This is a genomic window from Phenylobacterium sp. (assembly GCF_046290725.1).
GTDB lineage: Bacteria > Pseudomonadota > Alphaproteobacteria > Caulobacterales > Caulobacteraceae > Phenylobacterium.
In genome coordinates this window covers 1,889,068-1,943,061 of record NZ_JBKBUH010000001.1, presented here as the reverse complement: position 1 = coordinate 1,943,061, position 53,994 = coordinate 1,889,068, and the positions used below count along the sequence as shown (strand labels likewise).

The 53,994-nt window shown below is 70.0% G+C and carries 58 protein-coding genes (2 of these 58 cut by a window edge); 27 read left to right on the top strand and 31 right to left on the bottom strand.

The features are described from left to right. Positions 1–733 carry the 3' portion of a short-chain fatty acyl-CoA regulator family protein gene (locus tag ACK41C_RS10095; protein ID WP_409653340.1) on the top strand. It extends 686 nt beyond the left edge of the window, so the window shows 733 of its 1,419 coding nt (coding positions 687–1,419); its start codon lies beyond the left edge, outside the window; it ends in the stop codon at positions 731–733. Positions 734–737: 4 nt separating this feature from the next. Here the strand turns inward: ACK41C_RS10095 and ACK41C_RS10090 are convergent, their stop codons facing one another. Both ACK41C_RS10090 and ACK41C_RS10085 read right to left on the bottom strand, forming a co-directional pair. Further along, positions 738–3,257, bottom strand: coding sequence for an ABC transporter permease (locus ACK41C_RS10090; RefSeq protein WP_409653339.1), 2,520 nt, complete (start codon positions 3,255–3,257; stop codon positions 738–740). Continuing rightward, positions 3,254–3,937 carry an ABC transporter ATP-binding protein gene (locus tag ACK41C_RS10085; protein ID WP_409653337.1) on the bottom strand — a complete coding sequence of 228 codons (684 nt, stop codon included), beginning with the start codon at positions 3,935–3,937 and terminating at the stop codon, positions 3,254–3,256. The genes ACK41C_RS10090 and ACK41C_RS10085 overlap by 4 nt, the downstream gene beginning before the upstream one ends. 72 nt (positions 3,938–4,009) lie before the next feature. Here ACK41C_RS10085 and ACK41C_RS10080 point away from each other — a divergent pair, with 72 nt between their 5' ends. Next, positions 4,010–4,645, top strand: a complete 636-nt coding sequence (locus ACK41C_RS10080) for an arylesterase (protein WP_409653336.1) — start codon at positions 4,010–4,012, stop codon at positions 4,643–4,645. On the opposite strand, the gene ACK41C_RS10075 is transcribed toward ACK41C_RS10080, so the two are convergent. The 4 genes from ACK41C_RS10075 to ACK41C_RS10060 form a co-directional block, all read right to left on the bottom strand. After that, positions 4,642–5,391: a GIN domain-containing protein gene (locus tag ACK41C_RS10075; RefSeq protein WP_409653334.1), complete on the bottom strand. Its 750-nt coding sequence runs from the start codon at positions 5,389–5,391 to the stop codon at positions 4,642–4,644. The two genes, ACK41C_RS10080 and ACK41C_RS10075, sit on opposite strands and share 4 nt — an antisense overlap. An 18-nt stretch (positions 5,392–5,409) precedes the next feature. After that, a complete protein-coding gene (locus ACK41C_RS10070) occupies positions 5,410–5,976 on the bottom strand; it encodes a DUF1700 domain-containing protein (RefSeq protein WP_409653333.1) in 567 nt (188 codons plus the stop codon). Continuing rightward, positions 5,973–6,299, bottom strand: coding sequence for a PadR family transcriptional regulator (locus ACK41C_RS10065; protein ID WP_409653332.1), 327 nt, complete (start codon positions 6,297–6,299; stop codon positions 5,973–5,975). The genes ACK41C_RS10070 and ACK41C_RS10065 overlap by 4 nt, the downstream gene beginning before the upstream one ends. Positions 6,300–6,404: 105 nt before the next feature. Then, positions 6,405–8,489, bottom strand: a complete 2,085-nt coding sequence (locus tag ACK41C_RS10060) for a winged helix-turn-helix domain-containing protein (RefSeq protein WP_409653330.1) — start codon at positions 8,487–8,489, stop codon at positions 6,405–6,407. Between the two features lie 104 nt (positions 8,490–8,593). On the opposite strand from ACK41C_RS10060, the gene ACK41C_RS10055 reads away from it, so the two are divergent. Together ACK41C_RS10055 and ACK41C_RS10050 are read left to right on the top strand one after the other, a co-directional pair. Continuing rightward, positions 8,594–10,492 (top strand): TonB-dependent receptor, encoded by a 1,899-nt coding sequence (locus ACK41C_RS10055; protein ID WP_409653328.1) that lies wholly within the window; start codon positions 8,594–8,596, stop codon positions 10,490–10,492. A 48-nt stretch (positions 10,493–10,540) separates the two neighbouring features. Next, positions 10,541–11,173, top strand: a complete 633-nt coding sequence (locus ACK41C_RS10050) for a LysE family translocator (RefSeq protein ID WP_409653327.1) — start codon at positions 10,541–10,543, stop codon at positions 11,171–11,173. 4 nt (positions 11,174–11,177) lie between these two features. On the opposite strand, the gene ACK41C_RS10045 is transcribed toward ACK41C_RS10050, so the two are convergent. Then, entirely contained in the window at positions 11,178–12,827 is a 1,650-nt protein-coding gene (locus tag ACK41C_RS10045) for an amidohydrolase (RefSeq protein ID WP_409653325.1), read from the bottom strand. Between the two features lie 166 nt (positions 12,828–12,993). Here ACK41C_RS10045 and ACK41C_RS10040 point away from each other — a divergent pair, with 166 nt between their 5' ends. Continuing rightward, positions 12,994–13,527 carry a DUF4142 domain-containing protein gene (locus ACK41C_RS10040; RefSeq protein WP_409653323.1) on the top strand — a complete coding sequence of 178 codons (534 nt, stop codon included), beginning with the start codon at positions 12,994–12,996 and terminating at the stop codon, positions 13,525–13,527. Between the two features lie 15 nt (positions 13,528–13,542). Here ACK41C_RS10040 and ACK41C_RS10035 read toward each other — a convergent pair whose 3' ends face one another. The 3 genes from ACK41C_RS10035 to ACK41C_RS10025 form a co-directional block, all read right to left on the bottom strand. Beyond that, the gene (locus ACK41C_RS10035) at positions 13,543–14,994 is read right to left on the bottom strand and encodes a glutamate synthase subunit beta (protein ID WP_409653321.1); all 1,452 of its coding nucleotides are present in this window, start codon (positions 14,992–14,994) and stop codon (positions 13,543–13,545) included. A 23-nt stretch (positions 14,995–15,017) separates the two neighbouring features. Further along, on the bottom strand, positions 15,018–19,661 hold the full coding sequence (gene gltB / locus ACK41C_RS10030; protein WP_409653320.1) for a glutamate synthase large subunit: 4,644 nt from the start codon (positions 19,659–19,661) through the stop codon (positions 15,018–15,020). 135 nt (positions 19,662–19,796) lie between these two features. Beyond that, on the bottom strand, positions 19,797–20,942 hold the full coding sequence (locus tag ACK41C_RS10025; RefSeq protein WP_409653319.1) for an L-lactate dehydrogenase: 1,146 nt from the start codon (positions 20,940–20,942) through the stop codon (positions 19,797–19,799). Positions 20,943–21,037: 95 nt separating this feature from the next. Between ACK41C_RS10025 and nth the strand changes: the two genes are divergently transcribed. Further along, entirely contained in the window at positions 21,038–21,814 is a 777-nt protein-coding gene (gene nth / locus ACK41C_RS10020) for an endonuclease III domain-containing protein (RefSeq protein WP_409653317.1), read from the top strand. Here nth and ACK41C_RS10015 read toward each other — a convergent pair. Further along, complete coding sequence (locus ACK41C_RS10015) at positions 21,756–22,514, bottom strand: hypothetical protein (protein WP_409653315.1); 759 nt, start codon at positions 22,512–22,514, stop codon at positions 21,756–21,758. The two genes, nth and ACK41C_RS10015, sit on opposite strands and share 59 nt — an antisense overlap. 168 nt (positions 22,515–22,682) lie before the next feature. Here ACK41C_RS10015 and ACK41C_RS10010 point away from each other — a divergent pair, with 168 nt between their 5' ends. Continuing rightward, positions 22,683–23,015, top strand: coding sequence for a hypothetical protein (locus ACK41C_RS10010; RefSeq protein ID WP_409653314.1), 333 nt, complete (start codon positions 22,683–22,685; stop codon positions 23,013–23,015). Between the two features lie 34 nt (positions 23,016–23,049). On the opposite strand, the gene fliE is transcribed toward ACK41C_RS10010, so the two are convergent. Genes fliE through flgB form a run of 3 tightly spaced genes read right to left on the bottom strand, consistent with a single transcriptional unit; the run spans position 23,050 to position 24,236 of the window. After that, the gene (gene fliE / locus ACK41C_RS10005) at positions 23,050–23,355 is read right to left on the bottom strand and encodes a flagellar hook-basal body complex protein FliE (protein WP_409653313.1); all 306 of its coding nucleotides are present in this window, start codon (positions 23,353–23,355) and stop codon (positions 23,050–23,052) included. Positions 23,356–23,368: 13 nt separating this feature from the next. Further along, the gene (gene flgC, locus ACK41C_RS10000; protein WP_409653311.1) at positions 23,369–23,788 is read right to left on the bottom strand and encodes a flagellar basal body rod protein FlgC; all 420 of its coding nucleotides are present in this window, start codon (positions 23,786–23,788) and stop codon (positions 23,369–23,371) included. A gap of 16 nt (positions 23,789–23,804) precedes the next feature. Next, positions 23,805–24,236 (bottom strand): flagellar basal body rod protein FlgB, encoded by a 432-nt coding sequence (gene flgB, locus ACK41C_RS09995; protein ID WP_409653309.1) that lies wholly within the window; start codon positions 24,234–24,236, stop codon positions 23,805–23,807. Between the two features lie 107 nt (positions 24,237–24,343). Between flgB and ACK41C_RS09990 the strand changes: the two genes are divergently transcribed. Next, positions 24,344–24,634, top strand: coding sequence for a flagellar biosynthetic protein FliO (locus tag ACK41C_RS09990; RefSeq protein ID WP_409653308.1), 291 nt, complete (start codon positions 24,344–24,346; stop codon positions 24,632–24,634). Beyond that, positions 24,627–25,415 carry a flagellar type III secretion system pore protein FliP gene (fliP, locus tag ACK41C_RS09985; protein ID WP_409653306.1) on the top strand — a complete coding sequence of 263 codons (789 nt, stop codon included), beginning with the start codon at positions 24,627–24,629 and terminating at the stop codon, positions 25,413–25,415. Before ACK41C_RS09990 ends, fliP begins: the two co-directional genes overlap by 8 nt. 15 nt (positions 25,416–25,430) lie before the next feature. Here the strand turns inward: fliP and ACK41C_RS09980 are convergent, their stop codons facing one another. From ACK41C_RS09980 to ACK41C_RS09960, 5 genes are read right to left on the bottom strand one after another with little or no spacing between them, the layout of a single operon-like run. Then, positions 25,431–28,361, bottom strand: a complete 2,931-nt coding sequence (locus tag ACK41C_RS09980; protein WP_409653304.1) for an endoglucanase — start codon at positions 28,359–28,361, stop codon at positions 25,431–25,433. A 4-nt stretch (positions 28,362–28,365) separates the two neighbouring features. Then, positions 28,366–29,151 carry a MotE family protein gene (locus ACK41C_RS09975; protein WP_409653303.1) on the bottom strand — a complete coding sequence of 262 codons (786 nt, stop codon included), beginning with the start codon at positions 29,149–29,151 and terminating at the stop codon, positions 28,366–28,368. After that, complete coding sequence (locus ACK41C_RS09970) at positions 29,148–29,654, bottom strand: DUF6468 domain-containing protein (RefSeq protein WP_409653301.1); 507 nt, start codon at positions 29,652–29,654, stop codon at positions 29,148–29,150. Before ACK41C_RS09970 ends, ACK41C_RS09975 begins: the two co-directional genes overlap by 4 nt. Further along, a complete protein-coding gene (gene fliM / locus ACK41C_RS09965) occupies positions 29,651–30,739 on the bottom strand; it encodes a flagellar motor switch protein FliM (protein WP_409653299.1) in 1,089 nt (362 codons plus the stop codon). The genes ACK41C_RS09970 and fliM overlap by 4 nt, the downstream gene beginning before the upstream one ends. 37 nt (positions 30,740–30,776) lie before the next feature. After that, positions 30,777–31,349, bottom strand: coding sequence for a flagellar basal body-associated FliL family protein (locus tag ACK41C_RS09960; protein ID WP_409653298.1), 573 nt, complete (start codon positions 31,347–31,349; stop codon positions 30,777–30,779). 216 nt (positions 31,350–31,565) lie between these two features. On the opposite strand from ACK41C_RS09960, the gene flgF reads away from it, so the two are divergent. From flgF to ACK41C_RS09930, 6 genes are read left to right on the top strand one after another with little or no spacing between them, the layout of a single operon-like run. Next, positions 31,566–32,309: a flagellar basal-body rod protein FlgF gene (gene flgF / locus ACK41C_RS09955; protein WP_409653296.1), complete on the top strand. Its 744-nt coding sequence runs from the start codon at positions 31,566–31,568 to the stop codon at positions 32,307–32,309. Between the two features lie 13 nt (positions 32,310–32,322). Then, the gene (flgG, locus tag ACK41C_RS09950; RefSeq protein WP_409653294.1) at positions 32,323–33,111 is read left to right on the top strand and encodes a flagellar basal-body rod protein FlgG; all 789 of its coding nucleotides are present in this window, start codon (positions 32,323–32,325) and stop codon (positions 33,109–33,111) included. A gap of 2 nt (positions 33,112–33,113) precedes the next feature. Beyond that, positions 33,114–33,869 carry a flagellar basal body P-ring formation chaperone FlgA gene (gene flgA, locus ACK41C_RS09945; protein ID WP_409653981.1) on the top strand — a complete coding sequence of 252 codons (756 nt, stop codon included), beginning with the start codon at positions 33,114–33,116 and terminating at the stop codon, positions 33,867–33,869. 10 nt (positions 33,870–33,879) lie between these two features. Next, entirely contained in the window at positions 33,880–34,611 is a 732-nt protein-coding gene (gene flgH, locus ACK41C_RS09940) for a flagellar basal body L-ring protein FlgH (protein ID WP_409653293.1), read from the top strand. Between the two features lie 60 nt (positions 34,612–34,671). Then, a complete protein-coding gene (locus tag ACK41C_RS09935; protein ID WP_409653292.1) occupies positions 34,672–35,145 on the top strand; it encodes a hypothetical protein in 474 nt (157 codons plus the stop codon). A 32-nt stretch (positions 35,146–35,177) separates the two neighbouring features. After that, a complete protein-coding gene (locus ACK41C_RS09930) occupies positions 35,178–35,684 on the top strand; it encodes a hypothetical protein (RefSeq protein ID WP_409653290.1) in 507 nt (168 codons plus the stop codon). 7 nt (positions 35,685–35,691) lie between these two features. On the opposite strand, the gene dxs is transcribed toward ACK41C_RS09930, so the two are convergent. From dxs to ACK41C_RS09905, 5 genes are all read right to left on the bottom strand, one after another. Further along, positions 35,692–37,608 carry a 1-deoxy-D-xylulose-5-phosphate synthase gene (dxs, locus tag ACK41C_RS09925; RefSeq protein ID WP_409653288.1) on the bottom strand — a complete coding sequence of 639 codons (1,917 nt, stop codon included), beginning with the start codon at positions 37,606–37,608 and terminating at the stop codon, positions 35,692–35,694. A 32-nt stretch (positions 37,609–37,640) separates the two neighbouring features. Further along, positions 37,641–38,519 carry a polyprenyl synthetase family protein gene (locus ACK41C_RS09920; RefSeq protein WP_409653287.1) on the bottom strand — a complete coding sequence of 293 codons (879 nt, stop codon included), beginning with the start codon at positions 38,517–38,519 and terminating at the stop codon, positions 37,641–37,643. A gap of 1 nt (position 38,520) precedes the next feature. After that, positions 38,521–38,763, bottom strand: coding sequence for an exodeoxyribonuclease VII small subunit (locus tag ACK41C_RS09915; RefSeq protein ID WP_409653284.1), 243 nt, complete (start codon positions 38,761–38,763; stop codon positions 38,521–38,523). A gap of 72 nt (positions 38,764–38,835) precedes the next feature. Next, entirely contained in the window at positions 38,836–39,441 is a 606-nt protein-coding gene (locus ACK41C_RS09910; protein WP_409653283.1) for a histidine phosphatase family protein, read from the bottom strand. Positions 39,442–39,501: 60 nt separating this feature from the next. After that, the gene (locus ACK41C_RS09905; RefSeq protein ID WP_409653282.1) at positions 39,502–40,428 is read right to left on the bottom strand and encodes a histone deacetylase family protein; all 927 of its coding nucleotides are present in this window, start codon (positions 40,426–40,428) and stop codon (positions 39,502–39,504) included. A gap of 31 nt (positions 40,429–40,459) precedes the next feature. Here ACK41C_RS09905 and ACK41C_RS09900 point away from each other — a divergent pair, with 31 nt between their 5' ends. The 3 genes from ACK41C_RS09900 (at position 40,460) to ACK41C_RS09890 (ending at position 42,103) form a co-directional block, all read left to right on the top strand. Continuing rightward, the gene (locus tag ACK41C_RS09900; RefSeq protein ID WP_409653280.1) at positions 40,460–40,993 is read left to right on the top strand and encodes an N-acetyltransferase family protein; all 534 of its coding nucleotides are present in this window, start codon (positions 40,460–40,462) and stop codon (positions 40,991–40,993) included. 88 nt (positions 40,994–41,081) lie between these two features. Then, on the top strand, positions 41,082–41,645 hold the full coding sequence (locus ACK41C_RS09895) for a recombinase family protein (RefSeq protein WP_409653278.1): 564 nt from the start codon (positions 41,082–41,084) through the stop codon (positions 41,643–41,645). Between the two features lie 74 nt (positions 41,646–41,719). After that, positions 41,720–42,103, top strand: a complete 384-nt coding sequence (locus ACK41C_RS09890) for a MerC domain-containing protein (RefSeq protein ID WP_409653276.1) — start codon at positions 41,720–41,722, stop codon at positions 42,101–42,103. A 3-nt stretch (positions 42,104–42,106) separates the two neighbouring features. Here the strand turns inward: ACK41C_RS09890 and ACK41C_RS09885 are convergent, their stop codons facing one another. From ACK41C_RS09885 to ACK41C_RS09870, 4 genes are read right to left on the bottom strand one after another with little or no spacing between them, the layout of a single operon-like run. Next, entirely contained in the window at positions 42,107–42,601 is a 495-nt protein-coding gene (locus ACK41C_RS09885; RefSeq protein ID WP_409653274.1) for a DUF3299 domain-containing protein, read from the bottom strand. Positions 42,602–42,612: 11 nt separating this feature from the next. Further along, complete coding sequence (locus ACK41C_RS09880; protein ID WP_409653272.1) at positions 42,613–43,890, bottom strand: ABC transporter permease; 1,278 nt, start codon at positions 43,888–43,890, stop codon at positions 42,613–42,615. After that, positions 43,887–44,537 (bottom strand): ABC transporter ATP-binding protein, encoded by a 651-nt coding sequence (locus tag ACK41C_RS09875; protein ID WP_409653270.1) that lies wholly within the window; start codon positions 44,535–44,537, stop codon positions 43,887–43,889. The genes ACK41C_RS09880 and ACK41C_RS09875 overlap by 4 nt, the downstream gene beginning before the upstream one ends. Continuing rightward, positions 44,497–44,829: a hypothetical protein gene (locus tag ACK41C_RS09870; RefSeq protein ID WP_409653268.1), complete on the bottom strand. Its 333-nt coding sequence runs from the start codon at positions 44,827–44,829 to the stop codon at positions 44,497–44,499. Before ACK41C_RS09870 ends, ACK41C_RS09875 begins: the two co-directional genes overlap by 41 nt. Positions 44,830–45,065: 236 nt before the next feature. Between ACK41C_RS09870 and ACK41C_RS09865 the strand changes: the two genes are divergently transcribed. The 3 genes from ACK41C_RS09865 to ACK41C_RS09855 all read left to right on the top strand — a co-directional run bounded on the left by ACK41C_RS09865 (position 45,066) and on the right by ACK41C_RS09855 (position 48,117). Further along, positions 45,066–46,241, top strand: a complete 1,176-nt coding sequence (locus tag ACK41C_RS09865) for a vWA domain-containing protein (protein ID WP_409653266.1) — start codon at positions 45,066–45,068, stop codon at positions 46,239–46,241. A 62-nt stretch (positions 46,242–46,303) separates the two neighbouring features. Next, the gene (locus tag ACK41C_RS09860; protein ID WP_409653264.1) at positions 46,304–46,960 is read left to right on the top strand and encodes a TetR/AcrR family transcriptional regulator; all 657 of its coding nucleotides are present in this window, start codon (positions 46,304–46,306) and stop codon (positions 46,958–46,960) included. A 5-nt stretch (positions 46,961–46,965) separates the two neighbouring features. Next, complete coding sequence (locus tag ACK41C_RS09855; protein WP_409653262.1) at positions 46,966–48,117, top strand: MFS transporter; 1,152 nt, start codon at positions 46,966–46,968, stop codon at positions 48,115–48,117. Here the strand turns inward: ACK41C_RS09855 and ACK41C_RS09850 are convergent. After that, positions 48,114–48,731, bottom strand: coding sequence for a UdgX family uracil-DNA binding protein (locus tag ACK41C_RS09850; protein ID WP_409653260.1), 618 nt, complete (start codon positions 48,729–48,731; stop codon positions 48,114–48,116). The genes ACK41C_RS09855 and ACK41C_RS09850 overlap by 4 nt on opposite strands. A gap of 57 nt (positions 48,732–48,788) precedes the next feature. Between ACK41C_RS09850 and ACK41C_RS09845 the strand changes: the two genes are divergently transcribed. Together ACK41C_RS09845 and ACK41C_RS09840 are read left to right on the top strand one after the other, a co-directional pair. Beyond that, on the top strand, positions 48,789–49,667 hold the full coding sequence (locus tag ACK41C_RS09845; protein WP_409653258.1) for a transglutaminase N-terminal domain-containing protein: 879 nt from the start codon (positions 48,789–48,791) through the stop codon (positions 49,665–49,667). A 32-nt stretch (positions 49,668–49,699) separates the two neighbouring features. Further along, positions 49,700–49,846: a hypothetical protein gene (locus ACK41C_RS09840; protein ID WP_409653256.1), complete on the top strand. Its 147-nt coding sequence runs from the start codon at positions 49,700–49,702 to the stop codon at positions 49,844–49,846. Between the two features lie 5 nt (positions 49,847–49,851). On the opposite strand, the gene ACK41C_RS09835 is transcribed toward ACK41C_RS09840, so the two are convergent. Then, on the bottom strand, positions 49,852–50,043 hold the full coding sequence (locus ACK41C_RS09835; RefSeq protein ID WP_409653254.1) for a hypothetical protein: 192 nt from the start codon (positions 50,041–50,043) through the stop codon (positions 49,852–49,854). A gap of 174 nt (positions 50,044–50,217) precedes the next feature. Here ACK41C_RS09835 and ACK41C_RS09830 point away from each other — a divergent pair, with 174 nt between their 5' ends. The 4 genes from ACK41C_RS09830 (at position 50,218) to ACK41C_RS09815 (ending at position 52,990) form a co-directional block, all read left to right on the top strand. Next, positions 50,218–51,546, top strand: a complete 1,329-nt coding sequence (locus tag ACK41C_RS09830; protein ID WP_409653252.1) for an MFS transporter — start codon at positions 50,218–50,220, stop codon at positions 51,544–51,546. Between the two features lie 32 nt (positions 51,547–51,578). Next, complete coding sequence (locus tag ACK41C_RS09825) at positions 51,579–51,818, top strand: hypothetical protein (protein WP_409653250.1); 240 nt, start codon at positions 51,579–51,581, stop codon at positions 51,816–51,818. A gap of 74 nt (positions 51,819–51,892) precedes the next feature. Further along, complete coding sequence (locus tag ACK41C_RS09820; RefSeq protein WP_409653248.1) at positions 51,893–52,360, top strand: carboxymuconolactone decarboxylase family protein; 468 nt, start codon at positions 51,893–51,895, stop codon at positions 52,358–52,360. A 180-nt stretch (positions 52,361–52,540) separates the two neighbouring features. Next, a complete protein-coding gene (locus ACK41C_RS09815; RefSeq protein ID WP_409653246.1) occupies positions 52,541–52,990 on the top strand; it encodes a hypothetical protein in 450 nt (149 codons plus the stop codon). 82 nt (positions 52,991–53,072) lie between these two features. Here the strand turns inward: ACK41C_RS09815 and ACK41C_RS09810 are convergent, their stop codons facing one another. Continuing rightward, positions 53,073–53,994, bottom strand: the 3' portion of a protein-coding gene (locus ACK41C_RS09810) for a Glu/Leu/Phe/Val family dehydrogenase (protein WP_409653244.1). The gene runs 155 nt beyond the window's last position; the window shows 922 of its 1,077 coding nt (coding positions 156–1,077); the start codon falls outside the window, past its right edge — the gene reads right to left on this strand; the stop codon is at positions 53,073–53,075.

The window sequence follows — 53,994 nt, the reverse complement described above, 5'->3', positions numbered from 1 at the left end:
CCAGATGGCCTATCACCTGGCGGCGCGGGAGCTCTCGCCGCTGATCGAGGCCGAACTCGCCGCGGCCGGGCTCAAGAGCGCGGCGGCGGCCGCCATCTGCCGCATCAGCCTGACCAACTATGCGGCCGGGGCGCTGGTGATGCCCTACGAACAGTTCCGCAGCGCGGCCCAGGCCCTGCGGCACGACATCGACGCGCTGGCGCTGCGCTTCCAGTCCAGCATCGAGCAGACCTGCCATCGCCTGAGCACCCTGCAGCGGCCTGGCGCGCGGGGGATTCCGTTCTACTTCGTGCGGATCGACCTGGCGGGGAACATCACCAAGCGCCACAGCGCCACGCGCTTCCAGTTCGCGCGCTTCGGCGGCGCCTGCCCGCTCTGGAACGTGCACGAAGCCTTCGGTCACGATGGCAAGACGCTGGTCCAGCTGGCCGAAATGCCGGACGGGGTGCGCTATCTCTGCATGGCCTGGTCGGTGCAGAAGCGCTCCGGCTCGCACCAGGCGCCTCCGCGCCGCTACGCCCTGGGGCTGGGCTGCGAGGCGCGCTACAGCGACGCGCTGATCTATTCCGACGGCCTGGATCTGAAGGGGCCGGCCACGCCGATCGGGGTCAGCTGCCGGATCTGCGAGCGCGACGCCTGCCCGCAGCGGGCCTTCCCGCCCGTGGACCGCGGCTTCCGGGTGCCCCGGCACGAACGGGCGGTGGTGCCCTTCTCCCTGACGCCCGAGGCCTAGCGCCCTATTCGGCGCGCAGGGTGGCGGCCGGCCGCCGCGCCAACGCCTGCAGGGCTGCCAGCAGCCCGCCCAGGCCCGCCAGCACGGCCGAGGCGGCGACCAGGGCCGCCACGCCCGACCAGTCCACCGCCCAGTCGGCCTTGAAGACCTGCGTCACCACCGGCCAGGCGGCGACCGCGCCCAGGGCCACGCCCAGCGTCCCGGCGATGACGCCGACGGCGCCATATTCCAGCACATAGGCCCCCAGCACCTGCAGGCGCGAGGCGCCCAGCACCTTGAGGATCGCCGCCTCCCGCGCGCGGGCCTGGGCGCCGGCGGCGATGGCGCCGGTCAACACCAGCAGCCCGGCCAGCGCCGCCACGGCCGCGGCGCTGCGGATGGCGAGCGCCAGCCGGTCGAAGAGTTCGGTGGCCGCCTCCAGCTGCTCGCGCACGGAGATCACGTTCACCTCCGGGAACTCAGCCCCCAGCACGCGGATCGCCGCCGCCTCTTCCTCCCGACTGGCCTTGGCGATGGCGACGTGGCGCGGTTCGGCGCCTTCGATCGCTGAGGGCGTCAGCACCAGGGGGAAGCTCAGGCCGAAGCCGCCGAAGTCCACCTTGCGCAGCACCGCAATCTTCGCCTCGATTTCACGGCCGAGGATCGAGATCGTCACGGTGTCGCCCACGGCGAGGCCGCCGCCCTTGGCGGCCTCGACCTCCATCGCGAGCAGGGGTGGGCCGCTGTAGTCGGCCGACCACCAGCGGCCCTCCACCACGCCGGCGCCCGGCGGCTCGGCGCCCACGGCGGAGATCGAGATGTCGTTGTCGTAGGCCCAGCGTTCGCGCTCGGGGATCGTCTCGCGGTCCACCGGCTCGCCGTTACGGCGCACGATGCGGCCGGTGAGCATCGGCGCGCGGAGATAATCGTCCCGCCCGAGCGTTCGGCCAAAAGCGGCGGCCACCGCGGCGTCGAAGCCTTCGGCGCGCGCACCCGGGATTTCCGTGAACACCACGGCCGGCGCCGTGCGGGGCGCGACCTCGGCCACCTGGCGCAAGAGGCTGGACTGGATCAGCACCACCGCCGCCAGCAAGGCGACGCCCAGGCCGATGGCCGGCGCTGCGGTGCGCGCCGCCGAGCGAGGGCCGGCGAGATTGGCCAGGCCGATCCGCACCGCGCCGCGAGTGCGGGTGCGCAAGGTTCCGGCGGCGCGGGCCGCGGCCAGGCCCAGGGCGAAGAGCAGGCCGAAGGCGACCGCGACCCCGCCGATCATCGCGCCGGCCGCGAGCGGTGTCGGCGCGGTGGCGACGGCCAGGACGGCGAGCGCCGCGGCGGCCAGCGCGGCTCCCGCCGTCTCCACCCCGAGGCCCAGCCGTCCGCGCATGTCTCGCCGGAACAGGCTGGCGGGCGGCGTCGCCCGGGCGCGGGCCAGGGGGGCCAGCGAGAACGCCGCCGCGGAGAGCAGGCCGAAGGCGCCTGCGCGCATCAGCGGTTCAGGATAGACGGAGAACAGCGCCGGGACGGGCAGATCCTCCGGGATCAGCCCGGCGATCAGGAACGGCGCGGCCGCCCCCGCCGTCAGGCCGATGGCGACGCCCGCCAGCGCCAGGACGCCGATCTGGACGAGGTAGAGGTTGCGGATCAGCGCGCCTTCCGCGCCCAGCGCCTTCAGCGCGGCGATAGCGGGCTTGCGTCCCTCGAGGAAGGCGCTGACCGCGCCATAGACGCCAAGTCCGCCCGCCACCAACGAGGCCAGGCCGATGAAACCCAGAAAGTATTCGAGCTGATCGATCAGCCATCGGGCGCCGGGAGCCGCATCCTCGCGGTCGCGGATCCGCGCCTGCCTGACCTTGGCGGCCTTCTCCAGCGCCTCACGCGCCGGCTCGAGCGGCGCGCCTGGCGGCAGGGCGATCCGCACCGTCTCTACGAACGGCAAACCGGGTTCGAGGAAGCCCGCCTGCTCCACCGCCTGGCGTCGCACCAGGACGCGCGGGCCCAACGCAAAGCCGCGCGACAGGCGGTCCGGCTCCTGCACCAGGACGCCGTTCACCTGCACCTCCAGCTCGCCCACCAGCAACCTATCGCCGAGCGAGAGGCCCAGCCGGTCCATCAGCGCCCGCTCGACCACGGCGCCTGCGAGGCCGTCGCGTTGCGCCAGGGCTTGGGCGAGATCGCCGCCGCCCTCCAGGGTGACCTCGCCCGCCAGAGGATAGGTCTCGCTGACGCCCCGCAGTTCAACCAGCCGCCGCTCGCCCGAGGACGCCTCGGCCATGGCGCGGACCGCGACGGCCCAGGCCGTGCGGCCCAGGCTCTCGACCAGCGCGACCTCCTGAGGATCGAAGCGGCGCTGTTCGACCGTCAGGGCCAGGTCGCCGCCCAGGATCTCGCGGGCCTGGCCGGCCAGGCCGGATCGGAAAGCTTCCGCCGTAGAGCCCGCCGCAGCGATGGCGGCCACGCCCAGCGCCAGGCAGGCCAGGAAGATGCGGAAGCCGCGCACCCCCGCACGCAGCTCGCGGCCCGCGAAGCGCCAAGAGAGAGGGATCATGCCGGTTGCGCCGTCCGGCCGCCGCTCAAGGCGACCATGCGATCCGCCCGCGCCGCAAGGGCGGCGTCATGGGTCACCAGCACCATGGCCGCGCGCTCCTCGGCCGCCAGGCCGAACAGCAGGTCGGCCACGTGGGCGGCGTTGGCGGCGTCGAGATTGCCGGTCGGCTCGTCGGCGAAGATGAGCGAAGGCCGCGGCGCCAGGGCGCGCGCCAGCGCCACCCGCTGCTGTTCGCCGCCGGAGAGCTGGTGCGGATAGTGCTTCAGCCGCGCCGACAACCCCACCCGGTCGAGCCAGGCGCGCGCCTGGGCGGTCGCGTCGCGGACCCGGGCGATCTCCAGAGGGGCTGCGACGTTCTCCTCGGCGGTCATGTTGGGCAGCAGGTGGAAGGCCTGGAAGACCAGCGACACCCGCCCGCGGCGCAGCCGGGCCCGCCCGTCCTCGCCGAGCTTGGAAAGATCCTGGCCGAACAGCTTCACACGCCCAGCGGTGGGCTGCTCCAGTCCGGCCGCCACGGCGATGAGCGAGGACTTCCCCGATCCCGACGGCCCGGTGACCGCCACCCGTTCACCCGGTCGCACGGAAAAGGTCAGATCGCGCAGGATCTCCACCGGCCCAGCCGCGGAGGGCAAGGTCAAGGCGACGTCGGTCACATCCAGCGGCAGGTCGGGTTCGGACACGCAATGACCTCGATTATGTCGCGGGCCTTCGGCATTGAGACCGGCGAGAAGGGTTCTAAATAGGGCGTCGGAATGAGCTCAACATCGTCCCTCACGCGCCGCGCCCTGGTGGCGGCCGCCCTGGCCGCGCCGACGTCCGCCTTTGCGCAGCGGCGGCGGGTCGTGACCCTGCTGGGAGATTCCATCACCGCCGGCTATGGCCTGCCCGCCAGCGCCGCCCTTCCCGCCCGGCTGCAGGCCGAACTCGACCGCCTGGGCGCCAACGCCCTGGTGCGTGGGGCCGGCGTTTCGGGCGACACTACGGCCGGCGGCCTGGCCCGGGTCGATTTCAGCGTCCAGAAAGATACCGACGTCTGCGTCGTAGCCCTGGGCGGCAACGACCTGCTGCAAGGGATCGAACCGGCGCGCACCCGGGCCAATCTCGACGGGATCGCCGCCCGGCTGAAGGCCCGCGGCGTGGGGCTGGTGATCGCCGGCCTGCAGCCGCCGAGCATCGTCGGCCGCTCCTATGCGGCGGAGTTCCAGGCGATCTTCCCGACGGTGGCGCGTGCGCACAGGGCGGTCCTCTATCCCGACCTGCTGGCGGGGGTGGCCCGGCAGCCGGCGCTCAACCAGCGCGACGGCTTCCATCCGAACGCGCAAGGGGTGGCGGTCATCGCCCGTGGACTGGCCCCCGTGGTCGCCAAGGCGCTGGCGTCCCGGCGCTAAATGCTGTCGCCGTCGGCGGCGGTCGAGGACTCTTCGGTCCGCACCCGTCCCGCGCCGCTGGTCTCCACGTTCAGGCGGCCAGGCCGGGTGAGCAGGGTCGCTTCGCCGGATCCCGAAACCCGCAGGTCGGCCGAAGCCTTCGGCGCAAGGCGGGCCTCGGCGTCGCCGGAGATGCGAGCGTCCACGGCTTCGGCCTCCAGTTGGCCAAGGTCGGCTTCTCCGTCGCCCGACAGAATGAGCCGTACGTTTCCCGCGCGCCCGCGGGCCGTCACTTCCGAAGCGCCGCTGGCGGCGATCTCCAGCTCGGGCTGGTCATAGTCGCGGATGTCCAGCCGATCGTCGCCGTTGACCTGGAACCGGGTCACGCCCGGCGCCACGATCCGGACGGTCAGGCGGCGGCGCGACCGGGTCTCGTCCTCGTAGGAGAGCCGCCCGTTGTCGAGCTTCACCTGCGACACTAGCCGCAGCGGGCCGGAGATCGTCACCGTTCCCGGGCCTTCGCCCTGGAGGTATTCGACCTCCGCGCGGATGCCTACGTCGAGCTCCGAAGCGCCGTCCCAGGCGAGCTCCCGCGTGGCCGTCGGGCTGGACCGGTGGACGCCATGGTCGTGGTCGAACCACCAGTCGGAGGTCCAACGCCAGTTGCGGGCGGCGAGTTCGGGGCCGCCCAGGGCCACGGCCGAGGAGAGGGCGACGAGGGCCACGAAGAAGCCGGTGATCGAGATCAGGACGAGGACGCGGATCATGGGAAGGCTCATCCGAGGTCAGGCTTGGGGTTCGATGGCGGGCTTCAGCAGCCGGTAGTGCAGCCGCCCGTACCAGACGAGGACGTTGACCAGGCCGATGACGATCAGGGTGAGCAGCGCGCCCACCGAGGTCGCCAGCGCCATCAGGCCGATGCCGCCCAGCATTGCGGCGGCGACGCCGCCTGGCGGATCCAGGAACGGTCCCGCGGCGAAGACGAAGCCGCCGGCGAAGAACACGGCGACCGCCCCAACCGCGAAACCGAACAGGGTTCCGGCCACGCCCATCAGGATCGGCAGCAGGATCAGGAGATCGATAGCGCCGAGGCCCAGCACCGCGAAGACGGCGGCGGCGGCGGCGGAAGGATTGCGTTCCTGCTCCCACCGCTTCAGTCCTGCCTCGGCGCGCAGTTCGCGGGCCAGACGCCCGGGATCGCCCAGGGCCTCGGCCACCTCGGCCTCGCTGCGTCCGGCGGCTTCGCCCTCGGCGAAGTGGGCCTCGTAGTCGGCCACGAACTCGGCGATGGCCTTTGGCGGCAGACCTGAGAGGCCCAGCCGCAGGCGGTCGATGAACTCTTGCCGGGTCATTCGGCCCCTCCCAGGATCTCCTCCACGGCGCGGGAGAAGGCTGCCCATTCGGCCTTCTGCGCCACGAAGCTTTCCTTCCCGGCCTCGGTGAGCCGGTAGTATTTCCGCGGAGGGCCTGCGGAGCTTTCGACCAGATAGGTGTCCACCAGGCCGTCGGCCTGCATTCTCCGCATCAGCGGATAGATGGTGCCTTCACCCATATCGATCCCCTCGGCCAGCCGGCTCGCGATCTCGTAGGCGTAGCTGTCGTGCTTGGAGAGCAGCGCGAGCACGCAGAGCTCGAGCACCCCCTTCTTCAGCTGGATCTGTACGGCTTCCGCCACGTCGCGCACCTCCACGTGGCTTCTGGATACTGCAAGGTAGTGATTTATGCAAGGTAGCGTGCATTACATGTTAGTAAGCTTCGCCGCCGCCGGAAGGTGGGGAAACTAGCTGGCGCCGAGGTCGACGAGGCCGATATCCACTTGGTTGTCGAGGTTGCGATTGAAGAGCGCGCGGCCCTGAGGGTCCATCGAGAGCGCCCCGTCGAAACCGGGCAGCGGACCGATCCGCTCCGGGGCGCCGCGCCAGGGATGCCGCCAGAGCATCGGAATCTCGCCTCGCGGCGCGCGGACCACATAGACGCCGTCGGCGCCGGGCGACCAGGCGTCGTAGTCGCCGAGGCGGATTTCCGGCGCAGATCCGCCGTCGAGGGCGCGCACCCGGTCCTCCCCCTGCCGCAGGCCGAACAGCCGCCCGTCCGGTCCCGCTCGCAGGGCGCGCCAGCCCTCCCCGCCCGATACGGGAGCCGGCTGGGCGCCTGGCGCGGTCTCGATCCGCATCAGGCGATAGCCCGCTTCCGTGCGCTGCACGTAGGTCAGGGCCGAGCCGTCCGGCGCGAAAACCGGATCGAGCTTGTCGAGGCCGTCCGACGTGATCGCCCGCAGCCGCGAACCGTCGCGCCCGATCGTGTAGAGGTCCGAGCGTCGCCCTTTCACCACCACGAAGGCGAGGCTGGCGCCGTCCGGCGACCAGGCCGGGGAGTCGAGATAGCTGCCGAGCAGGGAGGTCAGGCGCACGTCGCCGCCGTCTGGCCGGTTGACCCAGAGTTCGAATGAGCCGCTCCGATCGGAGACATAGGCGATCGCGCCGTCGCCGGCGGCCCGCGGATGCCAGTCGAAACCGCTGGCGTTGGTGACCGGTAGGATTTCCCCGTTCGCCGTCAGGGCGGCCAGATTGGTGCGGCCGGTCGGAATCTCCACGGCCAGGCGGTTGCGGCGGTCGGCCGACATGCGACTGAAACTGACCCGGCCGAAGCCCAGGCTGACCCGTTGCGGCGGCGCATCCCGGCGCACGTCCACCGTCCAGAGCCCGAACTCCCCGCCGCGATTGGAAGCGTAGAAGATGTGGCGGCTGTCGGCCGACCAGACATAGCCCGCCGCCTTCCAGCCGTCGGTGGTGAGCGGGCGCTCGCGCCCGGTGCGGACGTCCTTCAGGAACAGGTCGTGGGCCCCATGCAGCAGGGTCCGGCGGAAGACGACGTAACGGCCGTCGGGCGAAGCGGCCGGGTCTCCGTCGCCCAGGGTTGAGGCCGGCGGGTCGGTCAGATCGGCGACCGCGCCGGTCTGGATGTCGAGGGTCCGGATCCGCCAGATGTCGCTGGCCGTCGGCCGGTCGGAGATCGCCAGCGTCCCCTCACCCAGCCAAGTGAGCCGCATGCTGGCGGCCGAGACGCAGCGCCCCACCTCGCGTTCCGGACCCAGGGGAATGGGAACCACCACGACGCGGCAAGGCCCCTGGGCCGGCGTGCGGACGAAGGCGATTCGGTCGCCGCGCGGCGACCAGACGGCGCCATAGTCGTCGGCGGGATCGGTGGTGATCTGCACCGGCGTCCCCTGCTCCACGCTGCGCAGATAGAGGTCGCGGGTCTGCAGCATGTCGGTCCGCTGGGCGTAGACGATCTGCTCGCCCGACGGCGACAGCGCCGGATGGGTCTCCAGGCCGATCTCGGTGGTCAGGGGGTGGAACGCTTCCGCCGTCCAGGTCACCGGCTTGGGCAGGGCCAGGACGGCGGCGGCCGCAGCCAGAAGGACGACGGCTCCAGCCCCGGCCAGCCCCAGCCGAAGCCGTCCACGGCCGGGCGGGGCGGGCGCAGGACGCGCTTCGGATATCGGCTCCGGCGTACCCTGCCGATCGGCCTGCAGTCGGTAGCCCACTGTAGCGATGGTGTCCAAGCGGATGCGCGGGTCGGCCGCGAGGGCCTTGCGGAGTTGGGCGACGCAGCGGTTGAGCGCGCCTTCGGTGACGATACGGCCGCCCCAGCAAAGCTCGATCAGTTCGTCGCGGCTGACCGGCTCGCCCCGGGCCCGGTGCAGGGCGACCAGCACCTTCATCACCCGCGGCTCAAGCGCCGTCACCTGGCCGTCGGTCTCCACCTCCAGCGCGGAGGGACGAACCTCCGTCCCAGCCAGGCGGAAAGGCGTCTCCCGGGCCAGGGAGAGTTCGGGCCACCGGATGGCCACGTGTTCGTTCATCGCGAAACCATCACGAATAAATCACGCCCGCAGCCACGCCGCCCCTCGCGGAGCATCGGACAAACCGCCCTGCCTGAACAGTCCGGTTTCGCAAGGTTACAAGAATGCAATATTCGGCGGCGCTGCTCCCCCTGGCCCTCTTCGCCGCGGCCCCGGCCCTGGCCCAGGAAAGCGTGGTCTCCTCGGCGACCGACGCGTTCGGGGAACGCGTGGGAATCGAGCAACTGGGTCTCTACAGCGAGGGCCAGGTGCGCGGCTTCGACCTGCAAGCCTCCGGCGCCTATCGGATCGAGGATCACTACTTCGTCCGCGCCGCGCCTTTGAACGATCCCATCGTCGGTGGCGTCAGCGTGCGGGTGGGCGTCAACGCCTCGCGGCTCGCCTATCCCGCCCCATCCGGGGTTGTGAACTACCGCCTGCGCGGGCCGGCCGCCGAGAACGGCGTCAACATCACGGCGGGCGTTCGCGACTTCGCTTCGCCGGTCCTGCAGGCTGACGGCTCCTGGCGTTCGGCGGACGGTTCGCGATTCCTGGCCGGGGCGGCGATCGCCCGGCCGCATCACACCTGGGGCGGCGGAACCAACGGCGACGCCGTCGACCTCGGCCTGGTGGCCGGCTGGCGACCGGCCGAGAACCACCTCCTGCGCGCCTTCGCCACCTGGTACGGCCGCGACTACGACGGCGACTACGGGGTCCTGCCATCGGCTGCGGGGCCGCCATCCCCGCCCCCCAAGCTGCACAACTATTCGCCCGCCTGGGCGAGGGTTGAGGCGCAGAACATCAATTTCGGCCTTCTGTACCGCGGCGACTTCTCGGGATGGCGGCTGGACGCCTCGGCTTTCCGCTCCATCTTCGATCCCATCCGTTCGGACTTCACGGTGGTCCAGGCGAGGGAAGACGGAACCGCCACGGCGACTCTCTTCCTGAACCCACACAGAACGCAGACCTCGGACTCCCTTGAGGCGCGGCTTTCGCGGGTGGTGACGACGGGACCCGTCAGCCATCTGGCCAGCGTATCGGCCCGCGTCCGGCGCTCCGAGGTGGATCTCGCCCAGAGCCTGGCCGTGCCGCTTGGCGCCTTCGACCTTCGCGAACGCGCCCCGGCCCCGCCCGAGCCCGCCTGGACGGGCGCACGCGGCCTTGATCGGGTGGATCAGGTCACCGGCAGCCTGGGCTATGGCCTGGTCTGGCAGGACCGGCTGCAGCTACGCCTGGGCGCTCATCGCACGCGGTACGAAAAGGATGTCCAGGCGCCGGTCGGCCCCGCCACCCGCGGCGAGGAAAGCGCCTGGTTCTACAACGCGTCGGCCGTCTTGAGCCTGACGCCCGCCACCAGCCTGTTCGCCAGCTGGGTTACGGGCCTGGAAGAAGCCGGCTTCGCGCCCCAGAGCGCGCTCAATCGCAACGAGGTGCTGGCGCCGGTGGAAGCGACCCAGAAGGAGTTCGGCGTCCGCCACGCCTTCAACGACGATCTGACCTTGATCGCGGCGGTGTTCGAAGTTTCCAAGCCGACCCACGGCTTCCGCGCCGACGGAACCTTCGGCCTGGTGGGCGAGGTGAGCCACCGCGGCGTCGAGGCCTCACTCTCCGGGCGCATCGGCGAGCGGACCAACATCGTGCTCGGCGCCGTCGCCTTCGAGCCGGAAGTCTCGGGGCCGCTGGTCGAGGTCGGCGTGGTCGGAGCCCGCCCCCCCGGGATCGCCGAATTTATCGCCAACGCCAGCCTGGAATATCGGCTGACCGACGTCTGGTCCGTGGACGCCCAGCTCGCCCACACCGGCGAGACCTTCGCCGACAGCCGCAACACCCTGCGGGCGCCGGCGGTGACCACGCTGGGCCTCGGCGCGCGGGCGCGTTTCGAACTCGCCGATCGCCCCGCCAGCCTTCGCCTGCTCGCCTCCAACCTCACCGACGAGCGGGGCTGGTGGACGTCCACAAGTGGAATTCTCTGGCCCATCGCGCCGCGAACGGTCCGGGCGTTGCTGACCGTGAGCTTCGGTTAGGTTCGGGCGGGGAACCGCGCTATAGCGGCTCCGAAAGAGGAATCCGCCATGGTCGCCGCGACAGACTGGATCGCCTTCGCTCTGGTGGCGCTTGGCATGGCGCTGACGCCCGGGCCGAACATGGTCTATCTGATCTCGCGCTCCATCTCGCAGGGCCACCGCGCCGGATTCGTCTCCCTCGCAGGCGTGGCGCTGGGCTTCGCCTTCTACATGGTCTCCGCCGTCGTAGGCCTGACCGCGCTCGTGATGGCCGTACCCCTAGCCTACGATATCCTGCGGATCGCCGGCGCCTGCTATCTCGGCTGGCTTGCGTGGAACGCCCTGAAGCCCGGCGGGGCGTCGCCGTTCTCCATTCGCCCGCTGCAGCCCCACAGCGACGGCCGGCTCTTCGCGATGGGCCTGCTCACCAATCTCCTGAATCCGAAAGCCGCGGTGCTCTATCTGTCGCTCCTGCCGCAGTTCATGCACCCGGAGCGCGGGGGGCTGCTCGCGCAGGGATTGATCCTCGGGGGCACGCAGATCGCCGCGAGCCTGCTGGTGAACAGCGTGATGATCCTGGCCGCCGGATCCGTGGCCGCGTTCCTGGCTTCGCGGCCAACCTGGGCCATGATCCAGCGCTGGTTCATGGGCACGGTGCTCGGCGCCCTTGCCGTGCGAATGGCTTTCGACACCCGCCGCTGAGCAGCTAACGGCCTTCGTACACGACGCGCCCGCCGACCACGGTCAGCACCGCGCGACCGCCGACGATCTCCTCGAAGGGGGCGGTCATCAAGTCGACCGAAAAGGCGGAGATGTCCGCCAGCCTTCCCGGCGCCAGCAGGCCGAGCTCGTCCTCCCGATGGGCCGCGAAGGCCGGGCCGCGGGTCATGATGGAAAGGGCGGCCTCGCGGCTCAGGGCCTCCTCCAGGCCCCAGTTCGGCCCGGCGAAGCCCGCAAGGTCGTGGCGATAGGCGGCGGCGTAGAACTCCACCAGCGGATCGCCCTTCTCCACCGGCGCATCCGAGCCGCCCGCCAGGGCCGCGCCGGTCTTCATCAGGCTTTCCCAGGCATAGGCGCCCTTCAGCCGAGCCTCCCCCAGCCGGGCCGGGGCGAAGTGCAGGTCGCCAATGGCGTGAGAGGGCTGCATGGAGGCGATGACGCCGAGGCGTGCGAACCGCGGCAGGTCCTGCGGGCTCAGCACCTGGGCGTGTTCCACGCGCCAGCGCGCCGCCTTCAGCCTCACGGCGTCGCCTTCGAACGCCTTTTCGAAAGCGTCGAGCGCCAGCCGGTTGCCGCGGTCGCCGATCGCGTGGACGGCCATCTGGGCGCCGGAGGCCCGCGCGCGGGCGAGGACGGCGGCGACCGTCTCCGGCGGCGTCACGATCAGGCCGGCGCCCGGCGCGTCGGCGTAGGGCTCCAGCAGGGCCGCCCCGCGCGAGCCGAGCGCGCCGTCCATGTAGAGTTTCACCCCACGCACGCGCACCAGACCCGTCGTATCGGCCGAGGGACCTTCGCGAAGCACGCGCTCGCCGGCCTCGGCCGACATGTAGTTGTCGATGCGGATCGGCAGGTCGCCCCGGGCAGCAAGCGTGCGCTGGGTCGCGATCTCCTCCTCCGAAGCGCCCATGTTGTGCAGGCCTGTCCATCCGCGGGCGGCGTAGAGGTCGGCGCCGCGCTTCACCGCCTCGGCCCGGGCCGCAGCAGACGGCGGCGGGACCTTGTCGCGAACGAGGCCCATGGCGTTGTCGATCAGCATGCCGGTGGGCTCGCCCGCCGCATCCTTGAGGATTTCGCCGCCCTCCGGCGCCGGCGTCGCCCGGTCGATTCCGGCAAGCCGCAGCATGGCCGAATTCGCGACCAAGGCATGACCGTCCGCTCGGGTCAGCACCACCGGACGGTCCCGAACCGCGCGGTCGAGGTCTTGGCGGGTGGGAAAGCGCGCTTCGGGCCAGTGAGTCTCGATCCAGCCACGCCCGACGATCGGCTCTCCGCCGGGATGGGCCTCGACCCAGGCGCTCAGCCGCTCGACGAGCGCCGCGATGGAAGGCGCGCCTTCCAGGTTCAGCGTCATTTCCCGGAAACCGACACCCGAAAGATGGGCGTGGGCGTCGACCAGGCCTGGATAGGCGGCCGCGCCCATCAAGTCGATCTCCCGCGCCCCGGGAACCGCCGCGCGCGCATCGGCGAGGGAGCCGGCCACCGCGACCCTGCCGTCGTTCACCGCCAAGGCTTCGACGAAGGCGGCGCCCTCGCCGGTATAGATCCGCCCGCCGTGCAGCAGCAGATCCTGCGCTGCGACGTGGCTCGGGAGGAAAAGCGCGGCCGTCAGGATGAGCGGGCGAAGAACTGAACGCATGGGCGCCTCACAAAACATGGTCGCGCATTGATCGACGAAAGAGAGCTTCGAGGGAACAGGCGGCAGTGTGAAGCCGCAACTCGTCGGCGCGGTGCAAAGTCCATTCGGAACCACCGTCGGCCTGTCCGGTTGGGGGGCATCGCCCCACTTCGAGAGACGGACACCAATGCGCAACTTTCTCCTGGCCGCCGCGGCGGCGACTTTCGCCCTGACCGCGCCGCCCGCGCTGGCGCAGAGCCGCATCGGCCCCGCCGAAGCGCCGGCGCCCACGCCGACCTCCGCGGCCGAGTACGTCCGGCAAGCCGCCCTCAGCGACCGCTATGAGGTCGAGTCGAGCCGGCTGGCCTTAGGACGAGCGCAGTCGGAAGAGCTGAAGCGCTTCGCCCAGCACATGATCGACGAACACACTGCGACCAGCGCCGCCTTGATGGCCGCCCTGCCCCGCGCGGGCGTGGCGCCGCCGGACGTCAGCGCACCCGACCGGGTCCGCCAGGGGCTGCTGGACGCCCTGCAGCAGGCGCAGAACGGCGGAGAATTCGATCGCCGCTACCGCGCGCAGCAGGTGCAGGCGCATCGAGAGGCCCTAGCGCTTCACCAGAATTATGCAGCCAACGGCGATAACGCCGTACTGCGCGGGGTGGCCGCCCAGACCGCCCCGCGCGTCGCCCATCACTTGGAGATGCTGAACCGCATCCGGTGAGCGGCAGGCCCTCGCCTATCGCGGCAGCTTGGACACGCCCATCAGATAGGCGTCGACCGCCTGGGCGCACTGCCGGCCCTCGCGGATCGCCCAGACCACCAGCGATTGGCCGCGCCGCATGTCGCCGCAGGAGAAGATGTTCGGCGAAGAGGTCTTGTAGTCGGTCACCGGCGCCTTGACGTTCCCGCGAGGGTCCAGCTCCACGCCGGCCTGGTCGGTGAAGGCGTTGTGACGTGGACCGACGAAGCCCATGGCCAGGAGGACGAGATCGGCCTTGATCTTGAACTCGCTGCCCTCGACCTCCTTCAGCACCTGGCGGCCGCCCTCGCCCGCGACCCACTCCATGCGGACGCATTCGAGGGCCTCGACCTTGCCGTTGGAGCCCAGGAAGCGCTTGGTCGCCACCGCGAAGTCGCGCTCGCAGCCCTCTTCGTGGCTCGACGAGGTGCGCAGCTTCAGCGGCCAGTCCGGCCAGGTCAGCATCTTGTTTTCGCGCGCCGGCGGCTCCGGCATGATCTCGAGCTGCACCACCGAGGCCGCCCCATGGCGGTTGGAGGTGCCGATGCAGTCCGAGCCGGTGTCGCCGCCGCCGATCACCACGACGTGCTTGCCGGTGGCCGAGATCGCGCCGGTGGGCGCCGCGCGCAGCTCGTCGTCGCCGGCGTTGCGCTTGTTCTGCTGGGTCAGAAAGTCCATGGCGAAATGGACGCCATCGAGTTCGCGGCCCGGCACCTCCAGGTCGCGCGGGTTCTCGGCCCCGCCGGCCATGACCAGCACGTCGTAGTCGTCCAGCAGCCGCTGGACCGACACCGTCACCCCCACCTCGAAGCCGGTGCGGAAGATCACGCCTTCCTGCTCCATCTGCCGGACCCGCCGGTCGATGAGGTGCTTCTCCATCTTGAAGTCGGGAATGCCGTAGCGGAGCAATCCGCCGATCCGGTCGCTCTTCTCGAAGACGGTCGGCGCATGGCCGGCCCGAGCCAGCTGCTGGGCGCAGGCCAGGCCCGCCGGGCCGGAGCCCACGACCGCGATCCGCTTGCCGGTGCCGCGCTCGGACATCTGCGGCTTGATCCAGCCTTCTTCCCAACCGCGGTCGACGATCTGGCATTCGATGGTTTTGATCGTCACCGGATTGTCGATGATGTTGAGCGTGCAGGACGCCTCGCAGGGTGCGGGACAGACGCGGCCGGTGAACTCGGGGAAGTTGTTGGTCGACTGCAGGTTCTCCAGCGCCGCCTTCCACTGGTCCCGATAGACCAGGTTGTTGAAGTCGGGGATCTGGTTGTTCACCGGGCAGCCCTGGTGACAGAACGGAATCCCGCAGTCCATGCAGCGCGCGGCCTGCTTCTGCAGCTCGCCCGCGGGCAGCGGGTCGACGAATTCCTTCCAGTGCTTCAGGCGCTCGGCGACCGGCGCATAGCTGCGGTCGTGACGTTCGATTTCGAGGAAGCCGGTGGGCTTGCCCATGATGTTGCTCCGATACTCGGGGACTATTCGGCGGCGACGGCGGCGGCGGAGCGGCGCTCGGCGGCCAGCTCCTCCAGCGCCCGGCGATAGTCCTTGGGCATGACTTTCACGAAGGAGGCGAGCGTCCGATCCCAGTTCTCGAGGATCTGGGCGGCGCGCGCCGAGCCGGTGTGCAGGTGGTGGCGCTCGATCAGGATGCGCAGGCGCTCGGCGTCGAACCGCAGCACGTCGCCCATCCCGTTGTTGTCCACCGAAAGCGAGCGCTGGCTGGGCCGATAAGGCTCATCCTCGCGAGCGACCGGACCCGCAGGCTCGATCCGCTCCAGATCGACCATGGCCCTGTTGCAGAGCTGCTCGAAGCGGCCGCGCGGATCGTAGACATAGGCCACGCCGCCCGACATGCCGGCCGCGAAGTTGCGGCCGGTGTCGCCCAGAACGACCACCACGCCGCCGGTCATGTATTCGCAGCCGTGATCGCCCACGCCCTCGACCACCGTCACCGCGCCGGAGTTGCGCACCGCGAAGCGCTCGCCGGCGACGCCTTCGAAATAGGCCTCGCCCGCGATGGCGCCGTAGAGCACGGTGTTGCCGATGATGATGTTCTGGGTCGGATCGCGTCGGGCCTCGCGCGGCTGGCGCACCACGATGCGGCCGCCCGACAGGCCCTTGCCCACATAGTCGTTGCCGTCGCCGGTCAGCTCCAGGGTCACGCCGCGGGCCGCGAAGGCGCCGAAGCTCTGGCCCGCCTGGCCGCGGAACTTGAGCGAGATGGTGTCCTCCGGCAGGCCGGCATGGCCGTAGCGGCGGGCGACCTCGCCCGACAGCATGGCGCCGACGGTGCGGTTGACGTTCCGGATCTCGTACTCGCGCGCCACGGGCTCACCCTTCTCCAGCGCAGGCTTGGCGTCTTCGATCAAGGTGTTGTCCAGCGCCTTGCCCAGCCCATGGTCCTGACGGTCCATGTTCCAGAGGCCCTTCTGGCCCTCCGCCGGGGCGGCGTAGAGGATCCTGGAGAGATCCACCCCTTGCGCCTTCCAGTGGTCGACCGCCGGACGCATGTCGAGGCGGTCGACGCGCCCGATCATCTCGTTGACCGTCCGGAAGCCCATCTGGGCCATGATCTCCCGCAGCTCTTCGGCCACGAAGAAGAAGTAGTTGATCACGTGCTCCGGCTGGCCGGTGAAGCGCGCGCGCAGCACCGGGTCCTGGGTCGCCACCCCCACCGGGCAGGTGTTGAGGTGGCACTTGCGCATCATGATGCAGCCGGCGGCGATCAGCGGCGCGGTGGCGAAGCCGAACTCGTCGGCGCCCAGCAGGGCCGCCACGGCCACGTCCCGCCCCGTGCGCAGGCCGCCGTCCGCCTGGACGGCGATTCGGGTGCGCAGGCCGTTCAGCAGCAGGGTCTGCTGGGTCTCGGCCAGGCCGATCTCCCAGGGCGAGCCGGCGTGGGTGAGCGAAGTCAGCGGCGAGGCGCCGGTGCCGCCCTCGAAGCCCGAGATCGTCACATGGTCCGCGCGCGCCTTGGCGACGCCCGCCGCGACCGTGCCGACGCCCACCTCGGACACCAGCTTCACGGAGATGCGGGCCTTGGGGTTCACGTTCTTCAGGTCGTGGATCAGCTGGGCCAGATCCTCGATCGAATAGATGTCATGGTGCGGCGGCGGCGAGATCAGGCCGACGCCCGGCGTGGAGTGCCGGACGCGGGCGATGTTCTTGTCCACCTTGTGGCCCGGCAGCTGGCCGCCCTCCCCGGGCTTGGCGCCCTGGGCCATCTTGATCTGGATGTCGTCGGCGTTGACCAGGTATTCGGTCGTGACGCCGAACCGCCCGGAGGCCACCTGCTTGATCGCCGAGCGCATGGAATCGCCGTTCGGCAGGCGCGTGAAGCGGTCCGGCTCCTCGCCGCCCTCGCCGGTGTTCGAGCGGCCGCCGATGCGGTTCATGGCGACGGCCAGGGTGGTGTGCGCCTCGCGGCTGATCGAGCCGAAGCTCATGGCGCCGGTGGCGAACCGCTTGACGATCTCCGAGGCCGGCTCGACCTCGTCCAGCGACAGCGGCGCCTCGCCCGGCTTCAGCTGCATGAGGCCGCGGATGGTCAGCAGGCGCTCCGACTGCTCGTTAATGCCGCGCGCGAACTCGCGGTACTCGTCCGGCAGGTTTCCGCGCACGGCATGCTGCAGGCGCGAGACCGTCTCCGGCGTCCAGGCATGCGCCTCGCCGCGCAGGCGGAACGCGTAGGTCCCGCCCACGTCCAGCATGGTGGCGTAGATCGGGTTGTCGCCGAAGGCGTCGCGGTGGCGGCGCACGGCTTCTTCGGCGATCTCCTTCAGGCCGACGCCTTCGATGGTCGTCGCCGTGCCGGTGAAGAACCGCGCCACCAGCTGGCTGGACAGGCCCACGGCGTCGAAGATCTGGGCGCCGCAATAGGACTGGTAGGTGGAGATGCCCATCTTGGACATCACCTTGAGTATGCCCTTGCCGACGGCCTTGATGTAGTTCTTCCGCGCTTCGTAGGCCGAGACCGACAGGCCGTTGCGGACCCGGATCTGCTCCAGGGTCTCGAAGGCCAGATAGGGGTTCACGGCCTCCGCGCCATAGCCCGCCAGGACGCAGAAGTGGTGCACTTCGCGCGCCTCGCCGGTCTCGATGACGAGGCCGGTCTGCATCCGCAGGCCCTTGCGGATCAGGTGATGGTGCACCGCCGCGGTGGCCAGCGCCGCCGGGATCGCGATCCGGTCCGGCCCCACCGCGCGGTCAGACAGGATCAGGATGTTCTTGTCGTCCAGGACGTGGTCGGTGGCCTCGCGGCAGATCCGCTCCAGCGCCGCATCCAGCCCGCCCGCGCCCTCCTCGGCCGGCCAGGTGATGTCGATGGTCTCCGTCCGGAAGGAGCCGTCCAGCAACTCGCTGATCGAACGGATCTTGGCCAGGTCCTCGTTGGTGAGGATCGGCTGGGAGACCTCCAGGCGCTTGTGCGTGCCGGCCTGGCGGCCCAGCAGGTTCGGCCGCGGCCCGATCATCGAGACCAGGCTCATGACCAGCTCTTCGCGGATCGGATCGATCGGCGGATTGGTGACCTGGGCGAAGTTCTGCTTGAAGTACTCGTAGAGCAGCTTGGGCCGCTTCGACAGCACCGCGATCGGCGTGTCGGCGCCCATGGAGCCGACGGGATCGTCCCCCGTCACCGCCATCGGCTCGAGGAAGAACTGCAGGTCCTCCTGCGTGTAGCCGAAGGCCTGCTGGCGATCGAGCAGGTCCTGCGGCTCGTTGGGGAGGGGCGGCGCCTCCTCGGCGTCGGAGATCTCCTCCAGCTTGAACTGGGTCTCGTTCAGCCAATCTTCGTAGGGTTCGGCCTCGGCGAGGGAGCGCTTGATCTCCTCGTCCTCAATGATGCGGCCCTCTTCCATGTCGATGAGCAGCATCTTGCCGGGCTGGAGGCGCCACTTGCGGACGATCCGCTCCTCGGGCACCTGCAGCACGCCGACTTCCGAGGCCATGATCACATGGTCCTGGTCGGTGATGACGAAGCGGGCCGGGCGCAGGCCGTTGCGGTCGAGCGTCGCGCCGATCTGGCGTCCGTCGGTGAAGGCGACCGCCGCCGGACCGTCCCACGGCTCCATCAGCGCGGCGTGGTATTCGTAGAAGGCCTTGCGCTTGGGATCCATCAGCGGGTTGCCGGCCCAGGCCTCGGGGATCAGCATCATCACCGCGTGCGCCAGGGGATAGCCGCCGGCGACCAGCAGTTCCAGGGCGTTGTCCAGGCAGGCGGTGTCGGACTGGCCGTGCGGGATCAGCGGCCACATCTTGTCGAGGTCCGGCCCCAGCAGATCGCTCTCCAGCGTACGCCGGCGGGCGTTCATCCAGTTCACATTGCCGCGGACGGTGTTGATCTCGCCGTTGTGGGCCACGAAGCGGTAAGGGTGGGCCAGCTTCCAGGACGGGAAGGTGTTGGTCGAGAACCGCTGGTGCACCAGGGCGAGCGCGGACTCGCAGCGCTCGTCCATCAGGTCCTGGTAGAAGGTCCCCACCTGATGGGCCAGCAGCAGGCCCTTATAGACCACCGTCCGGGTGGAGAAGGACGGCATATAGAGCTCGGTCAGTCCCGGCAGCCCCTTCTTGACCGCCAGGGCCGCGAGCGGGTTCTGGGTCTGCTTGCGCACGGCCAGCAGCTTGCGCTCGTGCGCATCCTGACTGCGGATGTTCGGGCCGCGGCCGACGATGGCCTGGCGGATCACCGGCATCTCGGCCAGCACGGCCGCGCCCAGGCCCTCGGTGTTCACCGGCACGTCGCGCCAGCCGAGCAGGGGCTGACGCTCGACCTTCAGGAAGTGCTCGAACTGCGCCACGGCGACGTCGCGCGCGGCCTCGTCGCGCGGCAGGAAGCACATGGCCACCGCATATTCGCCCGCCGGCGGCAGGTCGACGCCGGTCTGTCCGGCCCAGTCGCGCAGCAGGGCGTCGGGAATCTGGATCAGGATGCCGGCGCCGTCGCCGACCAGCGGATCGGCCCCGACCGCGCCGCGGTGATCGAGATTGACCAGGATCTCCAGGCCGGCGGTCACGACCTCATGCGATTTGCGGCCTTTGATATTGGCCACAAACCCCACCCCGCACGCGTCATGTTCATTGCGCGGGTCGTAAAGACCTTGCCGTTCCGGAGCTCCCATCCGCTCACCCTCGCTATAAGCCACAGGCGCGCGGGACCACGGCTCTGCAGCCGTGTTCCTGCGCGTTCGCGGGCATTTACCCGGCAAGATCAGCCCTTGTCGACCGCCTGAGGGCTGGGAATGCGAAAAGATTTTCTAACCTGCGACGTCAAGTAGCGCCCTGTTCGCCTCACGCGCGACATTGCACCCCGTCAGGGTCATGGCCACGGCGAGTTCGCTGCGCAGGGTTCCGAGCATCTTCTCGATCATCGGCGCGCCGCCGGCGCCGAGCGCATACGCCCAGGCCCGCCCGACGAAGCAGGCCCGGGCGCCGAGCGCCAGCGCCTTGAGCACATCCAGGCCCGAGCGCACGCCACCGTCGAGGAAGACCTCCAGCTCGCCGCCGACGGCGTCCACCACGGCAGGCAGGGCCGAGATCGAGGAGCGCACGCCGTCCAGCTGCCGCCCGCCATGGTTGGAGACTACGATGCCTTGAGCGCCGGCGCGCAGGGCGTCGCGCGCGTCCTCCGGATCGAGCACGCCCTTGATGACGATCGGGCCGTCCCAGGTCTTCCGCACCCAGTCGAGGTCGGCCCAGGTGACGGAGCGGTCGAAGTTGCGCGCGATCCAGCCCAGGAAATCGGTGACCGACCGGCTCTGCGGGATCGCCCCGACGACGCTGCCCAGAGTGTGCGGGCGGCCATGCAGCCACACGTCCCACAGCCAGGCCGGATGGGTGACGCCTTGCCAGGCGGTGTTGAGGGCGCCCGAAAGCCCGCTCGACCCGGTGAAGCCGGAGCGCACGTCGCGGTAGCGCGCGCCGGGGACGGGCAAGTCGACCGTGAAGACCAGCACCGGGCAGCCGGCCGCCTTGGCGCGGGCCAATAGCTCGGCCATGTAGCCGCGGTCCTTGAGCATGTAGAGCTGGAACCAGGGGGGCGTGCCGGCGCTCGCCACCTCCTCCACAGAACAGACGCCCACCGTCGAGAGACAGAAGGGCACGCCGACCTTGGCGGCGGCGGCCGAGGCCTGCACTTCGCCACGCCTTCCGTACATGCCGGCCATGCCGACGGGGGCGAGGCCGACCGGCATGGAGAGTTTCTGACCGAACACCTCCACCGACATGTCCAGCTGGGTCATGTCGCGCATCACCCGCTGGCGCAGGGCGATGGCCTCGAGGTCCGCCACGTTCCGCCGCAGGGTGACCTCGGCGTAGGAGCCGCCGTCGATATATTCGAAGAAGATCTTCGGCAGCCGGCGGCGGGCCAGCTCCCGATAGTCCGAGACCGACGCCGGCGTCATGACCGCCCCCTCCGCTGCTCCCTGGCGCTCCTTCCTAGGAGGCGGGGCGGCCGTTGACAAATGTTCTTCTTTTGTTCTTTCATGGCGCCATGCAGATGCGCCTCGACCTATCCTCCGACCTGCCAGCCGTGCGCGACCGGCTGCGGGCAGCCTTCGGGACCGTGCGGCCCCATCGCCGGCTCGATCCCGTCTCCCAACTGGTCAAGACGATGGTGAGCGCCCGGACCTATGACGAGGTGTCCTGGGCCGCCTTCGTGCGGCTGCGCGCCGCCTTTGGCGACTGGAACGCCCTGGCCGGCGCCGCTCCGGCGGACATCGAACCGATCATCGATCCGGTCACCTTCGCCGATGAAAAGGCGCGACGGATCCCCGAGGCCTTGCGCCAGATCTGCGAGGCGCGCAGCGACCTCGACCTGGATTTCCTGAAGGACCTTCCGCTCGACGAGGCGATGGCCTGGCTCGCCCGCCTCTCCGGGGTCGGCGTGAAGGGCGCGGCCTGCGTGCTGAACTTCAGCACCCTGGCGCGGCCGGCGCTGGTGGTCGACACCCACGTCCACCGCGCGACCCGCCGGCTGGGCCTGGCGCCGCGCACCGGCGATACGGACGGCGCCTACGCCGCGCTCATGGAGCAGGCACCGATCGACTGGGACGCCGAGGACTTCTTCGAGCTGCACTGGCTGATCAAGCCGCACGGGCAGTCGATCTGCACGCATTTCGATCCCGCCTGCGGGCTCTGCGTCCTGCGCGACCTCTGCCCGCGGATCGGGCTAGCCCCCGCACCGAGCGCTATGAAGCCGCAGGCGGACGGGCCGGTCAGGCCTCAGCCGCAGCCGGCGCCGGGACGGCAGCCTGAGGCGGCGGGCCCATGGTGATCCAGACCTGGTGGCCGCGGGCCAGAAGCTCGCCCTCGGCCGAATAGAGCGCGACGCCAGCGGTCTCCTTGCGGCCCTCGCGGACGATCGGCCAGGCTATAACGATGCAGGTCTCGCCGGCCTTCGGGCGGCGGATCACCTCGCCGGTCATGGTGCCGAGCAGGGCGCCGTGGCGGCCTTCCTTCACCACCCACGCGAAAAAGCCGGGGCAATCGAGCGCCGCCCAGATCACCTCGGCCGGCGTCAGTCCCTCGTCATCCGCAAAGGCGGCGTGCGGCGTCCAGACCCCGGCGCAGACCCCGTCGGCCGCGCCGTCCAACTGGCCCACGAAGACCCGCAGGCCGTCGCCCTCGGCCCGTTCCGGGCCGCAGGAGAAGCAGGTGGGATGGACGCGCTGGGTCAGGCCGATATAGCGCGAGCCGGCGGCCTCGGCGGCGGGCAGGCTGGGCGCCGGCGGCGGCTCGGGCAGGTCGGCGGCCTGGGCGGGGCGGGCCGTGCCGATCACCGCGCCTTCGCCGTCGAACATCCGCACCTGGCCGTCCTCGACGCCGAGGGTCAGCGCCGCGTCGAGGGGGATGCGCGCCCTAAGGACCGAGGTCGCCGGCCCCTCGAGATCGCGGGCGAGCACGCCGCACACATAGCCGCCGTTGCCGGAATTGGGGGGCCCGCAAAATTGCTGGGCGATCACGATCTGCGTCATGAAATCTCCGAACGCGCGAATGACCGACTGAAATGGGTTCGATGCAATGAGGGAGGTTTCACACGGAATCTGCGCCGCACGGAAGCCGAAATTGCGTCGCGGCGTTGGAGAGCGGGCGCGGGCGCGCTAGCTTCGCGCCATGCCCTGCGGGGAATCTATGGAGCGACCATGAGCGATCGGATCGAACGGCCCTGGGCCTTGATGCGCCACCATGCGGGCTGGGCGGATGTCTTCCACATCGAAAGCGAGACCTCCGACTCCATCAAGGGCTTCTACCCGGACCGCGAGACGGTGGGCCCGCCGGTAAACTACAGCGTCCGGGCGGTGCTGGCCCGGTTCGCGACCATGGAGGCCGCCCGGGCGGCTCGCGAAGGCGCGGTGCTGGAATGGCGCAAGCACGACGCCGCCGTTCGCGAAGCCGAGACCAAGCTGCGGGAGGCCGAAAAGGCGCGCGAAGACGCCTGGCTGAATTGCCTGCGCGAGGCCGCCGACGTCGGCTAAGCTAGGCGGAGGGCCGCCCTCCGGCGATCAGCCGTCAGATCGGCATCCGCATGATTTCCTGGTAGGCGTTGATCACCTGGTCGCGCACGGCGATCACCGTCTCCAGGCTGGCCTCGGCCGCCGAAATGGCCGTCACCACGTCGATCAGCTCAGCCTTGCCCGCCACTTGCGCGGCGATCTGGGTCTCGGCCTTTTTCGTGGTGGCCGTCAGGTCGGTCATGGCCGAGTTGACCATGGCCCCGAAGTCCAGGCCGCCAGCCTCCTGAGGGCCCGAGGCGGCCTTCAGGGCGGAGTTCTGGGCCGCGGCGTAGGCCTTGGCGGCGGCGAGCGGGCTGATCACGGCTCAGGCGCTCCTATTTTTTCAGGAGATCGAGGGTGCGCATCTCCATGGAGCGCGCCGTCTCGATGATGTTGAGGTTGGCCTCGTAGGCGCGCTGCGCCTCCTTCATGTCGAGCGTCTCGATCAAGAGGTCGACATTGGGCAGCTTCACATAGCCCTTCTCGTCGGCCGAAGGATGGCTGGGGTCGTAGACGCTGCGGAACTCCTTGCGGTCCGGCTCGACCTTGGACATCCGCACACCCTGGCCGGCGTCCATCTTCATGGGCGTGAACACCGGGATCTGACGGCGGTACGGGTCGCCGCCCGGCTGGCGCGAGACCGACTGGGCGTTGGCCATGTTCTCCGCGACGATGCGCATCCGCGCCTGCTGGGCGCGCAGGGCCGAGGCCGCAATCTGCTGCGTCGCGCCGCCTACCGGTTTTATATTGGCCATTCAGCCCTCCCCCTCGTTAGCCGCTGCTCGGCTTGCGCGTAGCGAGCCGCAGGAGGCCCAGGGACTTTTGATAGAAGCCGATGGCCGCGTCGTAGTTCATGCGCGACTCGGCCATCTTCAGCATCTCCTCCTCCAGCACCACGGCGTTGCCGTCGAGCGTGGTCTCGGTGGAGGCGGCCTTCAGCGTCTTGAACGGACCGCCCGGCGGAGTTCGGCGCTGGTGGGCCGGCGTCATATGGCCGGGCTGAGTGACGCTCTGGGTCGCCGCCACGGCGGTGGTCGCCAGGCCTGCGCCGGGCGCGTGGTAGCTGAAGGCCTTGAGGTCCGAAGGCCGGAACCCGGGCGTGTCCGAATTGGCGACGTTCTGGGCGATGACCCGCTGGCGCTCGGACAGGTGGCCCAGCCGACCGCGCAGCATCGAAAAGAGCGGGATCTCGGCGAGATTCATGCCGATCATGGTGAACAAACAGGGTTAACCGCGTCTTAAGACCCTTAGGCGCAAAGCCTTGATCGGCCGGCGCTTTCCGCTTCATCCGGCCCGCTAGCAGAACGCCGATGGACCTCGCCGACCTCGTCCGCGCCCTCTTTGCGCTTCTATTCACCCTGGGCCTGGTGGGGGTGGCCGCCGTGGCCCTGCGCCGCTTCGGGCCCGACGTCGTCGCCCGCATGAGCGCGGCTAAGAAGGAGCGGCGTCTGGCGATCGTCGAGACCCTGGTGCTCGATCCTGGTCGACGGCTGGTGCTGGTCTCCCTCGATGGCGAGGAAAAACTGCTCTTGCTCGGCGAAGGCCAGATGCTGCCCTCCCCCGCCCGATGGGCCAAGCCGAAGGCGACGGCCGATGCTTAAGCGCTTGCTGAATCCGACCGCCGCCGATGTCCGCCGCGCCTTGCTGCTGGCGGCTTTTGGGACCCTGGCCGGCCTGTTGCTCCCGGCCGCCGCGGCGGCTCAGGCGGTGAACATCGACCTCGGCACCGGCGCGGGTCTGACGGAGCGGGTGGTGCAGCTCGTCGCCCTGCTGACCGTGCTGTCGCTGGCGCCCTCCATCGTCATCATGACCACCTCGTTCGTGCGGATCGTCGTGGTGCTGGGCCTGCTGCGGACGGCGCTCGGCCTGCAGCAGAGCCCGCCCAACGCGGTGATCATTTCGCTCGCACTGTTCCTGACGGCCATCGTCATGGCCCCCACCTTCGAGCGGTCCTATCAGGAGGGCATACGCCCGTTGCTCGATCAGGAGATGGAGCTGCCGGCCGCCTTCGACGCCGCCGGCGCGCCGGTGAAGGCCTTCATGCTCACCCAGGTGGATCAGGACGACCTGGCCCTGTTCGTGCGGCTGTCTCGGGTGGAGCGCCCCGCCTCCGCCGCCGACCTGCCGCTGCGCGTGGTGACTCCCGCCTTCATGATCTCGGAGCTCAAGCGCGCCTTCGAGATCGGCTTTCTGCTGTTCATCCCCTTCCTGGTCATCGACTTAGTGGTCGCCAGCGTGCTGATGAGCATGGGGATGATGATGCTGCCGCCGGTGGTCGTCTCCCTGCCCTTCAAGCTGATCTTCTTCGTGCTCGTGGACGGTTGGCGCTTGGTGGCCGGCAGCCTGGTCGAGAGCTTCCAGCGCGGCGCCGGCGGGGGATAGCTCGGGCGCGGTCGTTTAGCCCTTGGCGGCCGGGGCCGCCGCTGCGGCGGTCTTGGCGGGAGCCGGCTTCGGCGCAGCGGCGCGCGAGGGGCCGGCGTTCTCGCGGAAGCGCTCCTTCATCTTGGCGACCCAGCCGACGAAGGCTTCGTTGTCGGCGGCGGCGCGTCCGAAGTCGGAGACGTTCAGGCGACCCGACGACGCGCCCGAGAGCGCCACGCGCAGCGCCTCTGGGTTGCGCGCCTGGTCGTAGAATCCGGCGTATCGCTGGTCGAGGCGGGATAGCGCCGCCTCGTCGCCCGCCAGGGTATAGGCGACGCCGGCGCGCAGCAGCTTGCCCTCCTCGTCGCTGGAAAGCGCCTCGCCGCGCTTCCACCGCTCGCCGAGGCTGCGTTCGAACAAAGGCCCGGCGGCGGCCCAGTCGCGCTGCTTCCAGACCACCTCGGCGCGGAGATCCTGGGCTTCGGCCGAGGTGTCGCGCTCGATCACTTCCAGGGCGTGGTCGAAGCGGCCGAGCCCCATCAGGGCGCGGGCCTCCACCAGCCGGCGTTCGGCGTTGAGCGTGTTGGGCAGGACCGTGGTGCGCGAGGCGTTGATGACCTGCAGGGCCTGCTCGGGCTTGCGATCCATCAGATAGATAACCGCCAGGTCGGTGGCGACCTGGGCGCGGGCCACGCCGTCCAGGCGGTTCTCGGCCTGATAGCGCATCAGTTCGGCGGCCTGATCGAGCAGGTCGACATCCACCAGCCGGCGCACCAGCTTGCGCACCATCAGGTCGCCGTCGGAGCCCAGCGGCGTCAGGTCGCGGAAGTCGTAGAAAAGCGCCAGGGCCTGGATCGGCTCCAGCCCGTCGGCGGCGCCGTCGAGGAACAGGGCGCGGAAAGCGGTGGCGAGATCGGCCTGGAGCTGGACCGCCTCCGGCAGGTCCGGCAGCCGCAGCCCCGCCGAGTTCAAGGCCTCCAGCGCCTCGCGATAGCGGCCCTGGTTCAGATAGAGTTGGCCGAGCGCCCGGATGGTCTCCAGCTCGGTGGCGTCGCCGCGCCAGCGATAACGCAGGCCGTCGAATACGTTGGCGGCCTGGACCGGCGTGATCCGGCCGGTCTCCAGGCGGATCTGGGTGGCGCGCAGCAGGGCCGGGGCGGCCAGCCCCTCGACCGGGGCGCCAGCGACGGCGGCGTAGATCCGCAAGGCGCGGTCCTTGTGGCCCAGCGCCTCCACCACACGGGCCTGGACGAGGCGGGTGGCCAGTTCCTCCAGCGGATCGGTGCGGTCCATCAAGGCCAGCTTGATCCGCCCGTCGGCGCCGTTGAGGTCGCCGAGCGCCAGGGCGGCCTGGGCGTCGGAGCGGGCGAAGCGCGCCTTCCAGGTCGGCGAGAAGCGGCCGAAGGCTTCGGCCCCGGCGGCGAACTGGCTGCGCGCCTCCGGCCACTGCGCAAGCTGGGCGGCGATGTAGGACCGCCAGAGCGAACTGGAGGGGTCGTCGGCGAGGATCGGGACCGAGAAGTCGGCCTGGGCCTCCTTGTAGCGCCGGGCCATGACCCGGGCGATGCCGCGCAGGGCGCGGAACTCGGGGTCGTCGAGCAGCTGCGGCTTGGCGCGACCGGCGGCGTTCAGGACGCCGATGGCCTCGAAGGAGAGCTCCGATCCCACCAGGAAACGGGCGAGCGCCATGCGGGCGGCGACCGGCGCGTCGCGACCCTGCGCCCCCTCCTCCACGGCCGCCGCCATCAGGGCGTTGTAGCGGGCGAGGAAGCCGCCGGAGCCGGTCTTCGGCCAGTTGGCGTAGTCGATCAGGCCGGGCGCGCCGGCTGGTTGGGGCGCGCCGAGCTCGGCCTCGATGCGTTCCACCCCCGCTGAAGCAGGCGAGAGCGTCAGGCCTTCGGGGCGGCCGATACGGACGAGATCACCCTCGAATGTGACCTCGACATCCTCCACATGGCTTTCGACCGCCAGGCCCTGGGCCGAAGGCAGGACGGCCATCTGCACGAACTCGCGGCGCGACGGCACGCCCTTGGACGGCGCCAGCGCGGTGACCACGGAGAGCGTGTCGCCCACGTTCGGATCGGCCACGCGCACCGAGCGGGTGGCGCCCGCTACAGCCGCCTTCAACGCGGCGGGGCCGCCGGCGCTGGCGCGCATGACCCGCACCTGGGCCGGCTGGGTGACCGCGCCGGGACCCAGGCTGACCGTCCAGGTGGAGCCCTCGGCGCGGGCGAAGAACGGGGTCGAGGCCGGGGCGCGGATACGCACGGCCGAGTAGTCGGCGCCGCGGAAGGTGTCGACGCCGGAGAACTGGCGCGCCCCGCGAGGGGCGGCCGAGACGTCGATCTGGGCCGGAGCATCGAACACCACCCAGATGGCGTCGCCGCGGCGGAAAACGGCCGCGCCGTTGGCCGCAGCCCAGGGGAAGTCGAAATGAGCCTGGCCGCCGGCGATGCGGGCTTCCATCCGCACCACTCCGCCGCGCGGCGTGGGGTCCGGGCGTGCGGCCGGCGCAGGCTGGGCGTCCGCGGCCTGGATCGAGGGGGGCGGCGCCGGCGGCGGCGCGGCCTTCTCGAAGAGGTTGACATAGGTCACCCCGCCGTCCGCCCCGACCTGGGCGTCGGCGCCGTCGGCCAGCGTCAGGATCAGCTCCAGCCCGTTCTTGGCGCGGCGCGCCTCGGCGGTCTTCAGCCAGGGCGGCGGGTCGACCCGCAGCCGGGAGATGTCCGGGTTGGCGCTGCGGTTGAACTGCAGGATCAGCCGCTGCCCTTCCCGGCGGGCGATGACGCGGGCGCCGCCGACCCAGTGGAACTCCAGCCGCGAGAATTCCTTCGCCCGGGCCACCCGCACGTCCAGCACGCCGCGCGCAGCCGCCGGCGCCGTCGGCGCAGCTACGCCGACGGGCGCGGCGAGGCCTGCGATGGCGACCGCCGCGACGCCGGAGCGGAGGGCCTGGCGCAGGCTCATGGAATCAGCCGCCCTTCGGCGCCGGGGCGGCGGCCTTGGGCGCAGGCGCCTGGGCCTGCTGGGCGGGCTTCGGAGCTTCGGCGGCCTGGGCCGCGGCGGCGGCCTTGCGCACGGCGGCGTATCGGCTGGCCAGCGACTCCGTCAGCTTCTTGGCCTCGGCCGCCGGCATCTGGGCGAGAATCGCCGAGAGCGCGCGCTCCTTCATCTTGGCGGCGATGGGCAGGCGCACCTCGTCGTCCAGCATCACGATGCGCGGCGCGGCGTCCTTGGGCTTCATGCCTTCGAACACCTTCACCAGGCGGTCGATCTCGGCCTCTTCCTTGGCGTCGGCCTGGCTCATCAGGTTCTGCACCTCGGCCTTCAGGCCATTCAGCGCCTTGGTCTTGGCGTCGAGCTTGGCTTCGGCGGCCGCCAACAGGGCGATCTGCACGTCGAGATCCTGCTCCCGCTTGTCGAGCTGGCCCCGGCGGGCGCCGAGGCTCTGCAACACCTGCAGTTCGGCGGGCGAGAGTCCGGCCTCCTTGGCCAGTTCGGCGGCCGTCGGCGCGCAGACGGCGGCGGATCTGACGGTCGGCGCAGCGGCCTTTGCGGCGGTGTCGGCAGCCTGGCCGGTGGCGGCCTTCTCCTCGGCCTTGGCCTTAGGCGCGACGCCCTTCGCCGCCTCCTCCGCGAAGGCGCGGGCGCCGGACACCAGGTCGGAGGCCGAATTGGCGCCGGAGACGGCGTTCAGGCCGAGCACGCCGACCATGGCCACGCCGATCAGCGGCAGGATGCGCGGCATGGTCTTCATCGGCGGCCTCCGGCGCGCAGCTGCACAGGTTCGTCTTCGAACAGGTCGTCCTCGACGGACGCGCGCGGCCGGAGCGGGGCCGCCGCCGGCTCTCGGCGCAGCAGGCGCTCGCGCGGCGGGCGCGGGGCATGGGCGCCGGAGAGCAGGGAGCCCAGCCGATGGGTGACGCGCTCCACGTCGGCGCCGAGGGTCAGTTCCGCGGACTCCTCCACCCGGCGGGCCGGCGCGTTCTGAAGCTGGCGATCGAGCTTGGCGGTCAGGGCCCGGGCCTTCTCGATGCGGTCGGCCAGGGCTTCATGCGCCTCGTCGGTGGCCGCGCGCAGGTCGGCCAGGCCCTGCTCGGCGCGGGCTGCCGCGGCGTCCAGTTCGGCTACCGCCTTGGCGAAGCCTTCGTGGGAGTCGCGCAGGGCCTTGAGGCGGACGTTCAGGCGAAAGCCCATGGCGAGCGCCGCGGCCAGCAGGCCCGCCAGGAGAAGGTTCAGGGCGATGGCGATGACGCTCATTTCATCCTCTGGACGGCTTGGCGCGCCTGGATCGAGAGCGGGGCCTCGACGCGGACGGCGATGTGATGGTTGCGGCGGCCCATGCGGCCGCGGGTGAGGGGGATCGAACCAGCTCGCAGCTCCACCGGACTGTCCGGGGTAGCGTTGAGCATCAGGGTGTCGCCCACTTGGAAGTTCAGCACGTCCTTCAGGGGCAACTGCTGTTCGTCGAGGACGGCCCGGACGTCGATCTGGGTGGTCCAGAGCTCGGTGGCGAGGTGGCTTTCCCAGATGTTGTCGCGGCCGAACTTCTCGCCCATGAACTGCTGCAGCAGCATCTTCCGGATGGGCTCGAGGGTGGCGTAGGGCAGCAGCAGCTCGATGCGCCCGCCGCGGTCCTCCATGTCGATCCGCAGCTTCACCAGGATGGCGGCGTTGGCCGGCCGAGCGATGGCGGCGAAGCGCGGATTCGTCTCAAGCCGGTCGAGCGTGAAGGTCACCGGGGTCAGGGGCTCGAAAGCGGCGCGGGCGTCGGCCAGCACCACCTCCACCATCCGCTGGACCAGAACCCGCTCGATGGTGGTGTAGGGCCGGCCCTCGATGCGCATGGCCGCGGTGCCGCGGCGTCCGCCCAGCAGCACGTCGACGATGGAGTAGATGAGGTTGGAGTCGACCGTCAGCAGGCCGTAGTTCTCCAGCTCCTCGGCCTTGAAGACCGACAGGATGGCCGGCAGCGGGATCGAGTTCAGGTAGTCGCCGAAGCGGATCGAGGAGATGTTGTCGAGGCTGACCTCGACGTTGTCGGAGGTGAAGTTCCGCAAGGACGTGGTCATCAACCGCACCAGGCGGTCGAAGACGATCTCCAGCATCGGCAGGCGCTCGTAGGAGACGAGCGCGGAGTTGATGATCGCGCGGATGCCCGAGCGCTCGGCCGCCTCCTCCTCGGAGAGGTCGAAGCCCAGCAGGCTGTCGATCTCGTCCTGATTGAGGATGCGCTCGGCGCCGATCAGGCTTTCCACATGGGCGTCGGGATTCTCCCAGGTGGACGGATCGTCGGGATTGATCCCGCCGCCCGCGCCCTCTTGAGTTTCGAATTCGTCGGCCATGGGTTCGAACAACCGTCACGCCAGGGCGAAGAGCGCCCTAGTTGATCAGCATCTCCTCGATGAGCACCGCGTTCACCTTGGCCGGCGCGATCACCAGATTGACCCGCCGCTGGATCTCCATGCGCAGCTGGTAGGAGCCCTGGCTGCCCTGCAGATCCTCCGGCCGCAGTTCGCGCAGGAAGGTCTGGAACATGTCCTGGAGCCTGGGCATGTTCGGCTCCAGCGTGTCGACCGTCCCCCGGTCGGGCACTTCAAGGGTCAGCTTGAGTTTCAGGAAGGTGGCGCGTCCGTCCGCCGTCTGCATGTTCACCACCACGTTGGGCATGGTGTAGAAGAGGACGCCTTCGGGCCCCTCGCGCAGCTGGCCGGCGAGCTTCTCGCCCTCCTTGCCCTTCTTGTCCTTCTTCTCGGCCTTCTTTTCGCCTGCAGCTTCCGGCTTGGGCTTGAGCAGCAGGAAGGCCGCGGTCCCGCCGCCGCCCAGCACCAGGACGGCCGCGGCGCCGGCGATGATCAGGAGCTTCAGCGGCGGCTTCTTCTTGGCCGGCGCATCGCCCTCTTCACCCTCCTGGCCCTCGCCCTCGGGGGCTTCCTTGACCTTGTCCTTGGCCACGCGTGCGCGCTCCTTAGAATCTTATCCCCGTCTCATCGCGCAGGCATGGTTAAGGATGGGTTTTTAACAGGTGTTAACGGGCGCAGAATCTTGCCCGGCAGATTCCGCCGCCCGGCGCCCGTTAACTTTCTTATTCGTTGATTTTCCTAGAATTTTAGACTGGCCCGAAGCTTGCAGAGCCCTGTCGGCAATAGTGTCGCAGCCTAAGGCCCGTTCATGGACAACGCTCTTTTCGTCGGACTTTCCCGGCAACTGACGCTGCGCCGCGAGCTGGACATCGTGGCCAACAACATCGCCAACGCCGACACCGTCGGCTTCAAGGTGGAAAGCCTGATGGTCGAGACCGAGCCCATGCGGCCGGCCATGACCTCGCCCGGCCCCAGGCCCGTGAAGTTCGTGCTGGACCGCAGCGTCGGCCGCGACTTCGGCCAGGGCGCCCTGCGCACCACCGGCGCCACCTTCGACCTCGCCATCGAGGGCGAGGGCTTCTTCCGCATCGGCGGCGCCGAGGGCGAGCTCTTCACCCGCGACGGCCGCTTCACCATGGATCCGCAAGGCCGCCTGACCACCCAGGGCGGCCTGCCTGTCCTCGACGACGGCGGCGGCGAGATCGTGATCGATCCCGAGCGCGGCCGGGTCACCATCGCCGCCGACGGCACGATCAGCCAGGGCGAGGAGCGCGTCGGCCGGGTCGGCGTGGTCGACTTCCAGGAGCTCGCCGTCCTGGAGAAGCAAGGCGACAACTTCTACCGCAACACCTCCAACGCTGAACCTCAGCCCGCGGCCGAAGCCAAGGTCCGGCAAGGGTCGCTCGAGACCTCCAACGTCAATCCGATCCTGCAGATCACCCGGATGATGGAGGTCACCCGGGCCTACGAGTCCATGGCCAAGATGATGGACTCCGCCGCCGAACTCTCCCGCCGCTCGGTCGAGCGGATGGGCAAAGTGCAAATGCAATAAGGGAGCTTGAGAGATGCAGGCCCTCCGCACCGCCGCCTCCGGCATGTCCGCCCAGCAGCTGAACGTCGAGGTCATCTCCAACAACATCGCCAACATGAACACCGTTGGCTACAAGCGCCAGCGGGCCGAGTTCCAGGATCTGCTCTATCAGACTCTGGAGCGGGCGGGCGCGCAGTCCTCCGACCAGGGCACGGTGGTGCCGACCGGCGTGCAGGTGGGCGGCGGGGTCAAGACGGGATCGGTCTACCGCATCACCGAACAAGGCACGATGACGGCCACGGGCAACAAGCTCGACCTGGCCGTCGATGGCCGCGGCTTCTTCCAGGTGCTGATGCCGTCGGGCGAGACGGCCTACACCCGGGCGGGCAACTTCTCGGTCAACGACCAGGGCCAGATCGTCACCGAGGACGGTTACTTGATCGAGCCGGCCGTCACCATTCCCGGGGACGCCACCGACATCTCGATCTCCAAGACCGGCCAGGTGCAGGCGATCCGCGCCGGCGTCACCGCGCCCGAGGTGATCGGCAATATCGAGCTGGCGACCTTCGTCAACGAGGCCGGCCTGATCGCCATCGGCGACAACCTGCTCCTGGAAAGCGCGGCCTCCGGCGCGCCGACCATCGGCCCGCCCGGCGACCAGGGGATCGGCGTGATCAACCAGGGCTATACCGAAGCCTCCAACGTGGACGCGGTGAGCGAGATCACCGCCCTGATCGTCGCCCAACGCGCCTACGAGATGAACTCCAAGGTGATCTCGTCGGCCGACGAGATGCTGCGCACCGCCTCCAACATCCGGTCGTGACCATGAAGCGCCTGCTGATCTTGGCCGCCGCCGCAGCCCTTCTCGCCCACCCCGCGCTGGCGGGCCAGGCGGTGACCCTGAAGGCCGAAACGATCGATCACGACGGGATCGTGACCCTGGGCGACCTGTTCGACGGCGCCGGCGCTGCGGGCAAGACGCCGCTGGCGGCGCGCCCCGGCGCCAGCGTCATCCTGGACGCCGCGGCTGTCCAGGCCGCCGCCCGCCGCGCCGGCCTCGACTGGGCCAACGCCGAGGGCCTGCGCAAGATCGTGGTGCGCGGCGCGGCGTCGATGGGTTCGGCCGCACCGGCCTCCGCCGTCGCTGCGCGCGGCAATGTGGAGGTCCTGACCTACGCCCGCAGCCTCTCCGCCGGCGAGGTGGTGCGGCCGGAAGACCTGATCTGGGCCAGGGCCGCCGCCGCGCCCAACGACGCGCCGCGCGACGCGGACGCCGTGATCGGCCTGGCCGCCCGCCGGCCCCTGCGCGCCGGCGCCGCGGTTTCGTCCCGCGACGTCTCCGCCCCCGCCGTCATCAAGACGGGCGACATGGTGACCGTGGTCTATCGGGACGGCGGCATCTCGCTCTCGTTGCAGGCCAAGGCCCTCGGCGGCGCCGGGATCGGCGAGACGCTCTCGGTCCAGAACCTCAGCTCCAAGAAGACGCTGCAGGCCGTCGCCACCGGCCCAGGAGAAGCCGCCGTCGGACCCGCCGCCGAGGCTCTCAAGGCCGCCGCCCGCCAACAGTACGCCCTCCGCTAGGAACCCGACCATGCGTTTGCCCGTCCTCGCCCTCATCGCCCTCGCCCCGCTCGCCGCCTGCTCCACCGTCAAGGAAGCGGTGAAGGGACCGGAGCTGGCGCCCGTCGGCTATCCCGCCGCCCTGGTGCCGCGCGAGCAGCCGATCCTGGCCTCCGCGCGCGAGCCGGTCCCGCAACCCGCTTCGGCCAATTCGCTCTGGCGCACCGGCGCGCGGGCCTTCTTCATCGACCAGCGGGCGAGCCGGGTCGGCGACATCCTGACGGTGCAGATCGACATCAACGACAGCGCCCAGACCTCCAACGCCAGCCGCAGCGCCCGCTCCTCGGAGATGAGCGCCGGCGTGCCGAACTTCCTGGGACTGGAATCCAGCCTGGGCCGCTTCTTCCCCGGCGGGTTCGACCCGGCCAACGCCATCAACACCACCTCGGAAAGCTCCAGCAACGGCTCGGGCTCGGTGACCCGTTCGGAGAAGATCTCGCTGACCATCGCCGCGGTGGTGACCGCCGTCCTGCCCAACGGCAACATGATGATCCAGGGCACGCAGGAGGTGCGCACCAACGCCGAACTGCGACAGCTGACCGTCGCCGGCATCGTGCGCCCCGAGGACATCACCTCGGCCAACACCATCAGGCATACGCAGATCGCCGAGGCGCGCATAAGCTATGGCGGACGCGGCGACATCAGCCGGGTGCAGAAGACGCCGGCCGGCCAGTCGCTGGTGGAGCGCTTCCAGCCGTTCTGACCGCCCGGCGCGGATCGTTTCGGCGGGCGCCGGCGTTCTCCCTTCGAAGGGAGCGTCGATATGCGCCGCCGTACGGCCGCCGGACTGGGAATTTCCTGCCTACTCGCCGCCTGCGCCCACCAGGGAACGCCGCCGATGGCCGGCATGGGCTGGTCGCTGCACCACTCGGAGGGCGAAGGCGCCAAGCTCGCCTATGGTCAGCCGAACAGCGACAACGTCCTCGTCATGATGGTGTGCGAGCCGGGGTCCGGCGCCGTGCGCGTCTCGATGACGGCGGCGGAGGGCGCAAACCCCACCTTGGCGCTTCGGGCCGGCGGACGCACCAGCGCGCTTTCCGGCGAGACCGCCCCCGCGATGGGGCTCGGCGCGGTTCTGATCGAGGCGGACACCCGGGCGACCGACCCGGCGCTCTCCGCCTTCGCTCGTACCGGCGAGTTGACCTTGGTCCAGGCAGGCCGCAGCACCGTGCTGCCGACCCGCCGCGAAGAGCGGACAAGCGTACGGACCTTCCTCTCCGAATGCGCCGCAGCCTAGATGCAGCCGTACCGAGCCGCTAGCTTGGCGGCATGAAACGCTTCGCCCCCCTCGTCCTCGCCGCCCTCGCCTCTGCGACCGCCGCTCAGGCCCAGGCGCCCCGCACCTGGATGGTAGAGACGCCCCGGGACGGCGACGCCTGGCTGCGTTACGGCACCCCCGAAACGGACGACCAACCCCTGGCCATGAGCTGCGTGCGCAAGTCCGGGCAGGTGGGCGTCATGGCCTCGGTCGACCGGCCGCTGGCCGAGCGGATGACGAACGCCGGCGTTTGGGTCGACAAGGCGGGCGTTCCCGCGCCCTGGCCTGTGAGCGTCACCGTGGCGTCGGGCGCGACCTCGGTCACCCTGCGGGGCAAGGCCCATCCGGATGAGGTGACCAGCGGCACCCTGGTGATGTCGGAATTCTCCACCCGCGCGCCGGTGACCGATGCTTTCCGAAAGAGCGGCTTGGTGGAGGTCCAGGCGCTGAGCGGGTCCGTACGGCCGCCGCCGGCGCCGAAGGGCATGGTCCGGCGGTTTCTGGGCGCCTGCAAATAACGGAGCTTTAAGCCCGCCGGCCCGCAGCCGATACGTTGTCCGCCCCAAGCGCCGCCAGCGCGCCGCGGACGATGCCTTCGGCGTCCAGCCCCGCCTCGGCGTACTGGCGCTCGGGCTTGTCGTGTTCCTGGAAGACATCGGGCAGGCAGAGCGTGCGGATCTTCAGGCCGCGGTCGAGCGCCCCGTGGACGGCCAGCGCCTGGAGCACGAAGGCGCCGAAGCCGCCCATCGCCCCCTCCTCCACCGTGACCAGCGCCTCATGCTCGCGGGCGAGCCGCAGGATCAGGTCGATGTCCAGGGGCTTGGCGAAGCGCGCGTCGACGACGGTGGCCGAAAGCCCCCGCGCAGCCAGCAGGTCGGCGGCCTTCAGGCTCTCGGCCAGGCGAGCGCCGAACGAAACGATGGCCACGGCCGAGCCTTCGCGCAGGATGCGGCCCTTGCCGATCTCCAACGGCTCGGCGATCTCCGGAATCGGAACGCCCATGCCTTCCCCGCGAGGGTAGCGGAAGGCGGAGGGTCGGTCGTCGATGGCCGCGGCGGTGGCCACCATCCGCGCCAGCTCCGCCTCGTCGGCGGCGGCCATCAGCACCATGCCGGGCAAGGCGCCCATGAAGCCGATATCGAAGGAGCCGGCGTGGGTGGAGCCGTCCGCGCCAACGAGTCCCGCCCGGTCCATGGCGAAGCGCACGGGCAGGCCCTGGATCGCGACGTCGTGGACCACCTGGTCGTAGCCGCGCTGCAGGAAGGTGGAATAGATGGTGCAGAACGGCTTCATACCGTCGGCGGCGAGGCCGGCGGCGAAGGTCACCGCATGCTGCTCGGCGATGCCGACGTCGAAGGTGCGGTCGGGGAAGCGCTGACCGAAAATGTCGAGCCCCGTGCCGGAGGGCATGGCCGCCGTGATGGCGACGATCTTCGGGTCCTTCTCGGCTTCCCGGACAAGGGCGTCGGCGAAGACGCGAGTATAGGTCGGGGCTGCGGCCTGAGCCTTGGCCTGCTTGCCGGTGACCACGTCGAACTTCGCCACGGCGTGCAGCTTGTCGGCGGCGCTCTCCGCCGGAGCGTAGCCCTTGCCTTTCTGGGTCACGACATGGACCAGGACCGGCTTGTCCTTGATCTCGCGGGCGTTCTTCAGGATCGGGACCAGGGCGTCGAGGTCATGCCCGTCGATCGGACCGACATAATAGAAGCCCAGCTCCTCGAAGAAGGTGCCGCCGGTGACCATGCCGCGGGCGTATTCCTCGGCCTTGCGGGCGGCCTCCTGCAGCGGGCGCGGCAGCACCTTGGCCACCGACTTGCCCAGGTGGCGCAGGGACTGGTAGCCGCCGCCCGAGACGAGGCGGGCCATATAGGCGCTCATCCCGCCCACGGGCGGGGCGATCGACATATCGTTGTCGTTGAGGATGACGGTCAGTTGGCCGGTGCTCTCGGCGGCGTTGTTCATGGCCTCGTAGGCCATGCCCGCGCTCATCGAGCCGTCGCCGATCACCGCGACCACGCTGTTGGCCCGACCCGCACGGTCGCGGGCGACGCAGAAGCCAAGCGCCGCTGAGATCGAGGTGGCCGCATGGGCGGCGCCGAAGGGGTCGTATTCGCTCTCGGACCGCTTGGTGAAGCCCGAAAGGCCGCCGCCCTGGCGCAGGGTGCGGATCCGGTCGCGCCGGCCGGTGAGGATCTTATGCGGATAGGCCTGATGGCCGACGTCCCAGATCAGGATGTCGTCCGGCGTCTCGTAGACGTGATGCAGGGCGACAGTCAGCTCCACCACCCCCAGGCCCGCCCCGAAGTGGCCTCCGGTCTGGGAGACCACGTCGATCATTTCCGCCCGAAGTTCGCCGGCCAACTGCCGAAGCTGGGCGGAGTCCAAGCCCCGGATGTCGGCAGGCGTGGAGACGGTGTCGAGGAGAGGCGTCAAAGGGGGCATGCTGAGGCTTGGGCCGCCGTTCTTCTTGGACTCTAGTTTCGGCGCTCTAGCACGAAATCGACGCTCGCCCGCAGGAATTCGGCCCGCGGGCCGAATGGATCGAGGTGCGACTTGGCCTGCTGGGCGATCAGGCCGAGCCGCTCGCGCGCCGCGGCAGCCCCCAGCAGGGTGACATAATTGGCCTTGCCGCGAGCGGCGTCCTTGCCGGCCGCCTTGCCCAGAACCGCGCTTTCCCCCTCGGCGTCCAGGAGGTCGTCGACGATCTGATAGGCGAGACCGAGGTCCTGGGCGAAGGCCATCAGGGCGTGCCGCTCGGCCTCGCCCGCATGGGCCATGATGAGCGGCAGCTCGAACGCCGCGGCGATCAGGGCGCCGGTCTTCAGCCGCTGCATGCGCGCCACGGCGCCCAGGTCGTCGCGCACGCCGATCATGTCGATCATCTGGCCGCCGCACATGCCCTTGGCGCCAGCGGCCTGGGCCAGGCGCAGCACCATCTCGGCCCGCACCGTCCCGTCCTTGTGAGTGTCTGGATGGGCCAGGATTTCGAAGGCGACGGTCTGCAAGGCGTCGCCGGCCAGCACGGCGGTGGCCTCGTCATAGGCCTTGTGCACGGTGGGCCGTCCCCGGCGCATGTCGTCGTCGTCCATGCACGGCAGGTCGTCGTGGATCAGGCTGTAGGCCTGGATGCACTCCAGCGCGCAGGCCGCCCGCAGCACAGGCCGGTCGTCGAGGTCGAACATCCGGCCGGTCTCGATGGCGAAGAAGGTGCGCAGCCGTTTGCCGGGCCCCAGGGCGGCGTAGCGCATGGCCTCGGTCAGCCGCGATTCCGGCCCCTCGGCCCTGGGTAGGAGTTCGTCCAGGGCGACGGTCACCAGGTCGGCGGCCTCGGCTATGCGCCTTTCCAGGGCCACGTCAGTTGAACTCGGCCGGCTCGGCCGCGGGCGCGCCGCCGGCGCCCACCACGATCTTCTCCACGCGCAGGCGCGCAGCCTCCAGGCGGGCCTCGCAATGGGCCTTCAGGCGGGCGCCGCGCTCGTACAGGTCGATCGACTGCTCCAGCGGCGCCTGGCCGGACTCCAGTTGGGCGACGATGCGTTCCAGTTCGGCGAGCGCCTGCTCGAAGGAGAGGGCGTCGATGTCGGCGGGCTCGGCCATGACGGGGATCCTTCGGATTCTTGGCCCGCGAACCTAGAGAGCGCGAACGCCCGCGGCAACGGGCGAGCCGCCTCAGCGGCGTTCAAATCGCCGGGTCGACCAGTACTTCCAGCCCTGGTTGGCCGCCAGCCGCCAGCCGCGCCGGCGCAGGGACCGGCCGACCATGTAGTTGAAGAACCCGTGGGCCAGCACCACCACGTCCTGACCGGAGGCCGCCAGGCCTTCGAGCATGGCGGCGGCCTGGTCGGCGCGGGCCTCGGCCTCCCGCCGCGTCTCCTGCCCTTCGTGATGGTCGAAGAACCACCACCAGATCCGGGCCACGAAGCCCCAGACCTTGGGCGACATGCGCACGAAGTCGGGCCAGTTCGGCGGCGGCAGGGGCGCCTCGACGAAGATCGCCTCGCGCTGGAACTCCCGCCCGCGGGACAGCGCGATGACGCTCTCGATGGAGCGGTTGCGGACCGACGAGATCACCACACCGGCTTCGGCGATCTGCTTCATCAGGGCCGCAGGCGGCGTCTGGCCTGGTCGCAGGCCGAGCTCTTCGTACTTGGCCCAGAACTCGCGATAGCCTCCGGCCGTCAGCATCACCTTGCGGGAAATGGCAGGCTCGCCGTGACGGGCGAGCACGATGGCGCCGGGGCGGACGGCGGGCAGGTTTTCTGGAGCGGAGCTCAAAGCATCGGCCATGTCTTAAGAAGGCGCGTTCGCCGCATCCGCGGCCGGCGGCCCTTGCCCTCACCCCTCCGATAGGGCCCGAACGTGCGCGAGCGCCGAGCGGCCCAGAGCCTCAAGGTCGTAGCCGCCCTCGAGCGAGGACACAACCCGCCCGGCCGCGCTTCGGTTCGCAACCGAGGCGATAGCCCGCGTCGCCCAGGCGAAATCCTCGGCCTCCAGGTTCTGGCCCGAACCGCCGATGGGATCGCGGGCGTGGGCGTCGAAGCCGGCCGAGACCAGGATCAGGTCTGGCGCAAAGGCGTCGACATGGCTCATCAGGCCCTCGAATTCCTTGCGCCAGACTTCGCGCGCGGCGCCCGGCGGCACCACGGCGTTCCTGATATTGTCGGCCGTCGGCTCGGAGGGGTGACCGGTGCCCGGCCACATCGGCCACTGCTGGACCGAAGCGAAGAACAGCCCCTCCCGGCCGGCGAAGGCCGCCTGGGTGCCGTTGCCGTGGTGGACGTCGAAATCCACCACCGCGATGCGGGCCAGGCCCGCCGCCTGGGCCGCGCGGGCGGCCACGGCGACGTTGGAGAAGATGCAGAAGCCCATGGGCAGGTGCGGCTCGGCATGGTGCCCCGGCGGGCGCACGGCGCAGAAGGCCCGCTCCGCCCGGCCTGCGGCGACGTCGCGGACCGCCTCCACCGCCGCACCGGCGGCTCGGCGCGCGGCTTCCAGGCTGCCCGGCGACATCAGGGTGTCTTCATCGAGCATCAGGCGGCCGGCCTTGGGCGCGGCCTCGAAGATCGCCTCCACATAGGGCCCGTGGTGCACCTGCAGGAGGTCGGCGGTCTCCACCAGCGGGGCTTCGCGCCGTTCGAGATCGAGGCCGGAGGCGTCGTCCAGGGAGGCCAGCACCGAGGCCAGGCGCTCCGGCCGCTCCGGGTGGCCTTCGCCCGGCCGATGGTCGAGCATGGCCGGATGGGTGTAGAGGGCGATCGTCATCTTGCTCCCATCCTAGACCTGAATCGACCCGATGCACGAACCCGCCATTCGCCGCGCCCGCCCGGAGGACGCCGCGGCCCTGGCCGAGATCGGCGCCCGCACCTTCGCCGAGACCTTCGCCCATCTCTATCCGCCCGAGGATCTGGAAGCCTTCCTCGCCGAGGCCTACGGCTTGGAACGCACGCGGCAGGACCTCGCGGACCCGGCCAGGGCGGCCTGGCTGGTGGAGGCGGACGGCGCAGCGATCGGCCACGCTCTGGCCGGCCCCTGCGACCTGCCGCATGCGGAGGTGGGGCCCGACAGCCGCGAACTGAAGCGGTTCTACCTGCTCAAGGACTGGCAGGGCGGCGGCCTGGGCGGGCGGCTGTTCGCCGAGGTCATGGCCTGGCTGGAGCGCGACGGACCCGCCGACGTCTGGATCGGAGTATGGTCGGAGAACCATGGCGCGCAGCGGTTCTACGCCCGCCATGGATTCGCCAAGGTCGGCGAGTACGGCTTCCGGGTCGGCGCGACCGTCGACCACGAATTCATCCTGCGGCGCCGCGCGGAGAGATTTTCTGCGTGATTGGTCGTCTCTGTCAGAATCCCTGCACAAAAACCCCACAGCAACGTCATTCGCGCACGATTATTGCGGAGATTTAACGCGCGAGACTTTGACGCAGCGCCGCGGTTTTGCGACTTTCCCCCCGGTCATCGCCAAGCTGATCGAGCGACGGGTGGGAATGCTGAGGATCGGTTACGTACGGTTGCGCGACGCGCGCTCCGCCGAGGATACTGCGGCCCTGAAGGCTCTGGGATGCCATGTGGTCCGCGCCGAGGAGCCGGCCGCGCCGGGCGGCGAGGAATCGGCCGTGCTGATGTCGATCCTCGACTTCATCGGCGAGGGCGACCAGCTGGTGGTGATGCGCCTGAACCACCTCGCCTCCAGCGGACGCGGCCTGCTGGACAGCCTGGACCGGCTGGAGACGCGCGGCGCCAGCCTGTTCGTCGCCGAGGCGGAGATCGGCAGCCAGGGCGAGGGCGGCCGGGCCCTGCGCGCCGCGCTCGAAGCCGTCGCCGCCGGCGAGCCGCCGTGGATCGGCCGCCGCCGTCGCGGCGCCCCCGCCGACGACATCCGCGCCCTGCAGGCCGCGGGCCTTGGACCCGTGGAGATCGCGCGCCGCCTGGGCGTGTCGCGGATGACGGTGTGGCGTAAGCTGAAAGCCGTGCAGGCCTGAGGCCTTGACCGTCGCAATGTTATAAAATAACGCTCTCGCACCCGGCTTTGTTCGGGGGTTTCGGCGAGGCCTGCGTGAAAACCCCACCCCCCTCCGTGCTGGACGCTTCGGCGATCAGCCTCTCGGGCCTTTGCCTCGTTCACTGCCTGGCCTTGCCCCTGGTCGCGGCGCTCTCCCCCGCCCTCGCGGCCTGGGCGCAGGTCGAATGGGCGCATGCGGTCCTTGTCGGGATCGCCGCCCCGCTCTCGGCCCTGGCGCTGCGGCGCCGGGGCCGGAATGCGGGGGTCGCCCTGCCTGCTGCGGCGGGCCTCCTCCTGCTCGCGCTCGGCGCGCTGCGTTGGCCAGACCATAGGCTGGAGGTTCCCCTCACCGTCGCCGGCAGCCTGGCCCTGGCCGGCGCGCACCTCGTCAACTGGCGCGCCCGCCACGCCGACCGCGAAGGCTTGAGCGCGTTCTGATCGCTAAATCGGCTGGGCGTCGTAGATTCGATAGAAGATCCCGCTCTCGTCGTGGCCGAGGAGCTGCAGCGTTCCTTCGACGGTCTTGACGTCGTAGCTGAAGGTCACCCCCCGCGCAGTCTTCACCTCGATGAACTGCATCGGCGCGGGATTCAGGTGGAAGGGGCAGTCCGGCGGATAGGCCAGCAGCACGAAGTGGGTCTGCGTCTTGCCGTTCTGCAGCGGCATCATATAGCCGCTGACCTTCACCCTCTTGCCTTCCAGCGCCTTCACCGCAGGCGGGAAGACCGGCTTGGAATAGATGAAGCCTTTGGCGTCCTGGCGCGTGATCTCCTGGGTGGACTCCAGCAGCGACCAGGCCACGCCCCCCGGCGGGGTGGCGGCCGGCTTCCAGACGCTCTCGGTCGGGGCGGCGGGCCTGGGGCCCTGCTGGGCCAGGCCCGCCGCCGGAGCCGCGGCGAGGGCCAGGACGAGGGCGAGGGACAGGCGAAGGAGCATGGTCTTCCTCCTCAACGGGCGTGGGCGAGAGTGTCGGCGATGTCCACCCGGAACACCTTGAGCGCCGGGATCAGGGCGGCGAGCACGCCGAGCGTCAGGGCGGCCGCCACGATCCAGGCCTCGGCCGGCTCGAAGCGCGCGGCGCTGAGCCCCAGGTCGCGAAGCTGGCCGAAGGACCGCGCGGCTATCGCCACGGCCGCATGGCCGAGGGCCAGACCAATAGCCGCGCCGGCGGCCGACAGCAGCAGCCCCTCGAGGATCACCTGGCCGAAGATGGCCTTGGGCCGGGCGCCCATCACCCGCAGCATGGCCATGTCGGCCTCCCGCTGACGCAGGGCGGTGTAGAGCGCGACGAAGATGGAGAGCGCGCCGGTCAGCATCAACAGGCCGGCGAAGGCGCGGACGGCCTCGAGGCCGACACCGACCAGACTCAGGAGCCGGGTGATCTCCACGGCGGGGGCGGCGGCCTGCAGGGCCGTCTGCCTGTTGATGAAGTTGGGCAGGCGCACGGCCGCGAGCGGCGAGCGGTACTTGACGAGGAGCGCGGTGACCTCCGGCTCGCCGCCGTGGACGGCCGTGCTGGCGTTCGGCGCCGCGGCCGCTTCCTCGTGGCGATGGTCGTGCTCGTGTTCGTCCCCGTCGGCGTGGTGCGCTGCATCCTCGCCGTGCGCGACTCCATGGACGTCCCAGACGCTCTCCACGGAGGTGAGGATCAGGCGGTCGATCACCGTGCCGGTGGGCTCCAGCACGCCCACCGTCACGAAGGGGTGCTCGTCGTGGCCCGACCCGCCCTCCGCGGCCAAGCCGTGGGAGCCGACGAACTTCTGGCCGACCTTGGCGCCGGTGCGTGCGGCGACCTCGGAGCCCAGCACCGCCTCGAAAGGCGCGCCCCAGCGCCGCCCTTCCGCCAGGCGGCCGCCATGATGGGCGATGTAGCTCGGCTCGGTTCCGACGATGCGAAAGCCGCGGAAGCTGTCGCCCAGGGCCAGAGGGATCACCTCCCCCACCGTCGGATCCTGACGCAGCATCTCCACCGTCTCCAGCGGGATGTTCCCGGTCGGAACGTCCACATGATAGATGGCCGAGAGGATCAGCTGCAGGGGCGAGCCCTTGGCCCCCACCACCAGATCGACGCCGCGGGCGTCTCGCTCGAACCGCTGGCCGAGCTGGGCCGATAAGAGGGCGAGTACGGTCATGGTGGCGACCGCCAGCGCCAGCAGGCCGATGTTCAGCGCCGTATGCAGCGCCCGGTCGCGCAGATAGGCGATCGACAGCCCGGCGAGGGTCACGCGGCCGCCATCAGGGGCTGGAGTTCGAGCGTCCTGCCGAAGCGGCCCTTGATCCGGCTGTCATGGGTGGCGATCAGAAGGGTCGCGCCCGTGGCCTCGGCGCTGTCGAGCAGAAGATCGACCATGGCCTGAGCGTTGGCGTCGTCGAGGGCGGAGGTCGGCTCGTCGGCCACCACCAGGGCGGGACGGGCGCACAAGGCCCGGGCGATAGCCGCGCGCTGACCCTCGCCCTGGCTGAGCTGTCGTGGGAGGGCGTTGGCGCGGTGGGCGAGCCCGACGCGGCCGATGAGCCGCTCGATCTGCGCTGCATCCACACGGCCCAGCGCCAGTCTCTGGGCGAGCGCCAGATTCTCGCGCACGGTCAGGGCGGAGACCAACCGCAAGGTCTGGAAGACGAGGCCGATCGTCCGCCGGCGCAGATCGTCGCGCTCGGCCGGCGAAAGCCTCGCGATGGGGCGGCCGTCGACCAGCACCTCGCCGCCGGTGGGCGTGACGAGGCCGGTGAGGATGTTGATCAGCGTCGTCTTCCCGCTGCCCGACGGTCCCAGCAGCAGCGCATGCTCTCCGCGCTGGATCTGGAACGCCGGCAGGTCGAGGATCGTGCGCTCACCGATACGATGGATCAGCCCGCGTACGTCGATCAGCATCGAGACCTGCCTGTGTCGTCTGTACGGCGGCGGGACCCGCCGCCGGATTTTCCGCCTTGATCGCGAAGCGAGCCAGGAAGGCCTGCCGCGCGTTGTCCATCGCTTCTTCCCGCGCGCGTTCGGCCTCGAGTTCGGCCTTCCGGATGGCCTCGTCCGAGAGCTCCCCGTCGCGGAAGCTCGCATAGGCCCAGGCCGAGCCGTAGAAGTCGCCGTGCATGTCGCAGGCCTGGGCCGACGGAGCCGCCAGGCTGGTCAGGGCCGCAAGGCCGATCGTCGCGCGCAGAAGGGTCATGACCGCTCTCCCTTCTGAAACATTATAACGTTGCCGACCGGCCGACTAGGGCCGACCGCCATCGCGGCGTGGATTCGGCCGCGGCGCCGTCTTCCGCGGCGCAGGCTGGGCTGCGGCGCCCTCCATCTGGGCATGGATACGGCCCGGCCTCCTTCGCCGCACTGGACATGGGCGGCCTCCAGCCCCATCCTTCGGGATCAAACATCTGTTCGTCCCCCTATTCGGGAAGCCCGACCATGTTCATGCGTTTCTTCACCGAGCTGCGCGAGGCCAAGGTGCCCGTCACCTTGAAGGAGTACCTCATGCTCATGGAGGCGCTCGACAAGTCGGTGATCGACCGCTCGGTGGACGACTTCTACTATCTCTCCCGCTCGGCCCTGGTGAAGGACGAGAAGAACCTGGACAAGTTCGACCAGGTGTTCGGCCACGTCTTCAAGGGCCTGGAGAAGGTCGAAGGGATCGGAACGGCCGACATTCCGGCCGAATGGCTGAAGAAGATCTCCGAGAAGTTCCTGACCGAGGAAGAGAAGGCGCAGATCGAGGCCATGGGCGGCTTCGACAAGCTCATGGAGGCGCTGGCCGAGCGCCTGAAGGAGCAGAAGGAGCGCCACGAGGGCGGCAACAAGATGATCGGCACCGGCGGCACCTCGCCGTTCGGAGCCAACGGCTATCACCCCGAAGGCATCCGCATCGGCCAGGACAAGGGCCGTCATGGCAAGGCGATCAAGGTCTGGGACAAGCGCGAGTACAAGAACCTCGACGATTCCGTCGAGCTCGGCACCCGCAACATCAAGGTCGCCCTGCGCCGGCTGCGCAAATGGGTTCGCGAAGGCGCCCCCGACGAGCTGGACATGCCCGGGACGATCCGCGGAACCGCGGAGAAGGGTTATCTGGACATCCACATGCGTCCCGAGCGACGCAACAAGATCAGTGTACTGATCTTCTTCGACGTCGGCGGCTCGATGGACAGCCACATCAAGGTCTGTGAGGAGCTGTTCTCCGCCGCCCGGTCGGAATTCAAGAACATGGAGTTCTACTACTTCCACAACTGCCTCTATGAGAGCGTGTGGAAGGACAACCGCCGGCGTCACACCGAAAAGATCCCGACCTGGGACGTGCTGCACAAGTTCTCCAGCGACTACAAGGTGATCTTCGTGGGCGACGCCACCATGAGCCCCTATGAGATCACCTATCCGGGCGGCTCGGTGGAGCACTGGAACGAGGAGGCGGGCGCCATCTGGATGGACCGGGTCGCCCAGATCTACGAGCACATGGTCTGGCTGAACCCCACCGCCGAGCGGCACTGGGACTACACGCCCTCCATCGAGGTGATGAAGCAGCTGGTGGGCGACCGCATGTTCCCGCTGACGCTCGAAGGACTGGACAAGGCCATGCGGGAGCTGGCGCGCTAAGCGCCGCAGTTCCGGTCGGCCGCGCAACTGCTAAAGTGGTGCGAAGACTGAAGGATTCGCCCGTGACCGACCCCGTCGCCGCCCAAGACACAGAAGCCGGCTGCGAGGCTGCGACCAAGGCCGCCGTGTTCGCCGCCGCCGAGCGGCTGTTCGCCCTGCACGGGTTCCAGAACGTCTCGGTGCGCGACATCACCGCCGAGGCCGGCGTGAACCTGGCCAGCGTCAACTACCACTTCGGATCCAAGGACGCTCTGCTGTTCGAGATCTTCCGCCGGCGCACGGCGGAGCTGAACCGAGAGCGGGCGCGGATGCTGCACGAGGCCAACGACCGCCACCAGGGGGCCCCGCCGGTGCGGGACATCCTGGAGGCCCTGTTCACCCCGCCCCTCCGCTGGGCCTCGCCCGAGAACGACCGCCGGGTCTCGATCCAGTTCATCATCCGCTCGCGCTCCGAAGGCACCGAGGAGATGCGCGAGGCGCTGAAGAACGACGTCAGCCATCTGGCCCGCTTCGCCGACGCCCTGATCAAGGCCTGCCCCGATCTGCCGCGCGAGACCGTCTACTGGCGACTGCACTTCTGCCTGGGCATGGTCCACAATAACCGCTTCGCTGAGTTCGACCGGCTGCACGTGCTCTCCGACGGCGCAACCCGCGAAGGCGACGTGGACGGCCTGCTCAAGCGGATGCTGGATTTCGCCGAGGCCGGCTTCCTGGCCTGACCGGCGTGGGCGCGCCCTCCTTCCTGGCGAAGGTCTGCGCCTTCAAGTTCTTAGACGGCTTCCTCATCATCTACCCGCTCTATGCGGTGATGTTCGTCGACCATGGCCTGACGCCCTGGCAGGTCTCTGCGACCCTGATCGCCTGGTCCACCACCGCCTTCGCCCTGCAGATCCCGGCCGGCCTCCTCGCCGACCGATGGCCCCGGCGCTGGCTGCTGGCCGGCGCCCAGCTCGTGCGGGCGGCGGGCTTCCTGGTCTGGCTCCTGGTCCCCGGCTTTCCAGGTTTCCTGCTAGGCCTCACCCTGTGGGGCGTAAAGAGCGCCCTCACCAACGGCACGTTCGAAGCCCTGGTCTATGACGAGTTGGCCGAGGCGGGGCGGCCGGAGGACTACGCCCGGGTGATCGGCCGCGCCCAGGGTCTGGGGTTCGCCGCCATCCTGCTGGCCTCCGGCGCGGCGGCACTGGCGGCGCGGTTCGGCTATACGCCCGCCCTGATCGGCAGCATCGCCGCAGGCCTCGCCGGCGCGGCGGCGGCCTTGGCGCTGCCCCGCGCCCGACGCGCAACAACCCTCGGCCGCGGGGATTATTTCGGCCACCTGCGGCGCGGCTTCGCCTATGTCGTCGCCCACCCGGCGATCCCCGGCGTCATGGCCGTCCTGGCGCTCAGCCAGGCCTTCGGGGGCGGCCTGGAAGGGTTCTGGCCGGTCTTCGGCCGCGAGGTGGGCCTGGCCAACACCGAAGTGGCGATCTTCGCTGCGGCCATCGGAGCCTCGCAAGCCGCTGGGGCGGCCCTGGCGCACCGGCTGATCCGCGCCCGGCAAGCGGTCTTTTCAGGCCTGTTCCTGCTGACCGGCGCGGCGCTCGGCGCGGCGGCGGGGCTCTTCCAGGCCTGGACGGTCGCCCTGGTCTGCCTGGTCGCCGCGGCCTTCAAGGTGATCGACGTCAATTTCGACGCCCGGCTGCATCACGCCATTCCCAGCGAAAGCCGCGCCACCCTCGCGGCCGTGCGGAACTTCGGCGGGCTCACCACCATGACCCTGGTGCTGCTCGCCTTCGGGCCGCTGGCCGACGCCACCTCCTACCGCTCAGCCTTTCTGGCGGCCGCCGGCGCCTTGGCGGCGATCGGGGCCACGCGCCTCGTCCTGGTCCGGCGTTAGGCTGCGAGGCTCCAGGCGAACTTCAGGTCCTCCACAAACCCCTCGAAGGCCTGCGCCTTGGCCGCCGCATCGGGGACCCGCAACAGATAGGAGGGGTGGAAGGTCACCACCCCTTGCGCCTGATCGGGCAGTTGGAAGGCCTGGCCGCGGTTCCTGTTGATCGGCGTCGCCTTGCCGAAAACCGCCAGGGCGGCGGTCGCGCCGAGCGCCACGATCACCCGCGGCCGGACGATCCGCCGCTCCGCATCCAGCCACCAGCGGCAGGCCTGGACCTCGCCCGTGTCCGGGGTCTTGTGGATCCGCCGCTTGCCGCGCGGCTCGTGCTTGAAGTGCTTCACCGCATTGGTGACGAAGGTTTCGCCGCGCGGAACGCCGGCCGCCTCCAGCCCCCGGTCCAGCACTCCGCCGGCGGGGCCCACGAATGGACGGCCGGCCAGATCCTCCTTGTCGCCCGGCTGCTCGCCCACCAGCATCAGCGGGGCGTGGAGCGCCCCCTCGCCCGGCACGCCTTGGGTGGCGTCGCGCCAGAGGTCGCAACGGCGGCAGACGTCGACCCCGGCCGCCACCGCTTCCAGGGAGTTCGGCGGCGCATCGACGAGGCCCTGCCTGTCCATCGCGATCTTTCCCACCGACCGGAACCGGCCGGGCCGCGGGGCGGTTCCGAGTCCGTCATGACCCGCCTGTCGATCCGTCACGAGACCCGCTACGACTATGAGCGGCCGGTCGAGTTCGGCCCGCACCGCCTGCTGGTGCGCCCGCGGGACAGCCATGCGATCCGCATCGTCCAGGCCTCCCTCACCTTCTCGCCGCCGGGCGAGACGCGGTGGATCTATGACGCGCTCGGAAACTGCGTCTGCATCCTCTCGCCGCAAGGGTCCTCAGACAGCCTCAGCATCGTCAGTGAACTGACCATCGAGCGCTATCCGGCGCCGCTGTCGCCCCTGCGGGTAGAAGACCCGCACACCGCCGTTCCCATCGTCTACGAGAAGAGCGACCGGGCGGTGCTGGCGCCGTTCATCGAGCCGATCTCGGAGGATCCCGACGGCGTGCTGCTGGCCTGGCTTCGGGACGAAGCGGGCCGGACCGACGAACCGGTTCTGGACTTCCTGCTCCGGTTCAACAGCAAGATCCACGACGCCTTCGACTACAATCCGCGGGTGGAGGAAGGGACACAGGATCCGGCCCTCACCGTCGCAACCGGCTGCGGGACCTGCCGCGATTTCGCCTGGCTGATGGTCGAGGGCCTTCGGCGCCTGGGCTACGCAGCGCGCTTCGTCACCGGCTACCTCCACTCGCCGGCCGCAGGGGCCGTCCGCGGCGCCGGAGCGACGCATGCCTGGTGCGAGGTCTTCCTGCCCGACCTCGGCTGGACGGAATTCGATCCCACCAACGGCCTGGCGGAGTCCGCCGACCTGATCCCAGTGGCCGTCAGCCGCACGCCCGAGGAGGCTTCGCCCATCAGCGGCGCGATCCTGGGCGACCCCGGTCATGTGAGGCTCAGCGTGCACGTCGACGTGCGGCCGGCCGATCCCCTGGCGGCGGCCGCATGACGAACGAGAAGACAAGGGCGGGAGGAAGCGCCATGACCCACGGGTTCCAGCAGCAGGACCCCTCCGCGGGGTTCTCCATCCCGAAGGCCTGCCCCAAGCCGCAGCACGGCCGGAAGGCCGACAAGGCCGCAACCAAGCTCTCCGAGCGCCGCTCCTTCCAACCGCGGCCAGGGCATTAGGCGTTTCAGCCGGGCTCAGCGGGCGCCAGGGCGCCCGCATAGGCGCCGATGCGATGCTCGCCGCGCCAGAGCTCGGCGCCGTACGGCGTGCGGTGGCGCGAGGCGCGTTCGGCCGCCTCGACGTCCGAGGCGCAGGCCCATTCTTCGACATGGGCCGGCTCGCCGCCGGAACCCAGGATCACCAGACGATAGTCCATCGGTGCGATCTCCCTACGCTGCCTTACGCTTTCGAGGACTCCCGAACCTCGCGAAGGGTTCCCGCGTGCTTTGCGCTGGCGCGCGGCGGGGACTCTGCTAGACCGAGATCATTGAATTAAACCCATTAGGGAGCGCCTGCGCGGCATAGGTTCGGCCCGTGCGGGCGGCGCAGGTTGGACGCAAGATTTGAAGAAGAAGGCCAGGCGGAATCCGCGCCCGGCGCCCAAGCCCCAGAACCGACGCTGGCGGAAAAGGAAGCCGCTTACGAAAGGTTCGTCTGGGACAATCTGAAACGCAATTACGCCGGGCACTATCTGCACGGCATGCTGGGCATGACCGGCTTTCGCCTGATCAACGCCCCTACCTTCCTACCGGCCTATCTGCACCTGCTGTCGGGATCCAATACTGTCGTCGGCCTCGGCCTGGCCCTGCAACAGCTGGGCGGGGTGATCAGTCCCATCGTCGGCGCCAATCAGATCGAGCACCGGGCGAAGGTGATGCCGGCGGCCCTCTGGATGGGCGGCCTGGCGCGGTTGCAGATCATCGGCATGGCCCTGGCCGGCTGGTTCCTGGCGGGCCAGAGCCGGATCGTCGCCATTCTCGGCTTCATGTTCCTGTTCGGCCTGTTCATGGGCGCCCAGCGGGTAGTGTTCTCCATGCTGCTGGCCAAGGTGATCCCGATCAGCCGGCGCGGGCGGCTTCAGGCCTGGCGCAACGCCACAGGCGGGGTGATCGCCGCAGGCCTGGCCTATCTGGCCGGGCGCTACTTCATCGACGCCAACCTGTTCGGCAACGGCTATTCGACCACCTTCCTGTTCGCCTTCGTCCTCACCAGCCTCGGGCTGACGGCGCTGCGGCTCCTGATGATCGAGCCCGATCCGCCGACCCGGCGGGCGCAGTCGCGGCTGCGCGACCGGTTCAAGGACTTCCCCGGCCTGGTGGCCGACCGGGACTTCCTGTTCTTCATGGTGGTGCAGATGCTGGCCATCGCCGGGCGGATGGCGGTGCCGTTCTACATCATCTTCGCCGCCTCGACGATCGAGCTGACCGGCGCCAACCTCGGCCTGCTTTCGCTCGCCTTCCTGGGCGCCGATACGGTTTCGAACCTGCTCTGGGGTTATATGGGCGATCGCACGGGTTTCCGGCTCATCATGCTGATCTCGCTGATCATCTGGATCGCCTCGACCGTGCTGTTGGTCAACGCACACGATCTCCTTCTGATCGCCGCCGCCTTCGCGGGTCTCGGGGCCTCCCAGTCCGGCTACATGATGAGCGCAGGCACGATGATCCTGGAGTTCGGGCACCGCGACGAGATGCCGATGCGCATCGCCTTCTCCGCCACGGCCGAGGGGATCATGGCGGCGGCCGGGCCGCTGGCGGGCGGCCTGATTTCGGCCAGCCTGGGCTACGGCTGGCTGTTCTCGCTCTCGGTCGCCTTCCTGCTGGCCGCCCTGACGGTGCTGATCGCGCTTGTGAAGGAGCCGCGGACCAAGGGGCGCTAGACGCGGGACGACGGCGTGCTAGACGAAAACCCGTGAAGCCCGAAACCTCCGAAAAGCCCGAGCGAGAGGCCGAGGTCGTCGACCTGCGGCGCCACCGCAAGGCAGCCGAAGCCCGAGCCGCCGAAGCCAAGGCCGCAGCCCAGCGCGCGGCGCGCGCCCGCGCCGCGGCCAGCCGGCAGGGCATATTGGGCGGCCGGCGGCATGCGGGCCTGATCCTGCTGGCCGTCGCGCTCGGCCTTCTGGCGCTTTTCGTCCTGCCGCGGCTTCTCTGAACGTCACAAACGACCGCATCGGACCGTCCTTGCAGCGTCGCCCGTTTCGGCGTCGCCTTGCCGTGGAGTTCCGCATGACCGCCCGCCTCAACCCCTACGCCGCCGCGCCCGAAGTCATCAAGGCCATGCTCGGCCTGGAGGAGGCTGTGGCCTCGTCGGGGCTGGAGCACAGCCTGATCGAGCTGGTGAAGACCCGGGCCTCGCAGATCAACGGCTGCGCCTTCTGCCTTCACATGCACACCCAGGACGCCCGCCGCGCCGGCGAGAGCGAGGAGCGCCTGCACCTGCTGGCCGCCTGGCGGGAATCCTCGCTATACACGCCGCGCGAGCGCGCGGCGCTGGCCTGGACCGAGGCGCTGACCCTGGTCGCCCAGACCGGCGCGCCGGACGCCGATTACGAGGCGATGCGCGAGGCGTTCGACGAGGCCGAGGCCGTGAAGCTGACCATGCTGATCGGCGCCATCAACGTCTGGAACCGCCTGGCCGTCGGCTTCCGCTCGCAGCACCCGAAGGCCTGGTCGGCAGCCAAGGCGGCGGCTTAACTTTAGCGGACTGACCGGCCGCCCAGGGCAAAGCCAATCGAAGCAAATCGGCGATGTGTCCGAAACCTACCGCGCCATCTGCGGGCGATGTCCGGGATCGATACGTCGCCGAACGCTTCGGAGCATGCAATTATCGCGGCCTGTTGGCGCCATACGCGCCCGAGTCTCGAACAGACGCTTATGACCCGTCCGATTCCTCACGCGATGGACGCAACAGCGAGAGCCTGGCAGGGCACGGCGCGGCTGCTTCCTTACCGAGGCGGCGCAATTGCGCTGCTGGCCGCGTTCGCGGCGCAGTTTTTTGCCTTCGCCTCGGGGTGGGACCTTGCCCTGCTCGTCACCATCGGAATGCCCCTGGCCTATGTGTGGCTCGTTTGGGCATTCATGCGCCGCGCAACTTCCGTCGGGAGCCTATTGGGCGCCGTGGCGTGGCCGATATTGCTGATACTGATCATGGGACTGAACTGGGCCCTGGTGTCGTCTCTTCACACCTGGTGGTCCGGCGACGCTCGAATTCAAAACCAAGGCTCACTTGGAGCAATCTATGGCCTTTTCTACCAGGTCGTCGCTCCAATCGTCTGTCTTGTCTTCTGCATAGGCATGTTGGCTAGCCGCAGATCCGGCAGATGATCGACACAGTCGCCTAGTGTTGATCGCCGCCTTCGCGGTCATCAACGAGAAAATCGAGATCGAAATTCCAACCGAGCCGGCCCTAGGCCGCCAGCCTCTCCGCCGCCGCGGCGGCGATGCGGGCCTTGGCGATTTCGTTGGCGACCTCGTGGGTGGGGCGGTTCTCGGCCGCGGCGCGGTCGAGGACCTCCTCCAGGGTCTGGGTCAAGCGGGCGAGCTTGGCCTCCACCCAGGCCGGGTCAAAGGCCTCGTCCCGTTCCAGCGCCCGGATCTCGCCGGCCACATTGATGATGCCGCCGCCGTTGATGACATAGTCGGGAGCGTAGAGAACGCCGCGGTCGAAGAGCTGGCGGCCGGCCTCGGCGTCGGCCAGCTGGTTGTTGGCGCCGCCGGCGATCACCTTGGCGGTGATCCGCGAAAGCGTCGTGGCGTTGACCGCGCCGCCCAGGGCGCAGGGGGCGAAGACGTCGGCCTCCACGTCGAAGATGGCGCCGGGCGAGACCACCTGGGCGCCGGTGCGGCGGGCGACCTCGGCCACGGCCTGTTCGTTCACGTCGGCGATGACGAGCCTGGCGCCGGCGGCGTGCAGTTTCTCGGCGAGATAGGCCCCGACATGGCCGACGCCCTGGATGGCGACGGTGACGCCGGCGAGGTCGCGGCCGAGCGCCCGGGCGACGCACAGCTTCACACCACGGAACACCCCCTCGGCCGTCACCGGCGAGGGATCGCCCGAGGCGGCGGCGTGGCCCTCAAGCCCCGCCACGAAGCGGGTCTGCTTGCGGGCGTGGGTGAGGTCGGCCGGCGAGACGCCGACGTCCTCGGCGGTCCAATAGCGGCCGCCCAGGGTCTCGACCGCCCGGCCGAAGGCCTCGAACAGGGCCGGCGTCTTGTCCTTGCGGCTGTCGCCGATGATCACCGCCTTGCCGCCGCCAAGATCGAGGTCGGCCATGGCGTTCTTGTAGGACATGGCCCGCGAGAGCCGCAGGGCGTCCTCCAGCGCCAGT

Bases quoted from the DNA above. Each gene is read 5' to 3' on its own strand.
- flgF (WP_409653296.1), top strand. From the start codon at position 31,566: ATGGACAACGCTCTTTTCGTCGGACTTTCCCGGCAACTGACGCTGCGC.
- ACK41C_RS10070 (WP_409653333.1), bottom strand. From the start codon at position 5,976: ATGACCCGGCAAGAGTTCATCGACCGCCTGCGGCTGGGCCTCTCAGGT.
- ACK41C_RS09900 (WP_409653280.1), top strand. From the start codon at position 40,460: ATGCACGAACCCGCCATTCGCCGCGCCCGCCCGGAGGACGCCGCGGCC.
- ACK41C_RS10010 (WP_409653314.1), top strand. From the start codon at position 22,683: ATGAGCGATCGGATCGAACGGCCCTGGGCCTTGATGCGCCACCATGCG.
- flgA (WP_409653981.1), top strand. From the start codon at position 33,114: ATGAAGCGCCTGCTGATCTTGGCCGCCGCCGCAGCCCTTCTCGCCCAC.
- fliP (WP_409653306.1), top strand. From the start codon at position 24,627: ATGCTTAAGCGCTTGCTGAATCCGACCGCCGCCGATGTCCGCCGCGCC.
- ACK41C_RS09930 (WP_409653290.1), top strand. From the start codon at position 35,178: ATGAAACGCTTCGCCCCCCTCGTCCTCGCCGCCCTCGCCTCTGCGACC.
- ACK41C_RS09835 (WP_409653254.1), bottom strand. From the start codon at position 50,043: ATGGACTATCGTCTGGTGATCCTGGGTTCCGGCGGCGAGCCGGCCCAT.
- ACK41C_RS09980 (WP_409653304.1), bottom strand. From the start codon at position 28,361: ATGAGCCTGCGCCAGGCCCTCCGCTCCGGCGTCGCGGCGGTCGCCATC.
- ACK41C_RS10050 (WP_409653327.1), top strand. From the start codon at position 10,541: ATGGTCGCCGCGACAGACTGGATCGCCTTCGCTCTGGTGGCGCTTGGC.
- ACK41C_RS09905 (WP_409653282.1), bottom strand. From the start codon at position 40,428: ATGACGATCGCCCTCTACACCCATCCGGCCATGCTCGACCATCGGCCG.
- flgB (WP_409653309.1), bottom strand. From the start codon at position 24,236: ATGAATCTCGCCGAGATCCCGCTCTTTTCGATGCTGCGCGGTCGGCTG.
- ACK41C_RS10040 (WP_409653323.1), top strand. From the start codon at position 12,994: ATGCGCAACTTTCTCCTGGCCGCCGCGGCGGCGACTTTCGCCCTGACC.
- ACK41C_RS09815 (WP_409653246.1), top strand. From the start codon at position 52,541: ATGACCCGTCCGATTCCTCACGCGATGGACGCAACAGCGAGAGCCTGG.
- ACK41C_RS09850 (WP_409653260.1), bottom strand. From the start codon at position 48,731: ATGGACAGGCAGGGCCTCGTCGATGCGCCGCCGAACTCCCTGGAAGCG.
- ACK41C_RS10025 (WP_409653319.1), bottom strand. From the start codon at position 20,942: ATGACGCCGGCGTCGGTCTCGGACTATCGGGAGCTGGCCCGCCGCCGG.
- flgH (WP_409653293.1), top strand. From the start codon at position 33,880: ATGCGTTTGCCCGTCCTCGCCCTCATCGCCCTCGCCCCGCTCGCCGCC.
- ACK41C_RS09820 (WP_409653248.1), top strand. From the start codon at position 51,893: ATGACCGCCCGCCTCAACCCCTACGCCGCCGCGCCCGAAGTCATCAAG.
- ACK41C_RS09885 (WP_409653274.1), bottom strand. From the start codon at position 42,601: ATGCTCCTTCGCCTGTCCCTCGCCCTCGTCCTGGCCCTCGCCGCGGCT.
- flgG (WP_409653294.1), top strand. From the start codon at position 32,323: ATGCAGGCCCTCCGCACCGCCGCCTCCGGCATGTCCGCCCAGCAGCTG.
- dxs (WP_409653288.1), bottom strand. From the start codon at position 37,608: ATGCCCCCTTTGACGCCTCTCCTCGACACCGTCTCCACGCCTGCCGAC.
- gltB (WP_409653320.1), bottom strand. From the start codon at position 19,661: ATGGGAGCTCCGGAACGGCAAGGTCTTTACGACCCGCGCAATGAACAT.
- fliM (WP_409653299.1), bottom strand. From the start codon at position 30,739: ATGGCCGACGAATTCGAAACTCAAGAGGGCGCGGGCGGCGGGATCAAT.
- ACK41C_RS10075 (WP_409653334.1), bottom strand. From the start codon at position 5,391: ATGATCCGCGTCCTCGTCCTGATCTCGATCACCGGCTTCTTCGTGGCC.
- ACK41C_RS09865 (WP_409653266.1), top strand. From the start codon at position 45,066: ATGTTCATGCGTTTCTTCACCGAGCTGCGCGAGGCCAAGGTGCCCGTC.
- ACK41C_RS09875 (WP_409653270.1), bottom strand. From the start codon at position 44,537: ATGCTGATCGACGTACGCGGGCTGATCCATCGTATCGGTGAGCGCACG.
- ACK41C_RS09935 (WP_409653292.1), top strand. From the start codon at position 34,672: ATGCGCCGCCGTACGGCCGCCGGACTGGGAATTTCCTGCCTACTCGCC.
- ACK41C_RS09975 (WP_409653303.1), bottom strand. From the start codon at position 29,151: ATGAAGACCATGCCGCGCATCCTGCCGCTGATCGGCGTGGCCATGGTC.
- ACK41C_RS10060 (WP_409653330.1), bottom strand. From the start codon at position 8,489: ATGAACGAACACGTGGCCATCCGGTGGCCCGAACTCTCCCTGGCCCGG.
- ACK41C_RS10055 (WP_409653328.1), top strand. From the start codon at position 8,594: ATGCAATATTCGGCGGCGCTGCTCCCCCTGGCCCTCTTCGCCGCGGCC.
- ACK41C_RS09990 (WP_409653308.1), top strand. From the start codon at position 24,344: ATGGACCTCGCCGACCTCGTCCGCGCCCTCTTTGCGCTTCTATTCACC.
- ACK41C_RS09915 (WP_409653284.1), bottom strand. From the start codon at position 38,763: ATGGCCGAGCCCGCCGACATCGACGCCCTCTCCTTCGAGCAGGCGCTC.
- ACK41C_RS09840 (WP_409653256.1), top strand. From the start codon at position 49,700: ATGACCCACGGGTTCCAGCAGCAGGACCCCTCCGCGGGGTTCTCCATC.
- ACK41C_RS10015 (WP_409653315.1), bottom strand. From the start codon at position 22,514: ATGACGCAGATCGTGATCGCCCAGCAATTTTGCGGGCCCCCCAATTCC.
- ACK41C_RS10035 (WP_409653321.1), bottom strand. From the start codon at position 14,994: ATGGGCAAGCCCACCGGCTTCCTCGAAATCGAACGTCACGACCGCAGC.
- ACK41C_RS10080 (WP_409653336.1), top strand. From the start codon at position 4,010: ATGAGCTCAACATCGTCCCTCACGCGCCGCGCCCTGGTGGCGGCCGCC.
- nth (WP_409653317.1), top strand. From the start codon at position 21,038: ATGCGCCTCGACCTATCCTCCGACCTGCCAGCCGTGCGCGACCGGCTG.
- ACK41C_RS09870 (WP_409653268.1), bottom strand. From the start codon at position 44,829: ATGACCCTTCTGCGCGCGACGATCGGCCTTGCGGCCCTGACCAGCCTG.
- ACK41C_RS09845 (WP_409653258.1), top strand. From the start codon at position 48,789: ATGACCCGCCTGTCGATCCGTCACGAGACCCGCTACGACTATGAGCGG.
- ACK41C_RS10090 (WP_409653339.1), bottom strand. From the start codon at position 3,257: ATGATCCCTCTCTCTTGGCGCTTCGCGGGCCGCGAGCTGCGTGCGGGG.
- flgC (WP_409653311.1), bottom strand. From the start codon at position 23,788: ATGGCCAATATAAAACCGGTAGGCGGCGCGACGCAGCAGATTGCGGCC.
- ACK41C_RS10045 (WP_409653325.1), bottom strand. From the start codon at position 12,827: ATGCGTTCAGTTCTTCGCCCGCTCATCCTGACGGCCGCGCTTTTCCTC.
- ACK41C_RS09970 (WP_409653301.1), bottom strand. From the start codon at position 29,654: ATGAGCGTCATCGCCATCGCCCTGAACCTTCTCCTGGCGGGCCTGCTG.